Origin of the sequence: Williamsia sp. (assembly GCF_036566845.1) — a bacterium.
Classification (GTDB): domain Bacteria; phylum Actinomycetota; class Actinomycetes; order Mycobacteriales; family Mycobacteriaceae; genus Williamsia.
Genome location: NZ_DATCVM010000160.1, coordinates 1 through 49,068, shown reverse-complemented (window position 1 = coordinate 49,068; position 49,068 = coordinate 1). Strand labels below are relative to the sequence as shown.

At 63.5% G+C, this 49,068-nt stretch carries 55 protein-coding genes and 3 pseudogenes; 31 read left to right on the top strand and 27 right to left on the bottom strand.

Annotation, left to right across the window (positions count from 1 at the left end):
* Window positions 1–551 (top strand): annotated as a pseudogene (locus tag VIQ49_RS15805) (hypothetical protein); the annotation flags it as partial.
* 27 nt (window positions 552–578) lie between these two features.
* Here VIQ49_RS15805 and VIQ49_RS15800 read toward each other — a convergent pair.
* The gene (locus VIQ49_RS15800; RefSeq protein ID WP_331886259.1) at window positions 579–1,049 is read right to left on the bottom strand and encodes a MarR family winged helix-turn-helix transcriptional regulator; all 471 of its coding nucleotides are present in this window, start codon (window positions 1,047–1,049) and stop codon (window positions 579–581) included.
* 115 nt (window positions 1,050–1,164) lie between these two features.
* Here VIQ49_RS15800 and VIQ49_RS15795 point away from each other — a divergent pair, with 115 nt between their 5' ends.
* The 3 genes from VIQ49_RS15795 to VIQ49_RS15785 all read left to right on the top strand — a co-directional run bounded on the left by VIQ49_RS15795 (window position 1,165) and on the right by VIQ49_RS15785 (window position 3,080).
* A complete protein-coding gene (locus VIQ49_RS15795; protein WP_331886257.1) occupies window positions 1,165–1,629 on the top strand; it encodes a DoxX family protein in 465 nt (154 codons plus the stop codon).
* Window positions 1,630–1,787: 158 nt separating this feature from the next.
* Window positions 1,788–2,210 (top strand): nitroreductase family deazaflavin-dependent oxidoreductase, encoded by a 423-nt coding sequence (locus VIQ49_RS15790; protein WP_331886255.1) that lies wholly within the window; start codon window positions 1,788–1,790, stop codon window positions 2,208–2,210.
* Window positions 2,211–2,231: 21 nt separating this feature from the next.
* A complete protein-coding gene (locus VIQ49_RS15785; protein ID WP_331886253.1) occupies window positions 2,232–3,080 on the top strand; it encodes a hypothetical protein in 849 nt (282 codons plus the stop codon).
* Window positions 3,081–3,139: 59 nt separating this feature from the next.
* Here the strand turns inward: VIQ49_RS15785 and VIQ49_RS15780 are convergent, their stop codons facing one another.
* Both VIQ49_RS15780 and VIQ49_RS15775 read right to left on the bottom strand, forming a co-directional pair.
* Window positions 3,140–3,529 carry a DUF732 domain-containing protein gene (locus tag VIQ49_RS15780; protein WP_331886251.1) on the bottom strand — a complete coding sequence of 130 codons (390 nt, stop codon included), beginning with the start codon at window positions 3,527–3,529 and terminating at the stop codon, window positions 3,140–3,142.
* A 44-nt stretch (window positions 3,530–3,573) separates the two neighbouring features.
* Window positions 3,574–4,971 (bottom strand): hypothetical protein, encoded by a 1,398-nt coding sequence (locus tag VIQ49_RS15775; RefSeq protein WP_331886249.1) that lies wholly within the window; start codon window positions 4,969–4,971, stop codon window positions 3,574–3,576.
* Between the two features lie 166 nt (window positions 4,972–5,137).
* Between VIQ49_RS15775 and VIQ49_RS15770 the strand changes: the two genes are divergently transcribed.
* A complete protein-coding gene (locus VIQ49_RS15770) occupies window positions 5,138–5,569 on the top strand; it encodes a DUF309 domain-containing protein (protein WP_331886247.1) in 432 nt (143 codons plus the stop codon).
* 30 nt (window positions 5,570–5,599) lie between these two features.
* On the opposite strand, the gene VIQ49_RS15765 is transcribed toward VIQ49_RS15770, so the two are convergent.
* The gene (locus VIQ49_RS15765) at window positions 5,600–7,141 is read right to left on the bottom strand and encodes an NAD(P)/FAD-dependent oxidoreductase (RefSeq protein WP_331886245.1); all 1,542 of its coding nucleotides are present in this window, start codon (window positions 7,139–7,141) and stop codon (window positions 5,600–5,602) included.
* A gap of 60 nt (window positions 7,142–7,201) precedes the next feature.
* Here VIQ49_RS15765 and VIQ49_RS15760 point away from each other — a divergent pair, with 60 nt between their 5' ends.
* Window positions 7,202–8,251, top strand: coding sequence for an AraC family transcriptional regulator (locus VIQ49_RS15760; protein ID WP_331886243.1), 1,050 nt, complete (start codon window positions 7,202–7,204; stop codon window positions 8,249–8,251).
* Here VIQ49_RS15760 and VIQ49_RS15755 read toward each other — a convergent pair.
* From VIQ49_RS15755 to VIQ49_RS15745, 3 genes are all read right to left on the bottom strand, one after another.
* Complete coding sequence (locus tag VIQ49_RS15755) at window positions 8,211–9,026, bottom strand: HugZ family protein (protein ID WP_331886241.1); 816 nt, start codon at window positions 9,024–9,026, stop codon at window positions 8,211–8,213. The genes VIQ49_RS15760 and VIQ49_RS15755 overlap by 41 nt on opposite strands.
* Before the next feature lie 95 nt (window positions 9,027–9,121).
* Window positions 9,122–10,267, bottom strand: a complete 1,146-nt coding sequence (locus VIQ49_RS15750) for a thiolase family protein (protein ID WP_331886239.1) — start codon at window positions 10,265–10,267, stop codon at window positions 9,122–9,124.
* 15 nt (window positions 10,268–10,282) lie between these two features.
* Window positions 10,283–10,714 (bottom strand): Zn-ribbon domain-containing OB-fold protein, encoded by a 432-nt coding sequence (locus VIQ49_RS15745; RefSeq protein ID WP_331886237.1) that lies wholly within the window; start codon window positions 10,712–10,714, stop codon window positions 10,283–10,285.
* A 277-nt stretch (window positions 10,715–10,991) separates the two neighbouring features.
* Here VIQ49_RS15745 and VIQ49_RS15740 point away from each other — a divergent pair, with 277 nt between their 5' ends.
* The gene (locus tag VIQ49_RS15740) at window positions 10,992–11,129 is read left to right on the top strand and encodes a hypothetical protein (protein WP_331886235.1); all 138 of its coding nucleotides are present in this window, start codon (window positions 10,992–10,994) and stop codon (window positions 11,127–11,129) included.
* A 146-nt stretch (window positions 11,130–11,275) separates the two neighbouring features.
* Here VIQ49_RS15740 and VIQ49_RS15735 read toward each other — a convergent pair whose 3' ends face one another.
* On the bottom strand, window positions 11,276–13,276 hold the full coding sequence (locus tag VIQ49_RS15735; protein WP_331886233.1) for an SDR family oxidoreductase: 2,001 nt from the start codon (window positions 13,274–13,276) through the stop codon (window positions 11,276–11,278).
* A gap of 177 nt (window positions 13,277–13,453) precedes the next feature.
* On the opposite strand from VIQ49_RS15735, the gene VIQ49_RS15730 reads away from it, so the two are divergent.
* From VIQ49_RS15730 to VIQ49_RS15720, 3 genes are all read left to right on the top strand, one after another.
* Window positions 13,454–14,335: a DUF1295 domain-containing protein gene (locus VIQ49_RS15730; RefSeq protein ID WP_331886263.1), complete on the top strand. Its 882-nt coding sequence runs from the start codon at window positions 13,454–13,456 to the stop codon at window positions 14,333–14,335.
* Window positions 14,332–15,447 (top strand): FAD-dependent oxidoreductase, encoded by a 1,116-nt coding sequence (locus tag VIQ49_RS15725; protein WP_331886231.1) that lies wholly within the window; start codon window positions 14,332–14,334, stop codon window positions 15,445–15,447. Before VIQ49_RS15730 ends, VIQ49_RS15725 begins: the two co-directional genes overlap by 4 nt.
* Before the next feature lie 488 nt (window positions 15,448–15,935).
* A complete protein-coding gene (locus VIQ49_RS15720) occupies window positions 15,936–16,598 on the top strand; it encodes a nitroreductase family protein (RefSeq protein ID WP_331886229.1) in 663 nt (220 codons plus the stop codon).
* A 10-nt stretch (window positions 16,599–16,608) separates the two neighbouring features.
* Here the strand turns inward: VIQ49_RS15720 and VIQ49_RS15715 are convergent, their stop codons facing one another.
* On the bottom strand, window positions 16,609–17,589 hold the full coding sequence (locus tag VIQ49_RS15715) for an oxygenase MpaB family protein (RefSeq protein ID WP_331886228.1): 981 nt from the start codon (window positions 17,587–17,589) through the stop codon (window positions 16,609–16,611).
* A 243-nt stretch (window positions 17,590–17,832) separates the two neighbouring features.
* Here VIQ49_RS15715 and VIQ49_RS15710 point away from each other — a divergent pair, with 243 nt between their 5' ends.
* Window positions 17,833–18,261, top strand: a complete 429-nt coding sequence (locus VIQ49_RS15710; RefSeq protein ID WP_331886226.1) for a TetR/AcrR family transcriptional regulator — start codon at window positions 17,833–17,835, stop codon at window positions 18,259–18,261.
* A gap of 65 nt (window positions 18,262–18,326) precedes the next feature.
* Here VIQ49_RS15710 and VIQ49_RS15705 read toward each other — a convergent pair whose 3' ends face one another.
* The 4 genes from VIQ49_RS15705 to VIQ49_RS15690 all read right to left on the bottom strand — a co-directional run bounded on the left by VIQ49_RS15705 (window position 18,327) and on the right by VIQ49_RS15690 (window position 22,687).
* On the bottom strand, window positions 18,327–19,526 hold the full coding sequence (locus VIQ49_RS15705; RefSeq protein WP_331886224.1) for a metallophosphoesterase: 1,200 nt from the start codon (window positions 19,524–19,526) through the stop codon (window positions 18,327–18,329).
* Window positions 19,527–19,675: 149 nt separating this feature from the next.
* Entirely contained in the window at window positions 19,676–20,947 is a 1,272-nt protein-coding gene (locus VIQ49_RS15700) for an amidohydrolase family protein (protein WP_331886222.1), read from the bottom strand.
* 145 nt (window positions 20,948–21,092) lie between these two features.
* The gene (locus VIQ49_RS15695; RefSeq protein WP_331886220.1) at window positions 21,093–21,911 is read right to left on the bottom strand and encodes a mycofactocin-coupled SDR family oxidoreductase; all 819 of its coding nucleotides are present in this window, start codon (window positions 21,909–21,911) and stop codon (window positions 21,093–21,095) included.
* A 95-nt stretch (window positions 21,912–22,006) separates the two neighbouring features.
* Entirely contained in the window at window positions 22,007–22,687 is a 681-nt protein-coding gene (locus VIQ49_RS15690) for a helix-turn-helix domain-containing protein (RefSeq protein WP_331886218.1), read from the bottom strand.
* Window positions 22,688–22,834: 147 nt separating this feature from the next.
* On the opposite strand from VIQ49_RS15690, the gene VIQ49_RS15685 reads away from it, so the two are divergent.
* A complete protein-coding gene (locus tag VIQ49_RS15685; RefSeq protein WP_331886216.1) occupies window positions 22,835–24,058 on the top strand; it encodes an oxygenase MpaB family protein in 1,224 nt (407 codons plus the stop codon).
* 95 nt (window positions 24,059–24,153) lie between these two features.
* Window positions 24,154–24,591, top strand: coding sequence for a VOC family protein (locus VIQ49_RS15680; RefSeq protein ID WP_331886214.1), 438 nt, complete (start codon window positions 24,154–24,156; stop codon window positions 24,589–24,591).
* A 13-nt stretch (window positions 24,592–24,604) separates the two neighbouring features.
* On the opposite strand, the gene VIQ49_RS15675 is transcribed toward VIQ49_RS15680, so the two are convergent.
* From VIQ49_RS15675 to VIQ49_RS15660, 4 genes are all read right to left on the bottom strand, one after another.
* Complete coding sequence (locus VIQ49_RS15675; protein WP_331886212.1) at window positions 24,605–25,291, bottom strand: (2Fe-2S)-binding protein; 687 nt, start codon at window positions 25,289–25,291, stop codon at window positions 24,605–24,607.
* A gap of 98 nt (window positions 25,292–25,389) precedes the next feature.
* Window positions 25,390–27,576, bottom strand: coding sequence for a catalase/peroxidase HPI (katG, locus tag VIQ49_RS15670; protein WP_331886210.1), 2,187 nt, complete (start codon window positions 27,574–27,576; stop codon window positions 25,390–25,392).
* Window positions 27,577–27,632: 56 nt separating this feature from the next.
* Complete coding sequence (locus VIQ49_RS15665; protein WP_331886208.1) at window positions 27,633–28,058, bottom strand: Fur family transcriptional regulator; 426 nt, start codon at window positions 28,056–28,058, stop codon at window positions 27,633–27,635.
* Between the two features lie 108 nt (window positions 28,059–28,166).
* The gene (locus tag VIQ49_RS15660; RefSeq protein ID WP_331886206.1) at window positions 28,167–28,445 is read right to left on the bottom strand and encodes a hypothetical protein; all 279 of its coding nucleotides are present in this window, start codon (window positions 28,443–28,445) and stop codon (window positions 28,167–28,169) included.
* Between the two features lie 167 nt (window positions 28,446–28,612).
* On the opposite strand from VIQ49_RS15660, the gene VIQ49_RS15655 reads away from it, so the two are divergent.
* The gene (locus VIQ49_RS15655) at window positions 28,613–29,047 is read left to right on the top strand and encodes an ArsI/CadI family heavy metal resistance metalloenzyme (RefSeq protein ID WP_331886204.1); all 435 of its coding nucleotides are present in this window, start codon (window positions 28,613–28,615) and stop codon (window positions 29,045–29,047) included.
* 9 nt (window positions 29,048–29,056) lie between these two features.
* Here the strand turns inward: VIQ49_RS15655 and VIQ49_RS15650 are convergent, their stop codons facing one another.
* Complete coding sequence (locus VIQ49_RS15650; RefSeq protein ID WP_331886202.1) at window positions 29,057–29,770, bottom strand: haloacid dehalogenase type II; 714 nt, start codon at window positions 29,768–29,770, stop codon at window positions 29,057–29,059.
* Between the two features lie 110 nt (window positions 29,771–29,880).
* On the opposite strand from VIQ49_RS15650, the gene VIQ49_RS15645 reads away from it, so the two are divergent.
* The 3 genes from VIQ49_RS15645 to VIQ49_RS15635 all read left to right on the top strand — a co-directional run bounded on the left by VIQ49_RS15645 (window position 29,881) and on the right by VIQ49_RS15635 (window position 31,927).
* Window positions 29,881–30,267, top strand: a complete 387-nt coding sequence (locus VIQ49_RS15645; protein WP_331886200.1) for a hypothetical protein — start codon at window positions 29,881–29,883, stop codon at window positions 30,265–30,267.
* A 65-nt stretch (window positions 30,268–30,332) separates the two neighbouring features.
* A complete protein-coding gene (locus VIQ49_RS15640; RefSeq protein ID WP_331886198.1) occupies window positions 30,333–31,538 on the top strand; it encodes an alpha/beta hydrolase in 1,206 nt (401 codons plus the stop codon).
* A 95-nt stretch (window positions 31,539–31,633) separates the two neighbouring features.
* Window positions 31,634–31,927: an antibiotic biosynthesis monooxygenase family protein gene (locus VIQ49_RS15635; protein WP_331886196.1), complete on the top strand. Its 294-nt coding sequence runs from the start codon at window positions 31,634–31,636 to the stop codon at window positions 31,925–31,927.
* 33 nt (window positions 31,928–31,960) lie between these two features.
* Here VIQ49_RS15635 and VIQ49_RS15630 read toward each other — a convergent pair whose 3' ends face one another.
* The 4 genes from VIQ49_RS15630 to VIQ49_RS15615 form a co-directional block, all read right to left on the bottom strand.
* A complete protein-coding gene (locus VIQ49_RS15630; RefSeq protein WP_331886194.1) occupies window positions 31,961–33,448 on the bottom strand; it encodes an APC family permease in 1,488 nt (495 codons plus the stop codon).
* A gap of 162 nt (window positions 33,449–33,610) precedes the next feature.
* Complete coding sequence (locus VIQ49_RS15625; RefSeq protein ID WP_331886192.1) at window positions 33,611–33,925, bottom strand: M4 family metallopeptidase; 315 nt, start codon at window positions 33,923–33,925, stop codon at window positions 33,611–33,613.
* A 433-nt stretch (window positions 33,926–34,358) separates the two neighbouring features.
* Window positions 34,359–35,465 carry an epoxide hydrolase family protein gene (locus VIQ49_RS15620; RefSeq protein WP_331886190.1) on the bottom strand — a complete coding sequence of 369 codons (1,107 nt, stop codon included), beginning with the start codon at window positions 35,463–35,465 and terminating at the stop codon, window positions 34,359–34,361.
* A 185-nt stretch (window positions 35,466–35,650) separates the two neighbouring features.
* Complete coding sequence (locus VIQ49_RS15615) at window positions 35,651–36,280, bottom strand: TetR/AcrR family transcriptional regulator (protein WP_331886188.1); 630 nt, start codon at window positions 36,278–36,280, stop codon at window positions 35,651–35,653.
* 83 nt (window positions 36,281–36,363) lie between these two features.
* On the opposite strand from VIQ49_RS15615, the gene VIQ49_RS15610 reads away from it, so the two are divergent.
* From VIQ49_RS15610 to VIQ49_RS15590, 5 genes are all read left to right on the top strand, one after another.
* Entirely contained in the window at window positions 36,364–37,107 is a 744-nt protein-coding gene (locus VIQ49_RS15610; RefSeq protein ID WP_331886186.1) for an SDR family oxidoreductase, read from the top strand.
* A gap of 335 nt (window positions 37,108–37,442) precedes the next feature.
* The gene (locus tag VIQ49_RS15605; RefSeq protein WP_331886184.1) at window positions 37,443–38,051 is read left to right on the top strand and encodes a dihydrofolate reductase family protein; all 609 of its coding nucleotides are present in this window, start codon (window positions 37,443–37,445) and stop codon (window positions 38,049–38,051) included.
* Between the two features lie 152 nt (window positions 38,052–38,203).
* The gene (locus tag VIQ49_RS15600) at window positions 38,204–38,398 is read left to right on the top strand and encodes a hypothetical protein (RefSeq protein ID WP_331886182.1); all 195 of its coding nucleotides are present in this window, start codon (window positions 38,204–38,206) and stop codon (window positions 38,396–38,398) included.
* Window positions 38,399–38,472: 74 nt separating this feature from the next.
* Complete coding sequence (locus VIQ49_RS15595) at window positions 38,473–39,711, top strand: low temperature requirement protein A (protein WP_331886180.1); 1,239 nt, start codon at window positions 38,473–38,475, stop codon at window positions 39,709–39,711.
* 199 nt (window positions 39,712–39,910) lie between these two features.
* On the top strand, window positions 39,911–40,390 hold the full coding sequence (locus VIQ49_RS15590; RefSeq protein WP_331886178.1) for a DIP1984 family protein: 480 nt from the start codon (window positions 39,911–39,913) through the stop codon (window positions 40,388–40,390).
* A gap of 228 nt (window positions 40,391–40,618) precedes the next feature.
* Here VIQ49_RS15590 and VIQ49_RS15585 read toward each other — a convergent pair whose 3' ends face one another.
* A complete protein-coding gene (locus tag VIQ49_RS15585) occupies window positions 40,619–41,581 on the bottom strand; it encodes an alpha/beta hydrolase family protein (RefSeq protein WP_331886176.1) in 963 nt (320 codons plus the stop codon).
* 233 nt (window positions 41,582–41,814) lie between these two features.
* Here VIQ49_RS15585 and VIQ49_RS15580 point away from each other — a divergent pair, with 233 nt between their 5' ends.
* Complete coding sequence (locus VIQ49_RS15580; protein WP_331886174.1) at window positions 41,815–41,943, top strand: hypothetical protein; 129 nt, start codon at window positions 41,815–41,817, stop codon at window positions 41,941–41,943.
* Window positions 41,931–42,386 carry a hypothetical protein gene (locus tag VIQ49_RS15575; protein WP_331886172.1) on the top strand — a complete coding sequence of 152 codons (456 nt, stop codon included), beginning with the start codon at window positions 41,931–41,933 and terminating at the stop codon, window positions 42,384–42,386. Before VIQ49_RS15580 ends, VIQ49_RS15575 begins: the two co-directional genes overlap by 13 nt.
* Here VIQ49_RS15575 and VIQ49_RS15570 read toward each other — a convergent pair.
* Entirely contained in the window at window positions 42,352–42,891 is a 540-nt protein-coding gene (locus VIQ49_RS15570; protein WP_331886170.1) for a hypothetical protein, read from the bottom strand. The genes VIQ49_RS15575 and VIQ49_RS15570 overlap by 35 nt on opposite strands.
* Window positions 42,892–43,006: 115 nt before the next feature.
* Here VIQ49_RS15570 and VIQ49_RS15565 point away from each other — a divergent pair, with 115 nt between their 5' ends.
* Entirely contained in the window at window positions 43,007–43,819 is an 813-nt protein-coding gene (locus VIQ49_RS15565; protein WP_331886168.1) for a hypothetical protein, read from the top strand.
* A 38-nt stretch (window positions 43,820–43,857) separates the two neighbouring features.
* A complete protein-coding gene (acpM, locus tag VIQ49_RS15560) occupies window positions 43,858–44,154 on the top strand; it encodes a meromycolate extension acyl carrier protein AcpM (RefSeq protein ID WP_331886166.1) in 297 nt (98 codons plus the stop codon).
* A 476-nt stretch (window positions 44,155–44,630) separates the two neighbouring features.
* Here acpM and VIQ49_RS15555 read toward each other — a convergent pair whose 3' ends face one another.
* Window positions 44,631–45,428, bottom strand: coding sequence for a MerR family transcriptional regulator (locus VIQ49_RS15555; protein ID WP_331886164.1), 798 nt, complete (start codon window positions 45,426–45,428; stop codon window positions 44,631–44,633).
* A gap of 169 nt (window positions 45,429–45,597) precedes the next feature.
* On the opposite strand from VIQ49_RS15555, the gene VIQ49_RS15550 reads away from it, so the two are divergent.
* The 4 genes and pseudogenes from VIQ49_RS15550 to VIQ49_RS15545 all read left to right on the top strand — a co-directional run bounded on the left by VIQ49_RS15550 (window position 45,598) and on the right by VIQ49_RS15545 (window position 47,055).
* Window positions 45,598–45,972, top strand: coding sequence for a nuclear transport factor 2 family protein (locus VIQ49_RS15550; RefSeq protein WP_331886162.1), 375 nt, complete (start codon window positions 45,598–45,600; stop codon window positions 45,970–45,972).
* Window positions 45,944–46,246: pseudogene (locus tag VIQ49_RS28965) on the top strand (hypothetical protein); the annotation flags it as partial. The gene VIQ49_RS15550 and the pseudogene VIQ49_RS28965, both read left to right, overlap by 29 nt.
* A 56-nt stretch (window positions 46,247–46,302) precedes the next feature.
* Window positions 46,303–46,365: pseudogene (locus tag VIQ49_RS28960) on the top strand (hypothetical protein); the annotation flags it as partial.
* A gap of 81 nt (window positions 46,366–46,446) precedes the next feature.
* Window positions 46,447–47,055, top strand: coding sequence for a HEPN domain-containing protein (locus tag VIQ49_RS15545; RefSeq protein WP_331886160.1), 609 nt, complete (start codon window positions 46,447–46,449; stop codon window positions 47,053–47,055).
* Between the two features lie 578 nt (window positions 47,056–47,633).
* On the opposite strand, the gene VIQ49_RS15535 is transcribed toward VIQ49_RS15545, so the two are convergent.
* Window positions 47,634–47,798 carry a pentapeptide repeat-containing protein gene (locus VIQ49_RS15535; protein ID WP_331886158.1) on the bottom strand — a complete coding sequence of 55 codons (165 nt, stop codon included), beginning with the start codon at window positions 47,796–47,798 and terminating at the stop codon, window positions 47,634–47,636.
* Complete coding sequence (locus tag VIQ49_RS15530; protein WP_331886261.1) at window positions 47,762–48,112, bottom strand: hypothetical protein; 351 nt, start codon at window positions 48,110–48,112, stop codon at window positions 47,762–47,764. Before VIQ49_RS15530 ends, VIQ49_RS15535 begins: the two co-directional genes overlap by 37 nt.
* Before the next feature lie 112 nt (window positions 48,113–48,224).
* On the opposite strand from VIQ49_RS15530, the gene VIQ49_RS15525 reads away from it, so the two are divergent.
* On the top strand, window positions 48,225–48,689 hold the full coding sequence (locus VIQ49_RS15525) for a hypothetical protein (RefSeq protein ID WP_331886156.1): 465 nt from the start codon (window positions 48,225–48,227) through the stop codon (window positions 48,687–48,689).
* Window positions 48,690–49,068 lie beyond the last annotated feature (379 nt).

Genomic DNA, 49,068 nt, shown 5'->3' with positions numbered 1-49,068 from the left:
GGCCCGCCGATCCGCCGTTCGAGGGCATGTGGTGGCTCTACGTGCCGATGCGTTTCGAGAATTTCGCGGTCATCCTCATCATTCAGGAGGATCCGACCGGCTTCCGAACCCTCAACGACTGCACCCGAGTGTGGGCTGACGGCCGAACCGAGCAACTCGGGTGGCCCAGAGTGGCCATCCGCTATGCGTCCGGCACCCGGACTCCCACCGGCGCAACGATCGAATGCACCACGGCAGACGGACATCCGCTGCTGCTCGAGGTCGAATCGCGACTGGCGGTCCCCATTCACGTCGGTGGGGGATACGGCGGTGACCCCGATTGGATTCACGGCACGTGGCACGGTGAGAAGTTCGTCGAACGGGTCAGCTACGACATCACCGACCCCGCGGTGGCCGGCCGGATGATGTTCGGGGTGATCGACCACGTCGGACGAGCCGTCTGCACCGGACCCGGAGGCGATGGTGTCGAGGGGTTCGGGCTGTTCGAACACGGCGCGCTGGGGCGTCACGACCCCTCGGGATTCGCCGATTGGTTCACGTTGGCTCCGTGAGTCGGCGATCGTCTCGCGGGCGGGGGGTCAGCGGGCGGGCGGCGAGCCCGCGTTGATGCGTTTGCCGATCGCCGCGAGCTGCCGGATCTGGGCGCGACTGAGCCGGTCGATGACCAGTGACCGGACATTGGCGGCATATCCCGGTGCGGTCTGGACCACCTTGTCCCACCCTGCGTCCGTCAGTACGGCGTTGGTGAACCGCCCGTCCTCCGGGCACGGGAACCGCTGAACCCATTCGCGTTTTTCGAGTCGTGTGACCACGTGGGACAGCCGCGACAGGGACCCGTAGGACAGATCGGCCAATGCGCTCATCCGCAACGTGCGGTCGGGGGCCTCCGACAACGCCGAGAGGACCTCGTACTCGAAATGGGTGAGCTGGGCGTCGCGAAGTAGCTGTGCGTCAAGTGCGTGAGGCAGGCGTGCCAGTGCGATCGCGACCTGGATCCAGGCGTCCATCTCCTCGTCGTCGAGCCAATTCGGCTCCGGCCCAGTCTGCATTTTCGCAGTCTATTACGACCGCGGTCACTTGACGAGTCACTTGACACATCAACTATAAATTTGTACTGTCAACTTGATACGTCAAGTCAAATACCCACATTAAGGCAGTTCAGACATGAATAACCCCGTCATTCGCAGCGCCGGCATTCTCGTCGCGCGCATCGGTCTCGGCGTCGTCTTCCTCGCGCACGGCCTTCAGAAGTTCCAACAGAACGGATGGGCCGGACCCAAGACCGGGTTCGAGATGATGGACGTGCCGCTCCCCACGGTGTCGGCCTTTGTGGTCACCTGGCTCGAGATCCTCGGCGGAATCGCTCTGATCGCCGGCGTCCTGACCCCGATCATCGGTGCGCTGTTCTTCCTCGACATGCTCGGCGCGCTCTTCGTCACCCACATCGACAACGGCATCTGGGTGGCCGATGGCGGTTACGAACTCGTCTTGTCGTTGGGAATGGGTGCGCTGCTGCTCGCGGTGGTCGGCGCCGGAAAGTTCAGCATCGATGGCGTGCTGGGCACGAAGGTGAGCTGGCTCGGCGCGGACAGCAAGCGCTCGGACGACTTGGTCGGCGCCAACCGCTGACGTTGCCGTCCGGTCCGCCGCGGACTCCGCGCCCGGTCAGGGCGCGGAGTCCGCGGCGGACCCATGCGGTGGGGAAGGGCTGTAATGGGTAGCCTGTGCCAGTGGGGATTCTGACGCCATTGGCGGTAAAAGTTGGCGCGGTCTCGTGGATGCCGAAAATGCTTCCGCTGATTGAGAAGTCGGACGTTCAACTCCAGCGCCTCACGAGAGGGCGCGTGAGTGTGCTCGACATCGCGGGCCTGCCGAACATCGTTCTGCGCGTGCCCGGACGGAAGACCGGCAACATTCGGTCGACACCCCTTCTGTGTGCGCTGAAGGATGACGGTTGGCTCATCGCCGGCTCGTACTTCGGCAATCCAAAGATGCCCACGTGGGTGCTGAACCTGCGGGCCTGCCAGACGGCCGAGGTCGTCCATCGCGGAAAGACGTTGAAGGTCAACTGGAGAGAGATCACTGGACCCGAGCGTGATGAGGTGTGGGCGATCATGCTCGACATCTGGCCGAACTTCGCGATTTACGAAGAGCGGACCGATCGATTGATCCCGGTGTTCTTCCTGAGTAAGGTGACCGCCGACTCGTAGTCATCGGCAGGGGCGATCGCAGTGGACATCAATGAGGTGACCGACGAACTGTACGGCCTGGAGCCGGCAGATTTTGTAGAGATCCGCACAGCGCGGGCGAAGGAGGCCCGATCCGACGGGGATCGCGCACTCGCCAACAAGATCGCGGCGCTGCGACGCCCGACCACTGTTGCGTGGATGGTCAACATCCTGGCGCGCGAACGCGCCGAGGACGTCACGAATCTCCTCGAACTCGGTGAGGCGATGCGTGACGCCCAACGGCACCTGGCCGGTGACGACCTGCGAACCCTGACCACCCAGCGCCAGCACGTCGTTCGGGCGATGGCCAAGCAGGCGGGCGCGTTGGCCGCCGATCACGGATATCAGGCGAGCGAAACTGCGCTTCGAGAGGTCGGACAGTCGTTGCACGCGGCGCTGGCAGATCCCGAGATCGGAGAACTCGTCCGGGCGGGGCGACTGCTGTCCGCCGTCAGCTACAGCGGAATGGGGCCGGCCGGACTCACGTTGGTCGGCGGCAGCGAGCAGAAGCGCGCACGATCTCGGGCCACCCGGGAGGAGGTGTCGGAGGAGGCGCTCAACGAGGCGCGGTCACAGCTCGTCGACGCCGAAGAAGCGCAGCGAGAGGCGGAATCGACGGCCCGCACAGCACAAGACGACGCGGATCGGGCGGCGTCAACTCTGAGCGACGCGGCCGCCAGGGTCGACGATCTGCGGGAGCAACTCACCCAGGCGGAACAGGAACTACAGTTCGCCCGGCGCGCGGAGCAGGCCGCAACAGGTCAGGTCGCGACGTCGGATCGGGAGCTGGAGCACGTTCGCGCGCGGGTGCAGAAGATCCGCACCAGGCTCGAGACACTGGCTGCGGACTGAAGGCGCGAGACGGGGGATCACCAGCCGGTGATCCCCCGCTGATACTGGTTACCTCGGGCTCAGTTGCCGGCCAACTTGCCGACATTTGAGGGGCAGTAGATCGGTACCCCGATGTTGATCAACGTGCGAGCCTTCGAGTCGCTGAGCCCGGTCGAGTCCGCCGTCGACGTCACCGTGTCGTTCAGGCTTGTTCCACCGGACAGGTCATCGCAGGCCGTCCGTGCCGCGGCGATCTGTTCCTCGCGGGTGCCAAACGAGGCGTCCTGCGATTGCAGTGCCTCGGTATAGGCGTTGTCCTGGACGTCTCCGGCTGCGGTGGAGACGTTGTCCATGGCTCTTTCGGCGCTGCTGCGCACCGCGCTGGTGGCCTTGTCGATGTCCTCGCTGCTGCACGCCGCCGCAAATAGCATGCAGCTGACAAATGAAACCAGTGCGACAAGCTTTTTCATACCGTCTCCGCTCTTGTGAAGTGCCTGTCGGAAACGATAGGCGATCAGGTGCCCTGCTCGTCGGCACCGGTCGAACTGGTCGTCGCGATCTGGTCGGTCGTGTCCACCTCGGGGTCGGCCGGGGCATACCCGATGGCGGGTCTGGCGAGCAGCTCGACCGCCAGCAACGCAAGAACCGCGATGAGTGCGGTCATCATCACCACCAGGCCCGACGGGTAATCCCAGAAGACCAGGACGAGAATCGCGATCGCGATGATCCCGACCCGCAGCGGCAGGCGGAACCGGGCCGCGTAGATCTCCGCCGGGTGCGGGATACGACCACTTGCGTTGCCCCTCGTACGGTTCAGGCCCTTGCTGAAGGCACCGCGAATCGCTGCCGCCGATGTGGACGAACCGGTGAGATAGCCGACGAGAGCGATCACGATGGCCAGAACCGCGACGGCGCGCAGGCTGGTGCGCAACGGCACCACCAGGGTGTCGATCAGCACGGCTGCCGCGTCAGTCGACATGACATCAGGCGGCACCGCGTCGAGATAGATCGATCGGCCGATACTGATCGAGATGGCGAGCAACGCCATCGCGATGGCGACACTGACGCCGAACAATGAGAACGCCCGTCGTCGAGATCCCTTGGGCGCGGCCCAGATCGCCGCCGCACCGACCAGCAGGACCAGGAACGGCAACACCGTTGCGGCCTTGTCCAATGCGGAGACCGCGCGTTGTGCCTTCACCAGATCGGGTGACCGGAAGATCACAAACGACTTGTTGATCTCCGGGATGTTCGAGGCGAAGGAGAACCCGCGGTCGGTCAGGGCCCCTTTGACCCGGTCGATGACGGGCTTCAATTCGATGCTGACGGTGCCGTCGTCGTCGACCTGGATGGCCTTGGCGTGATCACCGGTCAGAACAGCAACCAGATTCTCGTGGGCCCGCCGGTTGGCCTCGACCCACAGCGTCTGGAACTGATCGGAGGCGAGCAATCGCTGCACGGTCGATTCGATGAACGACTGGGCCTGCCCGGCGAGTACCGGCGCCAGACCCACCACGGCCGGTGGAACGTTCGGGGCGTTCTCGGTCAGCGCGGTCAGCGCGTCGTTGGTGACCTTTTCGATGTTGGCCTGTCTCATGATCTCGTCGGTGATCTGCGCTGCCAACTCGTCATGCAGGACGGTGCTCTCGGCCAGCGGCGTCACTGTTTCGATGTAGCGATCGGTGTCGAGCACTTCCGCGCGGGCGAAACGCGACAACACAGCCGAGTACGCAAGAATTGCCACGAGGACGAGGAGCAAGGCGGTGGCGGTCCAGCGCAGGCCCCGGTGTTCGCTTCTGGTGGTGCCGTCAGCGGACTGTCCGGCTGGTGCATCGGCGACCTGGCGGCGGAGCCGGAGGAGTTCAGCGCGCTCCGATTCGTCGAGGGGCTGGCCGACAGGGGATGGCTCCATGGGTGATCCTCAATCCTCGGTGGCTGCGAGACGGTGCACGCAGATGAGTGGTCGGTCATCAACGCGGCCGACCATCACCGTAAACCGTTGACTGCGCGCCGGAGTGCGTCACGATGGAAGTTCACCCACAGAAGGTGAGGAAGTCGGTGAGGGAGGTGATTTCCACATGAACGGTCACCGTGACCGGGACGGTGACGGTCGTGCGAGGCAGGCGCGACCGCGAGATGAACTCGGTCGTCCGCTGCCGTATGGCTCCGTCGGTGTCGAGCCGGTGTCCGAAGAGCCGCTGCCGCCGGCGGAAACGATCACCGCGGCCACCGCGCTACTCGAACAGGGCAGGCCGTTCTCGGCGCACGAGGTGTACGAGGTTCGATGGAAGACGTGCCCCGAGGACGAACGAGCTTTGTGGCAGGGCCTCGCGCAGGTCTGTGTGGCGCTGACTCACGAGGCGCGCGGCAATCACCGCGGTGCGACGCGAGTCCTGGAGCGGGCAACTGCGGCGTTTTCGGCGTATCGGGTAACCGCGGGTCCGACGTACGGTCTCGACCTCGACGACGTGATCAGCGGTGCACGCGAGGAGATCCTCGGTGCCCGCTGAGTCGTTGTCGGTGGATTGGGTTGTGCCGGACTATTTCTGGGCCGCGAGTGAAGCGGAACGCATCGATGTCGCTGACGCTCGAGGCGTTCCCTCCAGTGTTTTGCTCAGATTTGCCCTCAGCGTGGTGGCCGAATCGAGCAGATAGTTCTGCCGGACCTTCCATGGGCTGCGATCGCCCTGGCGTGGAAAGGAATCGATCGACCGCTGGACGTAACCCGATGCCAGGTCGAGCAGCGGCTGCGCTTTCAGCGATGGGTCACGCTTGGGAACGACTGCCGCATAGTCGTTGCGCTCCATGAAGTTCAGGACCTTGCACACCAGTCGCGACGTCAGATCGGCCCGCAACGTCCACGAGGCATTGGTGTAGCCGATGCAGATGGCGAAGTTGGGAACCCCGGTGATCATCGCGCCCTGCCAGACGAATTGCTTCGACAATTCGACCGGGTCGCCGTCGACCCGCAGTTCGAGACCGCCGAAGGCCAGTAGTTCCAGACCGGTGGCGGTGACGATCACGTCGGCGGGCAGTGTCCGTCCGGACCGCAGGACAATACCGTCGCGGACCACCGAAGCGATGTGGTCGGTGACGATTTCGGCGTCACCCTTCTTCATCGCCCGGAAGAGATCGGCGTTCGGGATGGCGCACAGTCTCTGATCCCACGGGTTGTACGACGGCGTGAGGTGTTCGGCCACCACTGCCGGATCGTCGAGGATCTTGGTGCTCAATTTGGTCAGCAGCGCACGTGCGGCCTGCGGCCGTCGCTGGCAGAACTGGTAGACGCCGGTGCTGTAGAGGATGTTTTTGGTCCGGATCAGACGATGTGCGGCGCGAGGCGGCAGGACCGAGCGGAGCCTGTCGGCGATCTTGTCCCGGCTCGGGACCGCGCTGATCCAGGTCGGCGAGCGCTGCAGCATCGTCACGTGCGCGGCTGTCGGGGCCATCGACGGAACGAGCGTCACCGCGGTCGCGCCGCTGCCGATGACGACCACCTGCTTGTCGGCGTAGTCGAGGTCCTCGGGCCAGAACTGGGGGTGCACAACACGTCCGGCGAAGGTGTCGAGGCCGGGGATGTCCGGGGAGTAACCCTTGTCGTAGTTGTAGTAGCCCGCGCACGAATACAGGAACCGGCATCGAAGGGTCTGCTCGGTGACGGCGCCCACCGGGTTGGTCTCCCGGGTGGTCAGGGTCCAGAGGCCGACTGCGGTCGAAAAGTCCGCGGCAACAATCTTTGTGCGGTAGCGGATCTTGTCGTCGATGCCGAACTCGGCGGAGGTGTCCTGGATGTACTGCAGGATCGAGGGGCCGTCGGTGATGGATTTCTCGCCACGCCACGGGCGGAACTGATAGCCCAGAGTGAACATGTCGGAATCCGAACGCACACCCGGATAACGGAACAGATCCCACGTACCACCCATGCCGTGGCGGGCTTCGAGGATCGCGTACGACAGATCGGGGCATTCGGTCTGGAGGCGGAACGCCGCTCCGATTCCGGACAGCCCCGCACCCATGATGACCACGTCGAGATCGGCCGTCGGAGCGGTGCCCGGGAATTCGTCATTCACTGTGATCGACATGCATCAAGTCTCCGTACTACTTCGTCTCACCGCTTGATTCTGGGCGACAACTATTTGATCATGGACGACATGTCCGTGATCCGATCGGCCGGTCTGCGGGGCTTTCGGGCACTGGTGGCCGAACTGGGCGGCGATGCCGAACACCTCGCCCGGTCCGCGGGGCTTCCTCCCGCCGCACTCGACAGCGATGATCTGCTGGTCTCCGACTTCGCGATGGCGGACACGCTTGAACTGGCGGCGCAGCAGTTGGATTGCCCCGACCTGGGGTTGAGGCTCGCCGCACGGCAGGACCTCGGCATGCTCGGTCCGCTCGCGCTGGCGATCGCGAACTCGTCGACCCTGGCAGATGCGCTCGAATGCACCTCGAGGTACCTGTTCGTGCACGCCGAGTCGTTGAGTCTGGGGCTCGAGGCCGATCCGTATGAGGTCTCCGGTGTGGTGGCGCTACGGTACGGGTCCCGCACCGACCTGGAGGTGACGGTTCAGGGCACCGACCTCGGACTGGGATTTCTCCATCGATCGATCGAGCGACTGATGGGTGGCCCCTACGGCCTGCGGACCGTGGAGCTGCCCTATCAACCCGCGGCATCCCTCGACCGTTACGAGGAGTTCTTCGGCGTGCCGGTTCGGGTCAACCGGAAGGCGGCGATGCTGCGCGTTCCCACCAGCCTCGCAGCCCGGCCTCTGGCCGGTGCCGACAAGAACCTCCGAATGTTGTCGCGGGCGTTTCTTGCCGAGCAGGCGTCCGATACCGGTCCCGACGCGGCGCCGCGGGTCCGGGCCGCGATCGGGCAGGTGCTGGGTACTTCTCCACCCGAGATCGTTTCTGTGGCAAGGCTACTCGCCACCCATCCACGCACGCTGCAGCGCCGGCTGGCTGCGGAGGGGACGTCTTTCTCGGCGATTCTCGACTCGGTGCGGCGCACCGAGGCGCGCCGGTACCTCACCACCACCGACATGCCGATGGGGCAGGTGGCCGCGATGATCGGGCTCACCGAGCAGGCAACGCTCACCCGGTGCGCGCGTCGGTGGTGGGGTAGTACACCCACCGAGGTCCGGAAGGCCGGCGTCAGGCAGGTGGGTCTGACAGCGCCGACCTCGCGCGCTTAGCCAGTTCGACGGTGGCCATCCGCAGGTCGGCGGCCGCGGTGATCGGCGTGGCATATCCCACGCGGGTGTACGCGATTCCGCGGGGCGTGACCACGCGGAGGTCGAGGCCGTAGCGATCGGCGCCGGTGCACACGGCCTCCGTGGTGTCCGGGAATCCGCCGAGCCCCTGTGCCATCTCTTTGAGGGAATCGGCGTGATCGTTGTTGAGGTGCTCGATGGCGGGCGCGGCCCCGGGAGTCACCGGATCCGGGGTGGCCGCGAGATAGGCCTGCGCAGACGCTGAATCCATCCGGCCGTAGCCGCCCACCCATCGAACGCGTTCGACTCGCAGGACCCAGAGAGCGAAATCGCTGTAGTCGACGTAGTACTTCGCAGCCGGGACCGCGGCCAGGTGTGCCTCGCGTGCCGCGGCGAGTTCGTCACCGGTCGGGCGTTCGACGTGGCCGGCGAGTGTGATCCGCGCGCTCGCGAGGGGATCGGACTGCGCGTTGGGGGCGACGATCGCGATGCTGGCGCGCGGGTTACCGGCAAGATTCCGTCCGTGTTCGGCCATGTTCGAGACACACAGGACCGGTGCCCCGGCGAGCAATCCGTAGGTGACGAACGAGGCCCAGGGGTCGCCGTCTGCGGTCAGGCTGGCCAGCGTGCCGGCATTCGTCGACGCCGCGATCGTCTGGGCCTCTTCGGCCGCCGAAGGTCGAGTCGAGTCGATGACCTCGGTGAGAGGTGCTGGAACGGAGGGTGCGTCACCCGGGTCGCCATGATCGAGAGTCATGTGCGAATCCTACGTCCCGCAAACGCTCCACCAATGCGAAGACGCTCCACATACATGTGGAGCGTCTTCGTAGAAACGGAGCGTTCGCGGTGGTGTTACAGCGACAGGATCGACGCGGCGGCCGTTCCCGGCGCGCCATACACCTGCGCGTAGCCGACGCGCGGGTTGCCGGGAACCTGGCGGTCGCCCGCCTGGCCGCGCAGTTGCAGCACCAGCTCGTGCACCTGGCGGATGCCGGAGGCGCCGATCGGTTCACCGTTGGCGATCAGACCGCCGTCGGTGTTGACCGGCATCGAGCCGCCGATCTCGGTGGCACCTTCGGCGATCAGCTTCTCCTGATCGCCGTCGGCGCAGAAGCCGTTCTCCGCCATGTGGATCACCTCGGCGCCGGCGTCGGTGTCCTGCAGCTGCATGACGTCGACATCCTCGGGTCCGATGCCCGCCATCTCGTATGCGGCCTTGGAGGCGTAGACCGTCGGGGACACATCTTCGTCGATTGCGGCCCAGGTGGCGTGCACCTCGTAGGCGCCGTACGTCCGGGTGCGAATTGCGGTGGAACGCAAGAACACCGGAGAGCCGGTGAAGCGATGGGCGATGTCGGCGCGGCACATGATGACCGCTGCTGCCCCTTCGTCGGGCGCACAGAACATGTAGTGGGTCAACGGCCAGTTGAGCATCTGGGCGTTCAGGATCTCTTCTTCGCTGATCGGCTTGCGGCGGAATGCTTTTGGATTCAATCCGCCGTTGCGGTAGTTTTTCGCCGCGACCTTGGCGAGAGTCTCGACGGAGATGTCGTGGTCGCGGATGTAGCGGCTGGCCTTGATGCCGAAGAACTGCGTGGTGACGAACTGGCCGTTCTCGGCGTACCACGCGGGCAGTCCGAGCATGGCCGGATCTGCGGTGAAGGCGCCACGCGGATGCTTGTCGGTGCCCACTGCGATACCGATGTCGTACTTACCCGATCGGATTCCGTCCGCGGTCTGTTCGATCGCGCTGGCCGAGGTGGCGCAGGCGTTGAACACGTTGGTGAAGGGGATGCCGGTCAGCCCGACCAGGCGGGTGACGGCGTCGGTGTTGTCGACCTCATAGCTGCCGCCGATGCCGAACTGGATGTCCTTCCACTGCGCGCCGGCGTCGGCCAGGGCGAGCTGGATGGCGTCGGCGGCCATCTCGATTGCTGATTTGGTGCCGAATCGACCAAATGGGTGCAGACCCACGCCGATGATCGCAACGTCGTTCATGTTCGGTCTCCTCGCTCAGCTGTTCTCTGCCACCGGCGTAAACGCCCAGGTGATGATCTCGGTGCCGTCTTCTTCGGTGTAGAACGGGATGAAGGTCAGTTCGACGTCCTTGATGGTCGCGAGCTTTTCCGGATCGGCTTCGGTGAGGCGTGCCTCGACGCGGACGTCGTCGCCGAGCTGGATCAGGCCGACACCAAAGGTTTCGAACGTCGCCGCGGTCTCACCGCCGGCGTAGGGAAGCTTCGGTACAAAACCCTGGGTGGTGAAGGCGATGAGCGTGCCGCGGCGGGGGAGTAGGAGTTCCGACATATCCGGACCACTGCATCGTGGGCAGCGGTCTTGCCGTGGCCACGTCGTCGCGCTGCAGGCATCGCACCTGCTACCGATGAGCTGCGCGTTCTCCGCGGGCCAGGTGGAAACGTCGGGCGCGAGCGCCTTCGTCGTCATGAGCCATCCTCCAAGGTCTGGTGCCACACTCGAGCCCAGAACGGCTCGCGGCACATCATTCACAATAACCGGAAATGCCATTCTCGTCTACGGAAGGCACGTAACCGCAGGCGGGGTGTAGTGAGGTGTCGGGCCTGGTGGGAGTTCCGTGAAGGGCGTCGGGCCCAAGCGGAGAATCCGAGAGTGGCATTCGAGTTTTGGGAACTTCCGCGTTTCGGCACCTGCGGTTTGTGTACGGTCCGGAAGTAACTTGTTCCCGCCAGGGTAGGAAGTTCTTTTGTCTCGAGCTCCGGCGTCGATCGAGCGCCAGCTCGCCGGGGTCGAGGCGGCGCGCGGACCGGAGGCGAGAGCGCTCGCCGGACCGCTCCTCCGGGTGGACGCGAGCTACTTGCAGGCGGGGCTGACCCAGATGTAGGCCGACTATGGATCGGTGCAGAACTACCTGGTCTCCGGACTGGGGCTCAGTCCGCAGACCATCGCCGCGCTCGTCGGCTGATAGGGAACGGCCGTGTGTGCCGGGGTGGCCTTCATCGGCCTCCCCGGCGCCGGGACGGGCACGACCTACCAGTGGACCCCGCCGAGCAGGCGGGCCAACAAGAGCTGCTCGGATTCGCTGCGGCCGGATTCACCCCGGGCGGCAGCCGAATCGGGAAAGACCTGATAAGCCAGATTCAGGATCCGGAACGCCAGCTTCGGCGTGACGGTGTGTGCGACTGCCCCGAGGTTTCCGATCTTGGTGTTGATCTCGTGAGGCCTCTCGACGAGAGCGGCGACGACCTTGTCCGCCGCCTGACCGGGACTGATCGTTGGGAACCTGTCGTAGAGCTTGGTCGGCGCGATCATCGGCGTCCGGACCAGCGGCATGTGGATGCCGGTGAACGAGATCCCGTCACCGAAGAGTTCTGACGAGACCACGTTGGACCAGGAATCGAGTGCGGCCTTGGACGCGACGTAGGCGCTGAATCGCGGCGGGTTGGTCTGGACTCCGATGGATGAGACGTTGACGATGTGTCCACGGCTCTGTTCACGCATCTTCGGAAGCAACCCGATCACCAGCCTGATCGCCCCGAAGTAGTTGAGTTGCATGGTTCTTTCGAAGTCGTGGAAGCGGTCCTCCGACAACTTCAGGGACCGGCGGATCGAGCGGCCGGCGTTGTTGACCACAAAATCGATGCGCTCGAAATCCAGACTCAACTGTTTGGTGAGAGCGTCGATCGCGTCCATGTCCGAGAGGTCGCAGGCGTAGGCATGCGCCGATCCGCCCTGGCTTTCGATGAGATCTTTGGTGGCTTCGAGCTTCTCCAGTCCGCGTGCGACGAGGATCGGAGTGGCCCCTGCCTTGGCGATCTTCACGGCGGTGACCAGCCCGATACCCGATGACGCTCCGGTGATCACCACCGTCCTGCCTGCCAACGCATCGACGGTGCGCCGATCCGAAGCGATCGAATTGTCGAGGAACTGCTCCCAATACGTCCACAGCGTTGCCGCGTAAGAGTCGAGGTCGGGCACGGTGATCCCGGACCCGGTCAGTGCGCGCACGGTGCGGCCCGACGTGTACACGGCAGGAAAAGAGACGTGCGCCAACACCTCTGGCGGGATGCCGAGGCGTCCGACGGTCTCGCGCAGCGCCAAGTGGATGACCCCGGATCGCAGTGCGGTACCCAGCAACTCGGCCGGCTGCAATGCGCGGGGCAGGAGATTGGTGGGGATGCGGTCGGTGACCGATCGGCCGACCGGCAGGCTGACCTGCGGTGCCCTGGCCGCGGCGGCAAAGCAGTTGACCATCCGCACGGTGTTCTGCGGTTCGGGATTGACGAGGTGGAAGGCCTGCCCGTCCAGGTCGGGGAGATGGGCGAGGTGGTCCATCGCCCGGGCCACGTAGTCGACGGGTACGAGGTTGGTATCACCGAGGTCGATACCGACCAGGGGGACGGCGGATGCCAGCAGCGCACGCATCCGCTTGATCAAGGGAAAGAAGTAGTACGGTCCGTCGATCTTGTCCATCTCGCCGGTCTCGGAGTGCCCGACGACAATCGCCGGCCGGTAGACGCGCCACGGAAGCGTGGACTCTTCGCGGACGATCTTCTCGGACTCGAACTTGGTGCGGTGGTACGGGGACGGCAGGCCCTGACCCTCGTCGAACATCGTCTCGTCGAAGATGCCGCGGTGGTCACCCGACGCGGCCACCGACGAAACATGCTGGAAGCAGGAGGCTTCGAGTGCGCCGGCCAGGGACAGTGCGGCCCTCGTGCCACCGACGTTGAGCTTTTCGTTGCTCTCTGCTGATGCGGTCATGTCATAGATCGCGGCGAGGTGGAAGAAATGATCGATCGTGCCCCGGTGCTCATCGATCCAGGTCTGCTCGACACCGAGTCGATCCTCTTGCAGGTCTCCGACCACCGGGACCACGCGGTCGGTATTCCAAAGTCGAATCTGTCTGTCGAGTTTGGACCGTGACCCGCTGCGTACCAGGACAAAGATCGTCCCGACACGGTTGTCGAGAAGTTGCCCAACAAGATGCCGGCCGATGAACCCGGTTGCGCCGGTGACGAAATAGGTCACGTGACCAGCGTAGGTGCTCGAACGACACACGTCCCCGGGTTTCGCATACGCGAATCCGGCGATGCGGTCGTTCGAACCGGGCAGTCGACCGCGACAACCTTGTCGAGCGAAATCCAGCGGGTCCAGCGGGTTCAGATCACCGTCGAGATCGCACCGACCGTGGCAGTATCGGGAATCGTGACCAGGAGCGCGTCGTTTGGCCGGGTTGGTATCGCCTATGTGATCGCGCTGATTGTCGCGGGAAGCTGGCTGGGGTGGGGTCCCAGGACCGATCTGCTGTGGCTCGACACCCTGATAGCCGACCTGCTGGGAACCCTGGTTGTCTTCGGATTCAGCCGACGGTACCGGAACTCCAGTTGCTACGACGCCTACTGGAGTGTGGTTCCGCCGGTGATGTTGTTCTACTGGTGGTTTGCCGGTGGGCTCGGGGTCGATCAGATTCACTGCTGGCTGGTGTCGATCGCCGTGGTGGTGTGGTCGGTGCGTCTGACCGTGAACTGGGCCCGGTCGTTTCAGGGCCTCCACGATGAAGACTGGCGGTACGGGATGCTCCGGGATCGCGCCGGCGGGTTCGGGTTTGTCGCCGACCTCGTCGGGATCCACCTCATCCCGACCGCGCAGGTGTTCCTCGGGATGGTCCCCGTGTACGTGGCCGTCACCACCCCCGGCGACAATATGCTGTGGCTGAGCGGGATTGCGTGCGTGCTCGCGCTGTCCGCGGTACTCCTCGAGTACCTCGCCGACGGCCAGATGCGCCGTTTCGTCGGTGATCGACGGCCCGGCCAGATCATGGATCAAGGTTTGTGGAGTTGGTCGCGGCATCCGAATTACTTCGGAGAGTTCAGCTTCTGGTTTGCGCTTGCGCTGTTCGGTGTCGCGGCTTCGCCCGCCGATGCATGGTGGTTGTTCGTCGGTGCTGCCGCGATGCTCGCCATGTTCCAGGGCGCCTCCATCCCGATGATGGAGGAGCGGAGCCTGCAGCGTCGGCCCGGCTACCAGGATGTGATCGATCGGGTGCCCCGATTCGTTCCGCGGCTCCCACGCCCGGTGACCGTGTGACCCGCAGCCGAGTTGTGATCGCGGGACTCGGTGACAGTGGTGTGCTCACCGCCATCCACCTGGCCCGGCACTGTGAGGTGGTGGGGATCTCGGTCAAACCCGGTCTGGTCAGCGGCCAGGAACTGGGATTGCGGATAAGTCGCCCGGAAGTCTGGGCACGCGACTACCGCGTCGACTTCGAACGATTCCGCGGACTCGACCGGGTGCGGACCATCCATGGAATGCTCACCGGCGCCGATATCGCTGGCCGCCGTCTCACCATCTCTTCACCGGACGGTTCGACGGCCGTCGAGGACTACGACGCCCTGGTGATCTCGACCGGCGTCACCAACGGATTCTGGCGTCGCCCGACCGTGCAGACCGGTGCCGACATCGATGACGACCTGCGACAGGCACATGACATCGTCGAGCGGGCGGGCTCGGTCATCGTTGTCGGTGGCGGTGCGGCCGCGGTCAGTAGCGCAGCGAATATCGCTGCCACGTGGCCGCACACCCGCGTCGACCTCTACTACCCCGGTGAGCACGCGCTGCCTCACCATCACCCCCGCACTTGGCAGCGTGTCGAGACCCGGCTCGACGAACTCGGTGTCGGTCGGCATCGCGGGCATCGCGCGTTGGTACCCAACGGCTTTGAGTGCGACCGGATCACGCAGGGGCCGGTCCGGTGGGCAACGGGCCAGTCGCCGTCCGAAGCGGACGCCGTGGTGTGGGCGATCGGCCGGACCCATCCGAATACCGGATGGTTGCCCGCCGACATCCTCGATGATCGGGGATTCGTACAGGTCGACAGCACTCTGAGCGTTCCGGGGTGTCCCGGGGTGTTCGCTGTCGGCGACGTGGCAGCCTCAGACCGGCTCCGCTCGTCGGCGCGCAACAGGGCTGATCGTCTGGTCGCGCACAACGTCCGGGCCCACCTCGCAGGACGTCGACTCAGTTCTTACCGGCCAAAGGACCATCGATGGGGCTCGGTGCTCGGGCCCCAGTCCGACGGTCTCGAGGTCTTTGCACCCACCGGCCACGCGTTTCGATTCCCGGCGTGGTCCATCGAGCGGGTTCTGCAGCCCTGGATCGTCCGCCGGGGGATCTACCACGGCGTCCGCGATCAGGGCTGACCAACAAACAAGCCGACCCCGCAACATCGGGTGAGATGTGCGGGGTCGGAAGACTGATGTGCGAGCAGCGACGTCGGTGCCCGGTCAGAGGTCGATCAGGGCAGTCCGGCGATGAAGAATCGAAGGATATCCATCGCCCAGGCATTCGTGTTCAAGAATGTGTCGATGGCGGCGTCGAATGGTGTGTACAACGGAAAACCAGCTCCTCCCGAAATATGACCGCAGCCCTCGGTTGTTCGAAGGCTGCGGAGCGAGTTGTCGTTCCAGACACTACGCGACCGCGGTCACCCGTATCGAGCAGGTTTGGTTGATCGGGTTTTCGATGGTTGGGGCCGCATGTCGGTTGCAACATCCCACGAAGCGTCGGCGGGGGTGACCTCAGAAAACCCGACGTGAGACAGTGGCTGAGGTCAACAACCGAATTGTCAGCCGGTACGCGTCGCCGGGCGTGTCTACGCGATCCGGAACGGGATGTCAGGGGAGTTTGCATGGGTGAGACGACGATGGATGTCTGGGAAGCGATGTCGACCGCTCGCACGATCAGGAGATTCACCGACGAGCCGGTCGACGACGCCACTCTGGCCCGTTGCCTCCAAGCAGCGTCGTGGGCACCGTCGGGTGCGAACGCACAGGCCTGGCGGTTCGTGGTGTTGCGTTCGCCGGAGCAGCGGGTTGTCGTCGGCAAGGCGGCCAAACACGCGCTCGATGTGATCGAGCCTGTCTATGGGATGTCGCGCCCGGCCGATGATGACAACAGCCGTCGGGCCCGCAACAACCGGGCGACCTACGAACTGCATGACCGGGCCGGTGAATACACGTCGGTTCTCTTTGTGCAGCAGAACTTCACCACCGCCTCCGAGCTCCTGCTCGGTGGCTCGATCTTCCCGGCCATGCAGAACTTCCTGCTTGCCGCGAGGTCTCAGGGCCTGGGCGCCTGCTTGACCGGTTGGGCCTCATACGAGGGCGAACCGTTGTTCCGTGAGGCTGTCGGGGTACCCGCGGACTGGATCATCGCCGGTCACGTGGTCGTCGGCTGGCCCCGCGGACATCACGGACCGGTCCGTCGAAAGCCGTTGCGCGACATCGTGTCTCTGAACCACTGGGACGACGATCCGGGGCCGCTGGCAGATGGCCCGTATTCGGTGAGCTGACGGGGCGGCGTCAGTCGACGGATCCGCCGGCGGTGGGTGGTGCGGCGTCCACCAGGTCGTGGGTCACCCGGTAGTTCGTGCGCATTCGGCTCATCTGGTCGGGACCCGGTATGAGGTTTGCGAGCTCGGGGACCAGATAGTCGTAGGTGAGTGCGCGGACGAAGTCACGGTCGTCGTCGCCGGGGCCCGGTGAGGTCAGCCGGTACAGCCCCTCGATACGCACGTGATCGGCTTCGCCACAGGGATTGAGTTCTGGCTCGACTCCTATGACGTGGCCGACGTATCGCCACAGGTGATAGATGTCGTCGAGTTCGTGGTCGGTGAGGCGGACACCGACCTTGTGCATGGCCTCGAGTGCGATGTGACCGAACTCCGCCAGCGTAAAAGCCATGTAGGGCTGGGGAATCGGGACGCCCCAGGACGCGTCGACCCAGACGCCCTGCATCAGGAGCCCGCGCCGGACGTGTGCGTGGATCACTCGTACCCGGACGGTGTAGGCGAATCCGTCGCCTCCGCGGCGCATGCCACTGGGCGTGAGCACCGCGCGCAGCCATTCACCGACCTCGACGGACCGAATCGCAGGCATGGACGTATATCTCCCGGTGAGTGCGAGAGGTTTGCCCGCGATGGTGTTGCCGGCGCCGCGGACCAGAGACGCCGCTCCCAGGACGATGCCCAGCGCCGCGGTGTGTCGGACCAAGACGTCGGCTGCGTGATCCAGGCGGGTGTGGTCCACCCACTCGGGTTCGTCGTCGAGGAACGCGAACAGCTCCCGCAGTGATGTCGGTGCATCGGTGACCGACTCGACATCCCCCACGAGGGCCGCACGCACCGCGGCGGTGCCCGAAGTACCGGTGAAGGTATCGGCGGCAACGGCGTCGGCCAACGGATCGGCAGACCACATCGCATCGAGCCAGATTCGGCCGGCATCGCCGTACCGCGCGATCGCCTCGTCGGTGTCGACGAGCTCCGTGGGTGGCTGTTTGACCATGGAATCAGTGAAACACGAGGATTGCTCACTTGCTGTTCACTTTATGGGTACCCACCGGGGAGTGCGTCGGAGACGCCGAGGCGCGCGACGCCGAGTCAGCAACGCAGTGTCGAAATGCGCGCCCGACTACTCGACGCCACTGTCGAGCTGCTAGCTCGATCGGCACCGCGCCGACCGACAACCCAAGAGCTGGCGCAATTTTCACACCTGAGGATCGGTACGGTCTATCGGTATTTCGACATTATGGATGCGATCGTCGAGACGCTCCTGGACGCTGCGATTCGTGATATCACCACCGATCTGGCCACCGGTGTCGGGCGGGCGATGGACAAGGACCCAATGGCCGCGATGGTCACCGTGGTGGAGACCCTCACTTCTTCGTTTGAGAATCATGCAACGGTGTTGCGAGCGTCCTTCGAGACGCACGAGTCAGAATTCGGGAACCTCCAGTTGCAGGTGGAGGGTCCGCTGGTGCTGTTGGCCCGCATCATCCCGACGCGGTTGCGGCCCGACCTCGACGAGGCGGCGCTCGACGACCTCGCGTTCCTCACGATGGGCGCCACGGCCAATCTCTGTTGGCGGATAGCCGTGATGCGCTCGCCAGAGGCCGACCGCGATCGGCTGATCGCCACGGCGGCACGCATGTTGCTCGCCGCGTTCGATCGCGACTGATCAGATTGTGCTCGGGGGGTTGAGATCAGGCCGGTTGTGCTCGGGCGGGGCGTATTTCGAGGCGCTCACCGGCCGCGCAGTTCGAGGATGGTGATCTCCGGAGGTGCGCCGACCCGGACCGGCGGCCCCCATGCGCCGGCCCCCCGCGTTGTGTAGAGAGCTGTGTTGCCGATCTTGTCCAGGCCCGAGACCGACGGCTGTTGAAGGTCGACGAGATACATGAACGGCCACATCTGGCCGCCGTGGGTATGACCGGAGATCTGCATGTCGACTCCGAGATCGGACGCCTCGAATGCCTGCCGCGGCTCGTGCGCCAGGAGCAACGCAAACGTCGCGGGGTCGCGACCGTTCAGGGCTGCGGGCAGGTCGGGTTCGTAGGGTGCCGGAGATGTGTAGTCGTGGATGCCGACGATGTCGATGCTCTGTGCTCCCCGGTCGATCGACACCCGCTCATTGCGTAAGGTCCGGATGCCCAAGCGATCCCACGCATCGAGCCACCTGCCGCCGTCGTCGGCGTAGAACTCGTGGTTGCCGCTGACACCGAACACGCCCAGCGGCGCCGACAACGCGGCCAACGGTTCGAGGTCGGATGCGACTTTTGCGACAGTGCCGTCGATGAGGTCTCCGGCTATGAGGATCAGGTCCGGCCGCTGTTCGTTCACCTGATCCACCACCCGCCTGGTGAATCCGATGCCGCGAGCCGGGCCGATGTGCAGATCGGACACCAGTGCCACCCGCAGGCCGTCGAACTCGGCGGGCAACCTCGGTAGGGTCACCTGGACGTCGACGACTCTCGGTTGTGCCGCGACGACGACCCCATACGCGGTGGTGACCAGCGCACCGACGACAACGGCGGCCGTGGCCACCCGAACGACCACCAGGCGGGTGCGTCCGGTTGTGGGCCCGGTTGTGGGTCCGGCACCGGCATCGTCCGAATCGCTGGGCGCAGTGGTTGATCGGCGTCTGCGCGCCGCGCTGACGAGCCGAGCGATCGCCGATGCGATGGCGATCAGGAGCAGACCGAGAAGCAGGTAGAAACCGACACCCAGCCAGACCCAGCCGACATATCCGGGAGGCCGCGCCCAGGTGGTGGCGAACTGATCGCCGCTGGCGATGCCGATGACCGCGAGCGCCCACAACACCACCAGGCAGCTGTCGACGATTGCCGACCACGGCCGCGGCAGTCGAGTCGCCCGGACCAGACGCCGGTGGAACCAATAGGTCAACAGTGCGGTGACAACCGCAAAGACCAGCAGTCTGGTCATCGGTGTTGCTCGGGAGGGTGTCGGTGTGTTGTGTGCTCGTTCATCTCCCGATCAGGCTAACGGTGCGCCGGACACTCGCCATAAACGTGTGGTCCACCGGATCAGATCCGGTGGACCACAACGTGTGTGTTTGCCTACGAAGAGTGTGTCTACGAGGAATGCTCGAGCTCGTAGCGACGGCGGTACTCCTGCTTGGAGGTCTCGGTGGTGTCGACATCCTTGGCGCGCGCACGCAATGCGCCCACGGTCGCCTGCTCACGCGGAATGTGCTTGAACGGGTCCCAGTTGAAGAACCGTGCGACGTTACCGAAAGTGATCTTGTCGATCTCCTCATCCGTGCAGTTCGCCGCGTCGAGTTCTGCTTTCAGCCACTCGGGGGAGTTGGGCCATGTGGAGTCGGAGTGTGGATAATCGCATTCCCAGGCGATGGTGTCGATGCCGAGCCGGTCCCTGTTGCTCAGGCCGCTCGGTTCGGTGATGTAGCACGCCAGGAAATTCTTGCGCCACACGTCAGTTGCGGTCATTCCCTTGGGCAGGAAGCTCGAGCCCAACCATTCGGACTGGTTGTCGATGTGGCGTTCGACGCGGTCCAGCCACGGCGCCACCCAGCCCACCCCGCCCTCGCTCATCGCGAAGCGGAGATCTGGGAACTTCTTGAAAACGCCGCTGAGCAGCACGTCGTTCGCCGCGATGGTCGAGATGAGCGGTGTCAGCACCATCATGTCGTCGAGATTGAAGCCCTCAGGGCGCTTGACGAGGCTGAATCCACCACCGATATGCAGGCTCAGGACGATTCCGTGTTCCACACACGCCGCGAACATAGGATCCCAGTATCCGGACTTGAAATCCGGGTAACCCGAGCCGTAGGGGGTCTCCGGGATGCTGATGGAACGGCACCCCATTGCCGCGAGCCGATGGATCTCTTTGACGGACTCGTCGGGGTCGAAGAACGGGATGATGCCCAGCGGCATGAAGCGTCCGGGGTGGGTGTCGGGGACCTCGCCGACGACCCAGTCGTTGAATGCCTGACAGGCCGCAAGTGAGAGCTTCTTGTCCGGCAAGGCGGCCAGGTGGGTACCTGCGAACCCGGGGAAGGTGGCGAACAGGGTTGCCGCGAGGGTGCCGTTGGCGTCCATGTCGCGCACGCGCAGGTCCATGTCGTAGACGCCGGGCCGCATCTCCTCGTAGCCGGTGGGGTCCATGCCCCACTCCTTCTTCGGCCAGGAGACAACGGCGTTGAGGCCGGAGCTACCGACCACCGTGTCCTGGAACAGCCACGCTTGCACGTTCGGATTGCGCGGATTGGCCGTCAGTTTCGGTGCCTGATCCATGAGGCTCTTGGGGAAGTGCTTTTCAAAGATGTCGGCAGGTTCGACCACGTGATCGTCGATGCTGACCATCACCATGTCGTCAATGTTCATCGGAGTCCTCTCGTACTGGGCAGCAGTGCCCCGGGGGCAGGCTATGAGAACGATACTCTCATTCGCAGAGAACATGGATCTTTTTGGCACGATCGGACCTGGGTCGGCGTGCCGATCGATCCCGGCGACTCTTCTGCGGTAGGTATTACTGTAAACCATTCGAGAGGGTGATGGATTCGCCGGACTGGCACCGTCCGACGTCGGACACCAGGTAGAGAACGGCGTTGGCCACGTCGTCGGGCTCGAGGAGTCCAGGGCGCGGGCGGCCCTGTGAGAACACGGATTCAACGTCATCTCGGGTGGGTTCGTCGAGGTCGGGTCGGATCATCCGGTATGTCGACGGATTGTGGATCATCGGCGTGTTCACGCCGGAGGGGAGTACCGCATTCACCGTGATGCCGTATTCGGCGACCTCGTAGGCCACCGACTTCACCAGTGCCACAACCCCCGCTTTGGCGGCGGCGTAGTGGCCGGAATTGGTGGCGCCGGTGCCGGCGACTATCGACGACGTGGCAACGATCCGGCCCGCTTTGCGATCGATCAGGTGGGGAAGGGTCGCCCGGAATGTGTTGAACACGCCGGTGAGATTGACGTCGAGCATGGTCTGCCAGCACAGTGTCGACATCGTCGCGATCGGCCCACTGGTCGCGATCCCGGCGTTGGCCACCACGATGTCGATGGGACCGATCGTGGCGATCGCCCGGTCGACGAGGTCTTGCAGCGCCATCAGATCGCGGACGTCCGCCGTAGCGGAAAGGCAGCGGCGGTCGAGTGCTTCGACCATCCGTACGGTGTCGGCGAGATCGTCGGCGGTGGCGGCCGGATATTCGACGCCCTCGACCGGTGCGGCGACATCGCACATCACGATGTCCGCACCCTCGCGGGCAAGGGTCACCGCATGCGCTCGTCCCTGCCCGCGGGCGGCTCCGGTGACCAGTGCGATCCTGCCTTCGAGTGCGCCCATGTAGATATGCCTTCCGCCGCCGGCTGTCGTAACCCGGGTGGTTCCCGATTCGACGGTGTAGACCGTTTCGGGCGGCGGAACTCATCGCGCGGTTGTCACCGCGGTGTGGCAGGTGGATCGAGCATAGGTACCAGGAATTGCCAGGCGAGTGCGGACAATTCCTCGTCGCTCTCGAGGTCGACCACGTGGCTGGGGATGGCCAGGAACGAGGCGGAAACCCGCACCATCATCTCGGCGACGAGATCGGTGTCGAGGTCTCCCGAGACGTTGCCCGCGCGCTGTTCCTGGCGTAGTTGCGCGGCCACGAACTGGCGGACGGTGGCGAGCATCAGGCCGTCGTCGCCGATCATCGATCCGGCGACGAGATTGGGTTCGGCGGACATGAGGCCACCGATCATCGGATTGCCATGGATCGCCCGCAATGAACTGACGAATCCCAGCACCACGCGGTCGGCCGCTGACTCGGCCTGCTGGATGTCGACGAGAAACCGGTCGAAGTATCGACGGAACTCCCGGAGCATCACCTGCTCGACCAGTTCGTCCTTGGTGGCGAATCGCCGGTAGACGGTGATCCGGGACAGGCCGGCCCTGCGGGCGACGTCTTCCATCGAGGATCGCTGAATCCCAATGCGGCAGAACTGCTCATACGCCGCATCCAGCAGGCGCGTTCGGGTTCGATCGCCGTTGTCTGCCTGCTCGACTGCCTGATGGAAGGCGCGTTCGATCAAGGACTCGGGCTCGGGTGATCGGGGGCTGTCGGTCGGCGCAGATGCCACAAGCCCTCCTTGTCGGGTTTTGCTGCTGTTCGCACGATCATAATCCCGCCCGCCAGTCTTGTGATGCGCGACACACTCTGCTAACAATGATACAGAGAAACGGTTGGTGTTTCACTGCAACAGGCACCGGGATGGGGACAATAGAAAATGGACAAACTGAACAGGCGCAGCGTATTGAAGGCGGGTGGGGTTGTCGGGGCCGCCGGAGCAGTTGCGTTGGTCACGCCCGCGACGCCGTGGACGTGGTCGCCGGCAGGTTCGGTGCCCGGCGCCGGAGGCGGTGCCGATCCGCGCGGGGTATGGGATGTGGAGGCCGATCCCGTTGTCGCGGGACTCTTCGAACGCGGGGAGGTGCCCAAGGTCAATGAGTTGCTGCGTCACTGGACGAAAAACGGTCAGCCACTGCCGGCGGGCTTGCCCACCGAGTTGCGGGACTTCATGGAACAGGCGCGGCAGCTACCCGATTGGACGGATCAGCAAAAGCTTGCTGACGCAGTCAGATTCAATCAGAAGCGTGGTACGTATCTGGGAGTGATCTACGGCTTCGCGAGCGGGATGATGAGCACGGTCATCCCCAGGGAAGCCCGCGCGGTCTATTACTCCAAGGGCGGTGCGGACATGAAGGACCGCATCACCAAGACCGCCAAACTCGGCTACGACATCGGATCCCTCAACGCCTATCAGCCCGACGGCGAGATGGTGGTCACGTGCGTGAAGACCCGCCTGGCGCATGCGGCGGTGCGGCACCTGCTTCCACAGTCCGCACATTGGGTGAACTCGGCTTCGGAGGAGATCCCGATCAGCCAGGCCGACATCATGGTCACCTGGCACAGCTTGCCGACCACCGTGATGCGCAATTTCAAGAGATGGAACGTGCCCATCGCGCCTGACGAATCCGAGGGCTTCCTGCATTCGTGGCAGTTGAGCGCACACCTACTCGGGGTGAAAGACGAGTACATCCCGGCTACGTGGGCGACTGCCGAATCTCAGGCACAGCAGGTGCTCGACCCCATTCTCGCGCCCACCCCGGAGGGCATCAAGCTTGCCGACATGCTTCTCGACCTGGGCATGAACCTGGATCTGACGTTGCTGAGCAGGCCAATTCTGGGCGCGTTGACGCGATTCATGCTCGGCGACAAGATCGGTGACTGGCTCCGGTTGCCCACTGAACCGGTGTGGACGCCGCTGCTGGAAACCGCGTGGGGGCCTTTTGTGACGGTGCGTGAGGGTCTCCTGGACCTGGGTACGCCGAAGGAGGCGTACTGGCTGATCGACGAGTTCCTTCGGCAGTTTGTGCTCTTCTACATGTCTGAACTGAGAATGCCGATCAACATCACCATCCCGGTGGGCAACAATCCGAATCACAACTGATCGGATTCGCCCTGGCATTCAGGACCGTTTCTGACCTCGTGGTGTGCAAGTGTGGAGTTCCGACCACGTTGCACACCACGTTAGGGGCGATTGTCATGGCTCGCGAGTTTCAGGTCACTTTCGACTGCGGAGATCCGGGTGGTTTGGCGAACTTCTGGGCTGATGTGCTGGTTTGCGAAATCCAGGCTCCGCCACCGGGATTCGATACTTGGGAGGCGGCGCTGGAAGCGATGAACATTCCGCCCGAACGTCGCAACGACGCATCGGCGGTTGTCAGCGCCGATGGGAGTGGACCCCGGTTATTCTTCCAGCGTGTCCCGGAGGGCAAGGCGGCGAAGAACCGCGTTCATCTCGACGTTCGGGCTGCGCCAGGTTTGACCGGCGAAGAACGTATGACGGCGCTCGAAAAGGAATCGGTTCGGCTGGTTGCACTCGGGGCCACGCGTATCAAGCGGTTCGAACCCGATCCGCCACTCGGTGGCGGGCACATCGTCATGACTGATCCCGAGGGCAACGAGTTCTGTCTCGATTGAAACCGGGTCGAGGTCACGACTCCTGGGTGACAGGGCCTGCTGATGGGGCACTGGGAAAGGGACAGTCGCCGCACACGCCACCGCCCGGTGTCCGGTAATAGAGGCAGCAACTACGCCGCAGTCCGGTGTTCGGATCCAGTGTCTGCTGCAGTCGAGGATCACCGAGCAGTGCGACGACCCACCCCGCCGTGGTGTCTTTGGTGACGCCCGCCGCGCCCAGAAGTGCGGATGTGGTGTTCCCCCAGAGTAATCCGGGTGCAACGATGTCTTTCCATGCCTCGATGCACGGTTCGAGTTGATCGTCGAGGACTTCGACCCCCGGCGATCGCCCCATCCGCGGCACTTCGAGGTGGAGGTGCAGTGAGCCGTTGACACTGCGCCACAAGAGTTCCTCCGGTGCGATGCTCACGCATCGCCCGTCGGCCTGTCGGGTGCCGGCCGCGACCGACCACAACCGCGCCGCGAAGCCGAAGAACAGAGTGGAGGCGGCGACCCGGACCTCGTCGACCCCGAGCTGCCTGGCGACCTCTGCTACAACACGGTCTCGGATAGCAGGCTGCCGGAGGGTCGCGGTGGGCTGCCAATCACCGCCGGCCACGGGCCCGGTTCCGAGTGTGAAGTACATCCCGGAAGCAGACATCCGGGCGAACATCATCGCGACGTCGGGTGAGGTCTCGCCGGACGCGCTGGTGTCGTGCATCATGTCGCTCCGTCGATGTCGTCAGGGCCGGATGAATCCAACGGACACGACTGCACCCCACCTGCCAGATGGCAAGTGGGGTGCAGTCGCTGGAGATGTCAGCTCAGGTCGAAGCGGTCGTTGTTCATGACCTTTGCCCAGGCGGCGGCGAAGTCGTTTGCGAACTTGGCTGCCGCATCCTGCTGTGCGTAGACCTCGGAGATCGCCCGCAGCTGAGAATGCGAACCGAACACCAGATCTGCAGATGTGGCCGTCCACTTGGCGTCGCCCGATGCGCGGTCGGTGCCGTCGAAGACGTTCTCCTGCGTCTCGGATGTCTTCCACACGGTGTTGATGTCGAGGAGGTTGACGAAGAAGTCGTTTGTCAACACACCCGGACGATCGGTGAACACACCGTGCTTGCTGCCACCGTGGTTCGTGTCGAGCACCCGCAGGCCACCGAGGAGCACGGTCGCTTCCGGAGCGGTCAGGTCGAGCATGTACGCCCGCTCCAGGAGCAGGGACTCCAGCGGAGTCTTCTCGCCCGCGTGCGAGTAGTTCCGGAAACCGTCGGCTTGCGGTTCGAGGACTGCAAACGAGTCGACGTCGGTGCTCTCCTGCGTCGCATCGGTACGACCTGGCGCGAAGGGCACGGTCACGGATTGGCCGGCCGCCTCCGCGGCCTTCTCGACCGCTGCCGAGCCGGCGAGCACGATCAGGTCGGCCAGCGAGATCTTCTTGCCGCCTGATGCCGAGGCGTTGAAGTCTTGCTGGATCTTCTCCAGAACCGGAAGGACCTTGGCCAGGTTCTCGGGTTCGTTGATCTCCCAACTCTTCTGGGGCTCGAGGCGGATACGTGCACCGTTGGCACCGCCGCGCTTGTCGGTGCCGCGGAAGCTACCTGCCGACGACCAGGCGACGTTGATCAGCTGCGAGACGGAGAGTCCGGAATCGAGGACCTTGGCCTTCAGTGACGCGACGTCCGCATCGTCGACCAGTGCGTGGTCGACTGCCGGCACCGGGTCCTGCCACAGCTGCGGCTCGGGGATCCAGGGGCCGAGGTAGCGGGTGATGGGCCCGAGATCGCGGTGGAGCAGCTTGTACCAGGCCTTGGCGAAGGCCTCCGCCAACTCCTGGGGGTGATCCAGCCACCGCCGGGTGATCGCCCCGTAGACGGGGTCTTCGCGTAGGGACACATCGGTGACCAGCATCGTCGGAGCACGTCCGGGACCGCCGAACGGATCCGGGATGGTGCCGGCCCCGGCTCCGTCCTTCGCGGTGAACTGCCAGGCGCCGGCGGGGCTCTGGGTCAGTTCCCACTCGTAGCCGTAGAGGTTCTGCAGGAAGCCGTTGCCCCACTGGGTGGGGGTGGCTGTCCACACGACCTCGAGGCCGCTGGTGACGGTGTCCTCGGCCTTGCCCTTGCCGTAGCCGCTCTTCCAGCCCAAACCCTGCTGCTCGATGGGAGCGGCCTCGGGTTCCGGCCCGACCAGGCTGGCGTCGCCGGCGCCGTGGGTCTTGCCGAAGCTGTGGCCGCCGATGATCAGCGCGGCGGTCTCCTCGTCGTTCATCGCCATGCGCGCGAACGTCTCACGGATGTCGTGCGCTGCGGCGATCGGATCCGGCTTGCCCTCTGGCCCTTCGGGATTCACATAGATGAGGCCCATGGTGGTGGCGCCCAAAGGCTTCTGGAGATCACGCTCTCCCGAGTAGCGCTTGTCGGTGCCCTTCCACTCGCCTTCCTCGCCGAAGTAGACCTCTTCGGGCTCCCAGATGTCCGGGCGTCCGAAACCGAAGCCGAATGTCTTGAACCCCATGGACTCGAGTGCTGCGTTACCCGCGTACACAAGGAGATCGGCCCACGAGATCTTGTTGCCGTATTTCTGTTTGACCGGCCAGAGCAGGCGACGGGCCTTGTCGAGGTTGGCGTTGTCGGGCCAGCTGTTCAGTGGTGCGAAGCGCTGGGCGCCTTGCCCGCCACCGCCGCGGCCGTCGTAGATGCGGTAGGTGCCGGCCGCGTGCCAGCTCAACCGGATGAACAGGCCGCCGTAGTGACCGTAATCGGCGGGCCAGAAGTCTTGCGACGTTGTCATCACCGAGATGACGTCGGCTTTGAGTGCGTCGACGTCGAGCTTCGCGAACTCGGCTGCGTAGTCGAAGTCCTCACCAAGTGGGTTGGACTTCGACGTGTGGGCGTGCAGCACGGAGAGGTCGATCTGCTCGGGCCACCAGTCTTTGTTCGTCAGTGGTGCCGTCCCCTTGGGCGTAGGGGAGTCGATGACCGGATTCTCGCTTTCAGAAGCCACGTTATTCCTTTCGGACGGTAGTGAATTGGGCTGCGATCACTGGGTGCGATCGGGTATCAGGCGGGCTCGGTGCACTTGGGACATCGACCCCAGTAGATGACCTCGGCCTCGTCGAGAACGAAGCCGTGGTCGTCGGAGGCGGTGAGACAGGGGCGTTCGCCGGTTGCACAGTCTGCGTCGGCGATGACACCGCAGATGCGGCAGACAACGTGATGGTGGTTGTCGCCCACGCGGCTTTCGTAGCGGGCGACGTGGCCGGCGGGCTGGATCCGGCGAACCAGTTGCGCGGTCGTCAGCGCGTTCAGTACGTCGTAGACGGCCTGACGCGACACAGTGGGCAGAGATGTACGCACGACATCAAAGATCGTCTCGGTGTCGGCGTGCGGATTGTCGTGGACAGCGTCCATGACCGCTATTCGCGGCCGGGTGACCCGAAGGTCTGAGCCGCGGAGCCGATCCGCGTTGTCCGGTGTGGGAGCCACGACTCCACGTTAGGCAAGTTCGCGGCTATCGGTGTGGTGTTTTCTGGAATCAGTAAAAATTAACGGTGAACACTGGTGGTCGAGCGTCGACAAACCGCTTGCGTCCGCTCACTTGACGATGGTCATCCGCGGCCACGGCGGTTGCTTGAACACCGCGGCCGTCCCGAGCGTCGCGGCGATGAGTCCGGTGAGTACTCCGATCAACGCGATTCGACCTCCGTCGATCGCCGGAGTCCAGACGGTCTCGCCGTTGGTCACGGTGTACAGGCCGATCGGGGTCGAGCCGCCTCGTATTGTTCGGCGCGACACCGGAATCACGGTCGTTTGATCGTCGATCCTGACCGGTTCCCCGTACTGGAGTCGCGGCGCGGTCTGTATCTGATTCATGCTGCTCCATGGTCGTCGATGGGTGTGCCGTCCACCTTGCCCGTGGAACGGGGCGGACGCCAGATCGCAGAGGCATCTTCCGGGTCGATTCCCATTGATATATGTCGAAAAGGTGGCACTCTGGGTGGCGCAGTACTTCGATGTATGTCACAGAGGTGGAGGAAGTCATGTCTCGTGTTCAGCTGGCTCTCAACGTTGACGATCTGGATGAGGCGGTCGCGTTCTATACGAAGTTGTTCGGTGTCGAGGCGGCGAAATGCAAGCCGGGATATGCCAACTTCGCGGTCGCCGAACCACCGCTCAAACTCGTCCTGATCGAGAATCCAGGCGGCGGTGGATCCCTGAATCATCTGGGTGTGGAGGTGGATTCGAGTGAGAAGGTACATTCTGAGATCGCCCGGCTGAGCGACGAAGGTCTGTTCACCGCTGAGGAGATCGGGACCACCTGTTGCTTCGCGACACAGGACAAGGTGTGGGTGTCCGGGCCGGCGAATGAGAGGTGGGAGATCTACACGGTCCTCGCCGATTCGGAGACATTCGGGACCTCATCGACGGTCCTGGCCGAGGACGGCGTTCAAGGCGGGACCTGCTGCGCGGGTTGACCCGGTTCATCAGGCCTTGCGCGCAGCGTGCGCGAACGTGTCCATCGACGGGTACTCCGCCGAGTAGCCGTAGTCGTCGGCTGGTTCAGGCGTGGCACCCCAACCCGGGCGGTTGTGGCGACGGTTGATCCATACCGAGTCCAGACCGTGGCGTTTGGCGGGAACGTGATCGTGGAACAGGCTCTGCGCGACATGGAGCAGGCGCTCGCGTCGGATGCCCATGTCATCGAGCGCGGCGTCGAGGGCGTCGAAGTGGTTGCTCGCGGGCTTGTACGCTCCGACGTCCTCCGCGGTGATGATTCTGTCGAACTCGACTTCGAGTCGGATGTTGCTGCCCGCGAATCCTTCTCGGTGAACGTTGGACAGGATGATGAGTTTGTAGTCCTCGGCCAGCGATCGTAGAGCCGCAGCTGAATCCGGGAAGGCGGGCCAGGACGGAACCGAATTGCCGAGCCGCGCAGCCCATTGTTCGGACACCGGCGCTCCGAGCTGGTGCCCGGTGCGACGAAATGCCTCGGCCAGAACGGTGGAGTACAAGTCGGCCGGCGCTTCGCGTTCGGCATCGGCCTCATTGTCGGCGTATGCGGTGAGGAGTTGCTCGTTCGACAGGGCGAGTCCGACTTCCGCAGCCCAGGGCGTGAGCACGGAAGCGATGCCTGCTTCCCAGTCGATGAGCGTGCCGTAACAGTCAAAACTCAGCGCGTCGTACTTCGTGAAGTCCACGAGTCAGCTCCCGTTCAGGATGGTCCGTCGTCCACAGAGCATAGTTATTCGCCCCGATGCAACGGCAGTGCGTGCACACTGGAGGTCTACGTCCACAAGGAGTGAGATCTATGAGTGCCAACGGACCTTTCGGTTTCGATCCCGAAGACATCGATCGCATCGCGCGCGAAGCCGGAGACGGGCTCCGCGATTTGTTCGGCCAGGTGGCCAAGGGCATGTCGAAAACAGGTGCTGACCAGCAATTCATGTCGTTCTTCAGTAACGCCGGGGCGCGTCCGGCCCCGTCGGCACCCACACGCGAGACCGCCGGCGATGCCGGTGAGGGTGTGTGGGCGATCTACACGGTCGACGAAGACGGATCTGCGCGCATCGACCAGGTGTACTCGTCGGAACTCGATGCGCTGCGGGCGCACAAGGACAACCTGGACTCCAGCCGGAAGGTGCGTTTCTTGCCGTACGGCGTCTCGGTCGGGGTCCTCGACGACAGCGGTGCCTAGATCGACCCCAGCGGTTGACGCCGTTCTCCCGGCAGCCAGGTGGGCCGCGGCTAGCATCAACGAGTATGAGCAGGCTGACGGGGGTCGCGTTGGCGGCCCTGGCGTGGATGCTGGTCGTTGCCGGAATCGCGCCACCCGCCACTGCTGACGACGAGTCCGGGTTCGCTGCACCACGGTGGTCGGGCCTTGATGCCCGCGACCTTCCGGCCCCGGCCGGTTCAGGCCGCGGAGAGCTCATATCGCAGGTGCCACTCGACCCCGCGGTCTCGCTTCCAGAGGTGGGGGATGCGCGCCGATTCCTCTATGTCACCAACCGTTCCGCTGATGGTCCGGCAGTGACGAGTACCGCTGCGGTATTCGTTCCGAGCGGCACCGCTCCGACGGGCGGATGGCCGGTCATCGCGTGGGCGCACGGCACCACCGGACTCGGTGACGACTGCACGCCGTCTGCTCTGCCGCGGTCCGAACGTGATGAGGCCTATCTCGGGCATTGGCTGGGTCAGGGCTATGCCATCGTCGCTTCCGATTACGCGGGACTCGGCACGCCCGGTCCCATGCAATATCTGGACCGTGAGGCTGCCGCACGCAACATCGTCGACTCGGTGATCGCAGCCCAGAACCTGGGTCTTCCGTTGGCGAAGCGTTGGGCCATTGTGGGCCAATCCCAGGGCGCTGCAGCGGGACTCAGCGCCGCGCACCCGGCCACGACGCTGTCTTCCGGGTCAGGTCTCGATTACCGCGGGGTTGTTGCCACCGGGGCACCGGCGTACATCAACTACCCGATCGGCCTGGCCGGGCCAGATTTCCCTCCGGTGACATTGCCCGCCGGACTCAACAGCTATGTGCTGTACATCCTCGCCGGGTTCCTCGACGCCCGCCCCGACATCGCCACCACCTCCGCATTGACTCCACGCGCCGCGCAGCTCATCGGGCAAGCGAGAAGCGTGTGTCTCCCGGCCATGGTTGAACTCACCGAGGGCCTGGATCTACGGACACTGTTCAGCAAGCCGATCGCCGAGGTGCCGGGATTGACCGACGCATTGAACGCCTACATGTCGATCCCGGACCGCGGCTACGACCGGCCGATCTTCCTCGGACAAGGTCTGCTCGACCGAGATGTGCCGGCGCCGTCGGCGCTGACACTGGCTGCCGCACTTGCCGCCAATGGAGAACCGGTGACGCTGAAGGTCTACCCGACAGACCACAGTGGCACGGTGATGACCTCCACCGGCGACTCGACGCCTTGGCTGGCCCAGTTGATGCAGCCCTGACCCACCGTCTGCAATCGTCGCGCCTCCGATGAGTTTCGACTTCGCGCCGTGTCCATAGGAACAACAGATTTCGACACTCATCGAGGGAGCGCACCATGGTCATCGTCGCCGGCCACATCACCGTCGAACCCGGTCAACGTGATGCCTATCTGGCGGGTTGCGTGACGGTGGTCGTGCAGGCGCGTGGCGCGGCCGGATGTCTCGATTTTGCGATCTCCGCCGACGCCGCGGACCCCGGGCGTATCAACATTTTCGAACGGTGGGAGTCCCCGACGGCGGTTGAACATTTCCGCGGTAGCGGACCCAGCGACGACCAAAGCGCCGCAATACTTTCGGCATCGGTCGCCGAATACGACGTCGCCGGGGAGCGGTCCCTGTTCGATGGCTGAGGCTCCGCCGTGTGCAGTCCACGGCTGTAATGTCTATCCGTCTGTCTGTGGCTCGACGTGGACAGCGGCGCCGCCCGATGGTTCGGTCTCCAGAACTTCACGGTTGAAGATCATCATCTTGGCGAAGTAGACACCACCGGTGAGGATCAGCGCCAGAACGATCAGGTTGGGCACACCGGCGTCTTTCGGCGTCACGAGTACAAACAACGCCACACCCACCCAGATCAGTGCGGCGATGGCCACCGGCAACTCGAAGCGGCCGAGGCTGAATCCGCCTTCTCTACGTTCCAGCCGCCGGCGCACAACCAGATAGAGGATCACGATGGCGCCGTAGATGATCGCCGGCAGGATCGTCGAACCGATGATCAATTTGAGCAGCGCGTCACCGGGTAATCCGACCATCAGGACGACCCCGACAGCGAGTATCAACAGAGTGGCCGGCACCGGGGTCTGGGTGCGCGGATTGACCCGCCGCATCAGTGCATGAGCCGGAAAACGTCGGTCGCGCGCCATGGCGAACACTTGCCGTGAGCATGCTGCCATCACCACCATTCCGGCGCCGAACATCGCAAACGCTATACCTGCCAGCAGGATTCGTTCCATGACTGGTCCGAGCTGATCGCGGATGATCGCGGCTACGGGGGAGCCACCGGTACTGACAGCGTCAACGTCTTTGATGGACACGGTGAGTGCGATCAAGAACAGCAGGCCCGCCACCCCGGCCGCGACCACGGATCCGACGATCGCGCGAGGAACGCTCCGGAAAGGGTCTTTTGCCTCTTCGGCGAGGTTCGCGGCGGAGTCGAAACCAACGAGTGTGGTCAGGCCCAAGATCATTCCGGCCATCAGGCCTCCGCCGATCGCGAAGTAGTCACTGTCACCGGCGGTGATCCCGCGCGAGGTCAGATTCGCGGCGTCGCCGCTCCCGGTGAACACCACCACCGCGGCCAACGCGATCACCAGAACCGCCACAATGCCGATCTCGATGCCCACTGCACCCGCCGTGATCATGCCGAGCAGTCGTGTCGATGCGATCACCAACACAGCCTGAACAACCATGATCACCAGGGTGATCAGTCGGGCTGTGTCCTCGCTCTCGGACATCCCGACCAAAGGCATGAATGCCTGGCTGGCCATGGCGTTGTCCATCGTGACCACGGCGATCGCCAAGTACCAGAACGTCATCCACCCGAACAGCCACCCGATCTTCGGATTGGCCAATCGCGAAGCCCATTGGTAGGACGACCCGCTCAGGGCGATGCGGGCGGCGAACTGGGCGACGACGAGCGCCACCAAGGTCTGACCAACCGCTGCGATGATCCATAGCCAGATTCCCACAGGGCCCGCTGACTGCAGCAACTCGTCGTATGTGGCGAAGATTCCGACTGCCACCGAGATGAACGCGAACGAAATTGCGAAGACCTGAAACGAACCGAGGCTGCGTTTCAGCTCTGGGCCGGTGGCGGGGTCCGCAGTCTGGCCGCGTGACCCGGCTGGGTCTGCCACTTCCTCTGTCGTCATTGGGGATTCCGACCTTCCGTGGCGGGTGATGGACGCAACCATAGATGACTTGGCCCGTGCTTTTCGCGGTAAGTCGGTGATTGACTTCCACCGCGCCTGCTGCGTCGCGCCAGGTCAGGCAGCCGGAATGCCTGTTGGGTTTCGTCGCGTACCGGAATGCCGTCAGGATCCCGAAATCCCGACGGCGTCGCACGCCCCGCCGATTGCAGACATCTTCGTCTCACGCGCTACCTGTTCTTCTTGCCGGAACAGGGATTTGGCGGCCAACTCCACCGCGCGGCGGCTGTCGCGGAACCCGGATGTCCGTGACAGGTTGTTGATGAGTGCCAGGCAGAATATGGCGCCGGATTCGGCCGGTGTGAACACGTGGGCGCTCTCGGCCTGTGCTGTGATCAGGTTGACGGCTGCTTCGTTGTGGATACCGCTGCTCTTGTGGACGCGACCATTGTCGGCGGCGGTGACAACGTAGTCGTCCATGTGGGCGGGTTGCCCTCGACGGGTGGATCACTGAGATCACGTAGTGGCATCCCGGTTTCGTTGAGTTCCTCGCCGATCTCCCAATTCCAGCGGTCGACGTCGGGTTGGTCGGAATGTTGTAGGACTTGACCCGCCGAACGGGGTGCACCGGACGCCTGTTGCTGTTCTGATCGCGCTCCGCGCGGATCTGCCGGTTGACGCCCAAGGCATCTGGGAAGATCTGTTCATCGGGTGTCCAGGAAACCGATTGCGTACGAGGGAGTTAGGCGACGGATCGCCGGAATGCGTGTCGACGACGTAGTCGAACAATTGAGGCAGGGTTCTGCAGTAATCACCTCCTGAGCGGCGGCGGGCGAGACTGTGGCCACGGCATCCACGCCATCGGGCTTCCGAGCGCGGTATTCAGCGCCGTCATTCTGTGATCGCGGGAGCGCTACTCGATTTCGATTCGGCTACCGGTCGATCTTGTCCCCTCAAAGAAGCTGCGGACATCTTCGGCGAACAGGTCGGGCACCTCCATCGCAGCAAAATGGCCACCGCACTCGAACTCCGACCAATGTGTGATGTTGTACCGCGTCTCGGCAAGCGGTCGGACCGACTGTGTGATGTCGTGTGCAAAGACTGCTACGCCGACCGGAACCGGGCACGGATCCGTACTTCTCGCGGCGTCGTGGTGGAGTCGCGCCGAGGAGGCGGCCGTGGCGGTGAGCCAATACAGCGAGATGTCGGTGAGCATCGTTTCGTCACTGATCGACGAACCAGGATCTGTCCACTTCGCGAATCGTTCGGCGATCCAGGCGAGCTGACCTACCGGAGAATCGGTGAGTGCGTAGCCGATGGTTTGCGGGGTGGCGGCCTGCAGAGCTTGGTACGGCGGCCGATTCGCCATCAGGCCCTTGATCTTCGCCAGCCTGGCTCGGTCGGATTCGGAGAGCGCGACCGAGGCCTCCGGATCCGGTGGGGTAGGCAGATAGTTCACGTGGACGCCGACCACTTGATCGGGAGCTGCTGCACCGAGTGCGATCGAGATACCCGATCCGAAGTCGCCGCCCTGCGCGCCATAGTGCTCGTACCCGAGACGCCGCATCAGTTCCGCCCAGGCATGCGCGATCCGAACAATGCCCCAACCGCGGTCGTGGGTCGGGCCGGAAAACCCGAAGCCCGGGATGGATGGGATCACCAGATGAAAGTCCTGCGACAGCGGTTCGATCACATCGACGAACTCCAGGAACGATCCGGGCCATCCATGCGTGAGGACCAACGCGAGTGCGTTCGGATCTTGCGACCGGACATGGACGAAATGGATTGTCTGGCCATCGATCTCGGTGGTGAAGTGCGGCAGCTTGTTGAGTTCGGCTTCGTGTTCGCGCCAGCTGTAGGTGGTGAGCCAGTGCTCGGTGAGTTGTTTCAGCCGGGAGAGCGGAAATCCGTAGTCGGAGCCGGCGTCGGCCACCTCGTTCGGCCATCTGGTGCGAGCGAGTCGATCGGTCAGGTCGTCGAGGTCGGCGTCGGGCACATCGATGCGGAAGGGTTTGATCATCGTCGTACTCCAGGGATCCGGTCGACCAACAAATGTTGGTCGAACCAACGGTTGTCGGATCGACCATATCACAACCGTTGGTTACGCCAACAATATTTAGCTCACGGCTCCGGGGGGATCGGGTGCCTGGACTGGTGGCCGCGCCGGGAGTTTGAGCTTGGCGCCCAGGATGTTTCGCGGTCGGGTCAGGACGATGCCGAGTTGTTGATGCCGCGCAGGACGTTGTCTATGAGCGCGTCAGCGAAAGCGATGGTCAAGGGTTCCGCGGGGAGCAGTAGTCGGTGGTAGGCCGCACCCCATAGTTGGTCGACGACAACTTGAAGATCGACGTCGTCCCGAATCTCGCCCGCCGCTCGAGCGAGTTCGAGTCGTTGGACCGCGAGTTGTCGGCGCGGACGTGTGTACGTCGATTCCAGCGCTGAGGCGAGTGCGGGATCGGACTGGGCCAATCCGACCAATTCGCCCATCACTCGTCCGCCGTTCTCGTCGACCAGCAGATGTATGAACGAGTGCAGCTGTGATCTCAGGTCATCGGCGAGACTGCCGGTGTTGGGAAAGCTGAGTTCGGGTTCCACGGCGTCGAAATAGGCCTCGAGCGCGAGTGCTCCGGGGGATGGCCACCACTTGTACAGCGTCATTTTGCTGACGCCGGCGTGATGTGCGACCTTCTCGAAGGTCACGGACTTGATGCCCCCGTCGAACAGCAATTCTGCGGTCGCGGTGAGTACGGCCCGGCGAACGTCGGCTGCCGCGCGGCGGCCTCGGCCGGCGCGCAGCGTGATCTCCTTGTCCACCGTCGAGTCGGTCTGTGCCATGAGCTAACTCCCTTGCCACATATGTACAAGTAGTCTACATTCAATGTAATGGACGAATAGTACATATCTCAATGGGAGCACCAATGACGCATGAAGGTCAACCAACCCGCACGGCGATCGTTTTCGGTGGATCCGGCGGTATCGGACGTGCGGTCGCGGAACGGCTTGCCGTGGACGGCTTCAACGTGGTCGTGCACTACGCAGGACGTGCCGCGGCCGCCGAGGAGGTGGTTGATGCCATCGAACAGGCGGGGGGAGTGGCCGTCACCGCCTCCGGCGACGTGGCGGATGAGATCGAGATGGCGGGCGTCTTCGAACAGGCTGCAGATCGGTTCGGGGGTGTCGACGTGGTCGTCAACACCGCCGGCATCATGCTGCTCGCGCCTGTTGCCGACATGAACCTCGATGACTTCGACCGCATGCACCGCACGAACGTCCGCGGAACATTCGTTGTGTCCCAGCTCGCTGCGCGGGCCTTGCGGGCCGGCGGTGCGTTGGTCAACTTCTCCACGTCGATAACCCGTCTGCAGCAACCGAATTACGCTGCGTACGCGGCGACCAAGGGGGCCGTCGACGCGCTGACGCTGATCCTTGCGCGCGAGCTACGTGGGCGCGATGTCACGGTGAACGTAGTTGCACCGGGGCCTACGGCGACGCCGCTGTTTCTCGATGGCAAACCTCAGGACCTGATCGATCGACTGTCGGCGGCGGCTCCGCTGGAACGATTGGGCCGACCAGACGACGTCGCCGAGGTCGTCGCATTCCTGGCTGGTCCGGCGAGGTGGGTGAATGGTCAGACGCTGTATGCCAACGGAGGCATCGCGTGACCGCGGCATCTGACACCTGGCAATCTCGCTGGTAGGTCGGCGGCGGGCTGTTCCTCTGCTGTTCTTCGTGGAGTCTGCGGTTGAGTTGTCGTTCTTGTTGGCGGTATGCGTGTTTGGCAGCGGTGCGTGACTTCTTGTGTGACCACCAACACCACCAAAGTGTCACCGATGTTCTGATGCCAGAACTGTCTCCGATTCCCGATACAGCACAGGTGTGACATTCGATTTCTATGGGAACGGCGGTTGTGAAGGAGCAGACTGTGTAGACGTCAGTGGGGGGAGCGCTGCTCGTCGGATCGCCCGATCGCGCAGCCCACGGGCCCGAGGAGGTCAGCATGAGCATGGTCACCTGCAACCTCTCGATTTCGGTCGACGGCTACTCAGCTGGGCACAATCAGACTGAGCAGCGCCCGTTCGGTGACGACGGCGGCGACGGCTGGGGCCGCAGGTTGCACGCGTGGATGTTCGACAGCCCGGACGACAACCGAGCGGAGATCGATCAGATCGCAGATGCCAGGGCATACATCATGGGACGGAACATGTTTGGTCCGGTCCGCGGTACCTGGGATCGACCCTGGAACGGCTGGTGGGGTGAGGATCCTCCGTTTGGTACCCCGGTCTTTGTGCTCACCCATCATCCGCGTGACCCGCAACCGATGGACGGTGGGACCACGTTCCACTTCGTCACCGATGGAATCGAGGCAGCCTTGAGTCGGGCTCGTGACGCCGCAGGTGATGGCGATGTCTCGATACAGGGCGGTGCGGACACGATCAACCAATACCTTGCTGCCGGATTGATCGATGAGTTTCGCTTGCACATCGTGCCGTTCACGCTGGGTGCCGGTACGCGGCTCTTCGATGGTGTTCCGCCGCTTGATCTGGAGCAGATCTATTCGCGGGCAACCGAATCGGTGACCCATGTGAGCTACCGAGTGTTGTCCTGAGTCCGAAAAGGTCCCGCCGCCAGGCGGGTGCCGCCCGTGTGGACCCTCCTTTCGGTGCTGCTACACCGCGATGTGTAGCGCCGTGCACTCCCGGGTACCCGGGGTGACGTCCCGTTAGGACCCCCGGGAACGAAGGACAACGAGAGGAAGTCATGGCGGAGTATCGAGTGCTGAACCCAGATGAGGACGTAATCGACGAAGTCGAGTTCAACAACGCCGAAGACGCCTACGAGTGGTTCAAGAACCGTGAGGTTCCATCTGGACAGCTGGGCTTCCGCATGGAGGTAAACGTGGATGGCGACTGGCGATTCTTTGATCAGACAGACGGGACCAAGTCGCGCGACTGACCCCCGACTGCTGTTTGCAACTGTGCCGCCGTGGCGCAGCGCGCACCCGTGAGGGCCGAAACTCAGGACACGACATGGGTGATCGCACAGCTAAGCGTCCGGGCGACCATCCCGACGACGGCGAATCCGCCGGGTCAGACCAGCCCACACCGCTGCTGCGGCCGCCGCGGCTGCGGACCGAAGACGATCGCGGGGCGACGAGGCTCGAGCTGTTCTTCGACCTTGCGTTCGTCTTGGTGATCCACCAACTCGCGATCGCACTGAAGGACGACCTCGGATGGCATGGCGTGGCAGTCTTCAGCGGTCTGTTCGTTGTCACGTGGTGGGCGTGGGTCACCACCACGCTGTACGCAAATCGATTCGACACCAACGACGTTCTGTATCGCGTACTCAAATTGGCCGCTACGTTCGCGGTCGCCGTCATGGCGGCCAGCGCAGCCACCGCGGTCGGTGGCGACGGAACCGTGGTATTCGGTGCGGGTTACATCGCCACCAGGGTGATACTCGCCGGACTGTATCTGCGGGCGAGGAAACACATCAGCGAGGCACAGGTCATGATCGATCTGTACTTCGCGGCCACTGTCACCAGCGCGGCGATCTGGGCGATCTCACTGTTCACACCCTCGCCGATCACGTACATCCTGTGGGGAATCGGTATTGCGATAGAGGCGATGGCGCCGTTCGCAGCCACCCATTGGGGACCCGATGTGCCCCTTCATCTCGAACACCTGCCGGAACGTTTCGGTCTCTTTGTGATCCTGGTACTCGGCGAGTCGATCTCGGCTGTCGTGCTCGGGATGCGTGACACCCAGTGGGATTGGGCGTCGACGGCGGTCGCGGCGTTGGGATTCACCATCGCCGCATCGGTGTGGTGGATGTATTTCGACATCGGCGGCGCCGAAGCCAAGACCGAGATACAGGACGACGACAGTGCGGTCGGCAGTGGCCGGGCCGACGGCTACATTTACGGACACCTGCCACTGGTGTTGGGCGCTGCATTACTCGGTGTTGGGATCCAGCAATACGTCGTCCATCCGGTAGGAGAACTGACTGCCGCCGGACGTTGGATCCTCTGCGGCGGTTTGGCCCTGTTCATTCTCGGCGTGTGCGCCATCCTCGGCTGGAGTTCGAGCAACTGGAAGACGGTCATCCCGTGGCCGGCAGCTGCGATTCCCGTGGTGCTCGTGGTCGGACTCGTCGACAACGCGCTCCCGTACGCCTCTGCAATCGTCCTTGCGGTCGGTTCGGTGCTCGCGGTGGTCACCGGGATCATCCGGCGCCGGCGGAGTCCTGTCGAGACGACCGAAACCTGACGGCCTGCCGCCGAACTCAGGGATTATTCTGTCCACCAACATGTTTGATCGCGCCAACGGTCTGACGGGCAGAGTGTGGGGGTTCCGGTACGCGGCAGGGTGTGGTACTGCTTGAGTATGAACACATTCGATACGTCGAAAGGCGCATGAGCGCCCGCACCATTCCCGCCCCCCGCATTCTGACGTTGGGGTGCCGATCATGAAACTTGCTGAGGCCCTCGCAGAGCGTGGGGATCCCTTGCGCCGTGCCGAACATCTGAAGGTTCGGATTCTCGCGAATGCTCGGTATCAGGACGGCGAATCGCCGGCCGAGGACGCCTCAAAGTTGTTGTCGAACCTCACTGTTGTGTTCGACAGGTTGGAAGTGCTGATTTGCAGGATCAACCGGACCAATAGTGCGGCGACGTTACGCGACGGCACCGTCACCGACGCGCTCGCGTTACGTGATGTGCTGCGAATGAGGCACAAAGTCGTTTCGTCGGCCGCTGATGCGGCGTCGGGGCGGGAGCACGACCACCACCGCTACGGGCCGCGACAGCTGCGATCGGAACTGGTTTACGTGGCTGCCTTGCCCGTGACCGAATTACGTTCCTCTGCTGATGATCTCGCGAAAGAGATCCGATTGGTCGACCTCGAGATTCAGCATGCCAATTGGGAATACGACCTGATCGAGGAATGAAGTGATTGCCGGGTAGTGGGTAGCCTTTGTTCGAAGCGAGCACGTGCCGCGGGTCGGCGGATTTCCGGCCCTTCTCCGGCGTGGTGAGCAGCGTTCCGAGCACACACTCGGACGAACAGTGCAGCTCAGTACATTTCACGCCGAACGGTGCAGAGTGCACATCACATCACCGTGTGCTGGTCGAACGAAGGCGAGGGTGGGCAAGGGGCCACCCGGCACTGGACGTATCTAATTGGCCGAGAGTTGTTCGGCAGTCATATTGGCGGCGCCACCGATGACCTCGATGATTCTGCCGTAGGCGGGGGAGTCGGAGCTGACGATGGAGACGTGGTCTTGTCCGTCGAGCAGGATCACTTGTCCGCTGCCGTTGTCGTTTTCGAGTGCGGCGATGTACCGCTGCGACAGCGACGGTAGGACAACGCGGTCGTTGGTACCGTGGATCGCGATGACTGGGGTATCGGGGTCGATGTTCTGGATGGGGTCGACGGAGGTATAGCGATCGGGATGTTCGGCCGGCGTACCGCCGAGTGCGCGGACGATGTTCTGGTCGCCGTTGGCGACGGCTTGGACCATATCCAGGGGGCCGGCGAGTGAGATCACTTTCGTCGGGCGGAATCTGGGGTTTGCGCCGAGTTCGTTGCCGCCGAGGCGATGTCGGGTGCCGGCCCAGACGGCCAGTTGCGCACCGGCGCTGTGGCCGACCACCAGGGCGTCCTTTTCGTTGAGTTGAGGGTACTTCTGGTCGATGGCGGCGACATTGTCGAGGGCAGCGGCGACGTCTTCGAACGTCTGGGGCCAGCCGCCACCGGACCCGACGCGGCGGTATTCGATGTTGTAGACCGCCATACCTTTCGCTGCGAGGTCCTGGGCGAAGGGATTGAACAGGTCGGCACCCAGGTTCGACATCCAGGCGCCGCCGTGGATGAGGACGACGAGGGGTATCGAGTCGGGTTGCTGGGGTCCAGCGGGCAGATAGAGGTCGCCGTAGTCCTGGTCGGGATCTGTTCCGTCGGTGGTGGGGTAACCGATCCGAGTGACTGTGACGGCGGCCTGGTTCGATGCGGTCATTGCGTCGTCCAGGACTGATTCGGTGGTGCGCTCGGCGGTGGTGCCGGACTCTCCGCAGGCGGTGAGCAAGAGGGCGCAGGTGGTGAGCAGACCGGCCAGAGCAGAGGTGGACGTGTTGCGCATCATCAGGATCCTTTTCGGTCGTCAGCTGCCATCGGCCTGAGCCTCGGGAGTGGGGAGGATTTGTGGCACGGTGATTATCCCCCGAGGTGAATACGACTTTGCACGTGCATCGGGGTTTTCGCCGGGATCGCTGCTTGTCGGGTGCACTTCGCGTCGTTGATCGACTCATCCTGGGCTGCGGTGGCTACGAATGGCTAGCGATGCGCGGTGGACGCATCGCAATGGAGGCGTGGGTGAATGAGGGAACAGTGAAGTGGATCAACAGCGAAAGGGGCCACACCGACGCCCGCGCTCTCCCGATGCTCACCGGGCTGTCGAACATCTCGAGAACGACCCTGGGGACTTCGCTGTGGACCTGCTGACCACTGTCAAAGGATGGCAGCGAAGTGGCAACGCCCTGGGCATCTTTGCCTGTGCTGCATGGCTGTACCGCTGTGCCGACCAGCCGGCACGTCAGGGAATGATCGAGCTCCTCGAGCAGAGTTCCTCAGACGTCCAGCCGTTCGAACTGGCGCTGCACCGCACTGCCGAGCGCCGTTTTGCAGAGCTGGCCCACTGGTGCATCCTGACCATCACAAGGATGCCCGGTGCTGAGCTCCCCGATGTCGGAACATGGCTACCCGAACTGACACGGGCGCTGACAAACTCAGGTATTGATCTGACAGGGGCCTTGCTGCGGATCGCGGTCACCGACATGTCGCTGCTGACGTGCTCGCAGGACACCCTCAGCAGAAATGGTGCACACGTGCGTGAATACCAACGTATCCGCGCTACGTTGCTGACCCGTGCGGCCGAGCGCAACTGACCGACGACTCGATCCACACCTTGATCGTTGCGGCCCCCATCGAAACCCAGCAGGGCGGTGTCATTTCGCGCGGTGTGAATGGATACATGAGCATGCGCTGCGCAACGACGATCGCGGCCCCGGCGTAGAGGAAAACGCCCACCGCCCACGAGATGACTGTGAGGGTGGAAAGGGTGTCGCGCCAGGTTTCGGTTACCGGCTTCAGGACCGCGGCCAGAACCGCGACCGACTGACTCGCGACGATCCAGATGAACCAGGTGCCGTTGGCGCGTTCGATGACCGGTCGCTGCGGGGTGCTCAGGACAGCGGTCCGCGGGATGGCGTACCCCAGGATGACCCAAGCAACGGTCGCGACGGCCAGTAGGACCGCGGCCACCAGATGGTGGCCGTCCAGAGCGAGCCGGGTTCCCAGGACGTTGCTGCCGGCGATGAACGTGAAAAGGCCGAAGGCCCGTTCGGGATTGTGGAGATCGGCCGTGACGGTGTCGTTTTCGCCACCGGTCACACCCGAAACCCCTTGCAATGGCGTCGCCAGAGCGTGGCGGTCGGGTGTGTCCAACCCGATATTCGAGTGTCCAATGAGGTGGACACTTGGCAACTTGCTGTGCCACACTGCTGCAGTGACCCGTTTGCACTCATATCGCGTCGATGTCGCCGTGTCGGCCGTTGCTGCTGGTCGTGCTCGGTCGGCGGTGGCCGACCTCGCGCAGCGCCAAGTCACCGCGGCCGCAATCGCTTTGATGCGCACAGAGGGGTTGAGTGATCGAAAGATTGCTGCGGAGCTGGGGATCTCCAAGTCGTCGATTCGAGCCATGTCTCTGGCGCCCCTGGTCGACTCCGCTCTCCATAAGGAGGTCGAGAGACTGGCCCACGCGGTGTGGGTCGACATGGCCGACCTCGCGGGTGAGAAGTTCGTCGTCGACGGTGATGACGTCCCGAGCTTTGAACGGATGGTCGCTCACGGTATCGAACTCGCATTTCCTTCCTCGCTCGGACGCGCGGACACGTTGTCGCGTGAGTACGTTCAAATGACCACGGGGGAGCGGATATTGGTGTTCTCCCAGGCTCGATGGAATGGCTATCCCGATCAGGCTGCCGAGTTGGGGTGGGACCATCGCGGCAGTTACCTCATCCATCGCTGTCCCGGCCTCATTCCCGGAGGGTGCGCAAAGACCCACACCGTGATCGAGCCGACCGCGCTTGGTCTCGAGGAGGGCGCCGAGGTGTACGGGTCCGGCTGGAATGACCGCAAACCGACAGCGCACCAGGTCTGGAAGGTCCTCACTGCGGCCATCGAGGAGCGCTACGAGGTGTTCGACCCGTCTTACCCCGAAAACGAATTGCGCCGACGCCCGGGCACGACACCGCGGTACCCGGCCCGTGCGGATGCGCAATCCGACCCAACCGAAGTCAAACGTCAGACCAACCGCTGATCACTGGTAGCTGCAACCACATTGAGAGAAGGACATCCATGGCATCACAATCAGAACTCATCGCCGGCATCGCGGAGATCATCGAAGAGGTCACGGGGATCGAACCCGCCGAGGTCACGATCGAGAAATCGTTTGTCGACGATCTCGACATCGACTCACTGTCCATGGTCGAGATCGCCGTGCAAACCGAAGACAAGTACGGCGTGAAGATCCCCGATGAGGACCTCGCCGGACTCCGAACCGTCGGCGATGCGGTGGCGTACATCCAGAAACTCGAGTCAGAGAACGCCGAAGCCGCCGAGGCCATCCGGGCACGCATCCAAGATCAAGACTGACGGGAATTGCAGGCCGTCGCATTCGGCCGCGGTGGCGGTGACCGCCTCTGAAGTCGCTGTGTGACAACCCTTGTCGCGCTCGCCGAAGTGCGGCTCGCGGGCGCCTCGCTAGCGGGGGCTGGGATCGGGGACACGTGTTCGGCCATGCCGCGCACGACATCGGCAGCCGCGGCCGCATGTGTCTCGTCGACCTGCTCGAGGGGCCTGGCGCAGGATCTCGCGTCTCGCTTACGCGCTGCCACGCACGCGTGCCTTCGGGAGTGATCACGATCAGGTATGAACGCGCGTCGGCGGGCACGCGTTCGCGACGGACCAACCCGGCGTTCTCCAGCAACTCCCAGGATGCGGGCGGCAAGTCGTAACGGCTGCGCTCAACAGTGAGATCTTCGCCGACCGCGGCGATGAGGTCGACGTCCGCAGCAAGTATCTCCGGCCGGAAGCAACCAGCGCCCATATCAATCCTGATCGGGCGCTGGTCAGGTGGTGATGGGCCAACCGATCTCGGTGATCCCCCCTCCGCCGGGAGTACCGCTCAGGTAACTCTCTCTGACCGGGCCGGGAGCGCCGATGCCGTGTTCGTTGACGTAGGCGCCGAGGTCGGCGTACACCTCGCCGATGGTCGCGTCGTTGCCTTCGTGCGTTGCGATCGCCAAATGCATGACCGGCAGTCTCTCGAGCGCGGCGCGGCTGTCTCGGGGTGGTGTGCTGCCTCGCGGAACCGCTTCGAAGAGCGCGCAGTCGCCTCGTTCATCGAGGAACAGCTCTGTCGACCACAGTCCTCCGCGAGGTCCCAGGCGCGACGAATCTGATTGGGCGAGTGCATCATCAAGGTCGAGGTTCGCTGCCATGAACCAGGTCCCGAGGTCGTTCAGATCGATGGTGTCGCGGATGACGAGGGCGTCCGCGCTCGGGATCTCGCGTCGCTCGATTTGTACCGGCGATGCTTGCTCTTGCGCCAGCAGTCGGCGTAGCGACTCGACCGAGGACTGTGTTTGTGCAAGTCGTTGTTCCATGCGCCGCAGGTGATCGGCGATGATGCGGTTCTTGGCGTCTGCGTCCGGTGCATGGAGCGCTCGATGGACCTGCTCGACGGGCATGTCGAGCGACCTCAGATGGTGAATCACGCGAGCATCGTTGATCTGCTCGGTTCGGTAGTAGCGGTACTGGTTGATCGGATCCACGGTCGCGGGTTCCAGGAGGCCGACACGGTGATAGAACCGGAGCGCTTTGGCGCTGAGGCGAGTCGCACGGCTGAAGTCGCCGATGGTCATCATGCGGGACACCCCGTCATCATCCCCTTGCCCCCAGGGGAACCTCAACTCCTGGTGTCAAGAGCGGTCCCGCTGTTGACCTTGCCCCCAGGGGAACGGCCAATGTGTGTCTGGAGCGCATCCCAAACATCTGAGCCGATGCCGATCACAAATCGAACAACAAGGAGTAACCGTGACTACCCAGATCCCTGAGCTGCCGGCTTCCGTGACCGCCTACCTGGCTGCCGCGCCGGGCGCCGATCCAGCGATCATCGCCGGTCTGTTCGCACCCGATGCGGTGGTGGTCGACGATGGCCACATTTATCGCGGGCGTGCTGAAATCGTTTCTTGGCGAACAGATGTTGCTCGTTCGTTCACCTATACGACAACTCGGCTACATACCGATCTGCACGACCACTCGGTCGTTGTCGCCGAACGGATCGAAGGGAATTTCCCCGGCGGCCGAATCGACCTCGCGTCCCGATTCGCAGTCGACACCACCGGCCAGATCAGCTCGTTGACGATCGCGCCCGCGACAGGTGTCGAAACGTCCCCAGCAACACCATGACTCGACTACGCCGAATCGCCAACATCGTCGACGAACTCACCTGACCAACGCCCGCCCCGGGGAAGAGTCCGATGCGCAACTATTCAAAACATCTGAGGAAGAACAGCTGTGGCAGTCTCTGACATCGACCCTGGAGACCGCAGGACTAGTGCTAAGCCGACAAATTAGATTCGGTGCCTGGTCAAAACCATCCCCGCAGCCGCTCAAGCTACAGGGAGCGTATCTGTTCAAGGTTGACCTGTCTCGCGCGGACCTGTCCCACGCGAGGCTGATCGGCGCGAACTTAGTCCAGATGCCGGTCACGAAGCTGGCGATTACGGCTATCCCACAACCGATGCCGCACCGGTTGCTGGGGACGCCGGCTCCACCCGGCAGGAGTTCCAAAGAGGCACGATCTACGTCAATGGCGGCGTTTTTCAAGGAATAATAAGCCCATATGTTTCTGATACAGAGATCCAGGATTGGGAGGTCGGATTGCATGACAGCTACTGCGCAGATCCGGCAAACTCCGCGCCTTCATGCCCGGTTGATTTGGGAATGTCGGGTTCGGTGCTGTTCAGCCTCGACTACGGCGGCCGCGGCTACTACCAGAACAAGCTGTTCAGCGTTGCCTCCGCCGCCGAGGGCATCCACCAGATTCTGTGTCCAGACACAACCGGCATCTCCGCCCAGGCACACAAGGAGCTCAAGAAGCACATCAAGGCTCTGCCCGATGGCGCAGCGAAGGAATGGGTACTTTCAAAGATCAGACAGAACCAGCCGGGCCTCACGACCCGGATGAAAGAGTTGGCCGCAATCCCTGACGGCGAGGCCGTTGAAAGATTGCTCCACGACCGGGACCAGTGGGTCACGTGGATAGCCAGGGCGCGCAACGCGATCGGCCATTCAGCCTGGGACGACATGAACACGATCCCTCACGAGGTCAGACCCGCACTAACTTACGTAACGAAAACCTTGTTGCACCTGGTACTGCTCGCGAAGCTCGGGCTCTCCGCCGATCAGCAGCGCAACGCGGCCCCAGTGAGCTATCACAGGTTGCGGCAACCCTACGACGACTACTTTGACCCGCCGCCAACAGACTGACCTCCCGCGCCGTCCGACAGCCGCCACTGCCGGGTGACAGCAGAGTTGGGAGTAGTGCCAGCTACCTGGGACTGGCGTCCGGCTCCACATCAGGCGGTTGATCCGCAGAGTCGCCCACGCTATCCAGTTTAGTTGACCCAGTTTAGTTGACGAAATCTCTATAATCGGTGTAGCACAACGGATTTCGTCACCAATGACGGAACGAAACGTGCCTGGCGCGCCCGACGAATCCTGATTCACTTGGCCTCGGAACTCGACTGAGATCTAGGCCGGTCGGCCGATGATCCGCTTCGCTGGCAACCATGTCGCTAGCGTGCGTCCCAGCTCGACCAGGCACGGTCCGAACACGCACAGCGTCTGCTCCCAGGGATGCCCAAAACGTGCCCTCTCTGAAATCGGGCCTGGCGATCGATAATAGTCGGCATGTCGACGTAACTCACTCATTGCGAAACAGCATCGTTCGCCACCGCGACGGTACGTAGCTGGAGTCAAGCTTCCCGCCGGCGTAGTCCTTCGAGCCCAGGCACCCGGGATGGTTCCCTGGACCAACCGGGGCGAGGTTGAACCCCGACTGTTGGCTAACCGGTCTGGGGCATTTTGAGACCAATCGTGTCGGTGAGGTTCGTGTCGGTCAGGTCTGCGGCGGTCAGGTCTGCGGCGGTCAGGTTCGCACCGGTCAGGTCCGCGTAAGACAGCCTCGCACGCGTCAAGCTCGCCTCGGCCAGACTCGAATGGCTAGCCATTTGTCCCTGATGGCTCCACGGACAATATATGCTCCAATTCCGGCTGCCCAATAGATCGATCCGCCCTGGTATTCTTGTCGACGGTTAATATTGTTGGATAAAACGATTTCGTCAGTTGTGGGGTATTGTAAGTAGCCGGATTCATACCCTGCTACACCATATTTGGTGAGGAAGTCGTGGGCTACTGGCTTGGCGCCCGTGGCTGCCGACCAATAGATGTTGCCGCCGAGGAACTCAGTACGTTTTCCGGTGTTTCCAGGGTTGGTAAGCTCGTTGGTTTTGGGGAACAGTAGGAAGCTGTTGGGTCCGCCCATCTGGTTGTATTTGTCTCTGATCAGGCCACAAACTTCGAAGAGGGCGGGCCAGTAGACCTGGCAGCCTGCGGCGACACGGGCCGTCGATAGCCGAGCCTCCATCGTCTCAGCCTTGTCGGCGTCGGCCTTAGTGCTCGCCAATCGCCGCCGGCAACCAGCGTGCTGGGACGACGTCGTCAAGGAACTTGCCAAAGCGGTCACTGCTGATCTCATCACGAACCTCAGGGCCCAAGACAAAGCACCCGAAGACCTCGGCCCTGGCAGCATGATCCACTTTCTCTTGACCTACGACACCGCTGATCCACTGCGAACAGCAATCGCACAAGGCCTGTCCGCCAATGAGTTCACAGTTGCCGACGTCGCCGCGCGCTGCGTAACCGTGGCCACCGTGGACGACTCAACGACAGAGCTAGTCGGCTTCGAACAGGAAACATTCGACAGAATCGTTCCCGCCAAGCCTGACCCGTGGTACGAACTCCCCCGGCCGCAGACAACGGTCAATGAGCGCGACCTCAGTTGGAGCAATCGAAAGACCTACATAACCGGCGGCGTCCGCCAACCTTGGGCCGAGCGGTAACGCACACCAGCTCTACGAACTCGCCACCACCGCTAACGACCCCGCCCACACCTGCCCAGCGCGTCGTGCGATTCGTCGCCACCGGCGACGAGAGTGAGATTAATACCTGGTCGTAGCCCGTGGTCCTGGATCTAACGTCCTTGTTCCCAAAGGCCCGGTACCGACCACCCAGAACATAACCCTTGGCAATGTAACTAGTTTTGGATAAACTATTGACATATCGCAAGGGAAAGGGCCAGAATGAACAGTGCCATCCGCGACCTCGCCAGTTGGGCGCAGGACAACGGCTGGACAGTCACCGACGACAGCAAGGGCTACTCCCGGTTCTACACCCCGACTGGGGAGTACATCGCGTACTACCCCGCCACCCCGAGCAATC

What these genes read in the sequence shown, in the direction of transcription:
- VIQ49_RS15555 (WP_331886164.1), bottom strand. Translation starts at nt 45,428, where the DNA reads ATGATGACCATCGGCGACTTCAGCCGTGCGACTCGCCTCAGCGCCAAA.
- VIQ49_RS15685 (WP_331886216.1), top strand. Translation starts at nt 22,835, where the DNA reads ATGGACAAACTGAACAGGCGCAGCGTATTGAAGGCGGGTGGGGTTGTC.
- acpM (WP_331886166.1), top strand. Translation starts at nt 43,858, where the DNA reads ATGGCATCACAATCAGAACTCATCGCCGGCATCGCGGAGATCATCGAA.
- VIQ49_RS15625 (WP_331886192.1), bottom strand. Translation starts at nt 33,925, where the DNA reads ATGGACGACTACGTTGTCACCGCCGCCGACAATGGTCGCGTCCACAAG.
- VIQ49_RS15775 (WP_331886249.1), bottom strand. Translation starts at nt 4,971, where the DNA reads ATGGAGCCATCCCCTGTCGGCCAGCCCCTCGACGAATCGGAGCGCGCT.
- VIQ49_RS15585 (WP_331886176.1), bottom strand. Translation starts at nt 41,581, where the DNA reads ATGCGCAACACGTCCACCTCTGCTCTGGCCGGTCTGCTCACCACCTGC.
- VIQ49_RS15780 (WP_331886251.1), bottom strand. Translation starts at nt 3,529, where the DNA reads ATGAAAAAGCTTGTCGCACTGGTTTCATTTGTCAGCTGCATGCTATTT.
- VIQ49_RS15655 (WP_331886204.1), top strand. Translation starts at nt 28,613, where the DNA reads ATGTCTCGTGTTCAGCTGGCTCTCAACGTTGACGATCTGGATGAGGCG.
- VIQ49_RS15615 (WP_331886188.1), bottom strand. Translation starts at nt 36,280, where the DNA reads ATGGCACAGACCGACTCGACGGTGGACAAGGAGATCACGCTGCGCGCC.
- VIQ49_RS15720 (WP_331886229.1), top strand. Translation starts at nt 15,936, where the DNA reads ATGGGTGAGACGACGATGGATGTCTGGGAAGCGATGTCGACCGCTCGC.
- VIQ49_RS15760 (WP_331886243.1), top strand. Translation starts at nt 7,202, where the DNA reads ATGGACGACATGTCCGTGATCCGATCGGCCGGTCTGCGGGGCTTTCGG.
- VIQ49_RS15680 (WP_331886214.1), top strand. Translation starts at nt 24,154, where the DNA reads ATGGCTCGCGAGTTTCAGGTCACTTTCGACTGCGGAGATCCGGGTGGT.
- VIQ49_RS15620 (WP_331886190.1), bottom strand. Translation starts at nt 35,465, where the DNA reads ATGATCAAACCCTTCCGCATCGATGTGCCCGACGCCGACCTCGACGAC.
- VIQ49_RS15705 (WP_331886224.1), bottom strand. Translation starts at nt 19,526, where the DNA reads ATGACCAGACTGCTGGTCTTTGCGGTTGTCACCGCACTGTTGACCTAT.
- VIQ49_RS15645 (WP_331886200.1), top strand. Translation starts at nt 29,881, where the DNA reads ATGAGTGCCAACGGACCTTTCGGTTTCGATCCCGAAGACATCGATCGC.
- VIQ49_RS15795 (WP_331886257.1), top strand. Translation starts at nt 1,165, where the DNA reads ATGAATAACCCCGTCATTCGCAGCGCCGGCATTCTCGTCGCGCGCATC.
- VIQ49_RS15755 (WP_331886241.1), bottom strand. Translation starts at nt 9,026, where the DNA reads ATGACTCTCGATCATGGCGACCCGGGTGACGCACCCTCCGTTCCAGCA.
- VIQ49_RS15595 (WP_331886180.1), top strand. Translation starts at nt 38,473, where the DNA reads ATGGGTGATCGCACAGCTAAGCGTCCGGGCGACCATCCCGACGACGGC.
- VIQ49_RS15660 (WP_331886206.1), bottom strand. Translation starts at nt 28,445, where the DNA reads ATGAATCAGATACAGACCGCGCCGCGACTCCAGTACGGGGAACCGGTC.
- VIQ49_RS15605 (WP_331886184.1), top strand. Translation starts at nt 37,443, where the DNA reads ATGAGCATGGTCACCTGCAACCTCTCGATTTCGGTCGACGGCTACTCA.
- VIQ49_RS15800 (WP_331886259.1), bottom strand. Translation starts at nt 1,049, where the DNA reads ATGCAGACTGGGCCGGAGCCGAATTGGCTCGACGACGAGGAGATGGAC.
- VIQ49_RS15630 (WP_331886194.1), bottom strand. Translation starts at nt 33,448, where the DNA reads ATGACGACAGAGGAAGTGGCAGACCCAGCCGGGTCACGCGGCCAGACT.
- VIQ49_RS15745 (WP_331886237.1), bottom strand. Translation starts at nt 10,714, where the DNA reads ATGACGACGAAGGCGCTCGCGCCCGACGTTTCCACCTGGCCCGCGGAG.
- VIQ49_RS15600 (WP_331886182.1), top strand. Translation starts at nt 38,204, where the DNA reads ATGGCGGAGTATCGAGTGCTGAACCCAGATGAGGACGTAATCGACGAA.
- VIQ49_RS15530 (WP_331886261.1), bottom strand. Translation starts at nt 48,112, where the DNA reads ATGGGCGGACCCAACAGCTTCCTACTGTTCCCCAAAACCAACGAGCTT.
- VIQ49_RS15695 (WP_331886220.1), bottom strand. Translation starts at nt 21,911, where the DNA reads ATGGGCGCACTCGAAGGCAGGATCGCACTGGTCACCGGAGCCGCCCGC.
- VIQ49_RS15750 (WP_331886239.1), bottom strand. Translation starts at nt 10,267, where the DNA reads ATGAACGACGTTGCGATCATCGGCGTGGGTCTGCACCCATTTGGTCGA.
- VIQ49_RS15590 (WP_331886178.1), top strand. Translation starts at nt 39,911, where the DNA reads ATGAAACTTGCTGAGGCCCTCGCAGAGCGTGGGGATCCCTTGCGCCGT.
- VIQ49_RS15770 (WP_331886247.1), top strand. Translation starts at nt 5,138, where the DNA reads ATGAACGGTCACCGTGACCGGGACGGTGACGGTCGTGCGAGGCAGGCG.
- VIQ49_RS15635 (WP_331886196.1), top strand. Translation starts at nt 31,634, where the DNA reads ATGGTCATCGTCGCCGGCCACATCACCGTCGAACCCGGTCAACGTGAT.
- VIQ49_RS15700 (WP_331886222.1), bottom strand. Translation starts at nt 20,947, where the DNA reads ATGAACATTGACGACATGGTGATGGTCAGCATCGACGATCACGTGGTC.
- VIQ49_RS15640 (WP_331886198.1), top strand. Translation starts at nt 30,333, where the DNA reads ATGAGCAGGCTGACGGGGGTCGCGTTGGCGGCCCTGGCGTGGATGCTG.
- VIQ49_RS15715 (WP_331886228.1), bottom strand. Translation starts at nt 17,589, where the DNA reads ATGGTCAAACAGCCACCCACGGAGCTCGTCGACACCGACGAGGCGATC.
- VIQ49_RS15790 (WP_331886255.1), top strand. Translation starts at nt 1,788, where the DNA reads ATGCTTCCGCTGATTGAGAAGTCGGACGTTCAACTCCAGCGCCTCACG.
- VIQ49_RS15675 (WP_331886212.1), bottom strand. Translation starts at nt 25,291, where the DNA reads ATGCACGACACCAGCGCGTCCGGCGAGACCTCACCCGACGTCGCGATG.
- VIQ49_RS15765 (WP_331886245.1), bottom strand. Translation starts at nt 7,141, where the DNA reads ATGTCGATCACAGTGAATGACGAATTCCCGGGCACCGCTCCGACGGCC.
- VIQ49_RS15610 (WP_331886186.1), top strand. Translation starts at nt 36,364, where the DNA reads ATGACGCATGAAGGTCAACCAACCCGCACGGCGATCGTTTTCGGTGGA.
- VIQ49_RS15535 (WP_331886158.1), bottom strand. Translation starts at nt 47,798, where the DNA reads ATGGCTAGCCATTCGAGTCTGGCCGAGGCGAGCTTGACGCGTGCGAGG.
- VIQ49_RS15710 (WP_331886226.1), top strand. Translation starts at nt 17,833, where the DNA reads ATGGATGCGATCGTCGAGACGCTCCTGGACGCTGCGATTCGTGATATC.